At 71.1% G+C, this 57300-nt stretch carries 49 protein-coding genes and 1 pseudogene (2 of these 50 running past the window's edge); 29 read left to right on the forward strand and 21 right to left on the reverse strand.

The window, feature by feature from the left end:
* Positions 1-4378, reverse strand: the 5' portion of a protein-coding gene (locus T398_RS14140; protein ID WP_496447301.1) for an ATP-dependent helicase. It extends 269 nt beyond the left edge of the window; 4378 of the gene's 4647 nt are visible here — the first part of the coding sequence; it begins with the start codon at positions 4376-4378; the stop codon falls past the left edge of the window.
* Between the two features lie 175 nt (positions 4379-4553).
* On the opposite strand from T398_RS14140, the gene T398_RS14145 reads away from it, so the two are divergent.
* The 5 genes from T398_RS14145 to T398_RS14165 all read left to right on the forward strand — a co-directional run bounded on the left by T398_RS14145 (position 4554) and on the right by T398_RS14165 (position 10204).
* The gene (locus T398_RS14145) at positions 4554-4943 is read left to right on the forward strand and encodes a hypothetical protein (RefSeq protein ID WP_496447303.1); all 390 of its coding nucleotides are present in this window, start codon (positions 4554-4556) and stop codon (positions 4941-4943) included.
* Positions 4944-5102: 159 nt separating this feature from the next.
* Positions 5103-6659, forward strand: coding sequence for a M20/M25/M40 family metallo-hydrolase (locus T398_RS14150; protein ID WP_496447305.1), 1557 nt, complete (start codon positions 5103-5105; stop codon positions 6657-6659).
* 178 nt (positions 6660-6837) lie between these two features.
* Positions 6838-8196 (forward strand): hemolysin family protein, encoded by a 1359-nt coding sequence (locus T398_RS14155; protein ID WP_496447307.1) that lies wholly within the window; start codon positions 6838-6840, stop codon positions 8194-8196.
* A complete protein-coding gene (locus T398_RS14160; RefSeq protein WP_496447308.1) occupies positions 8193-9257 on the forward strand; it encodes a hemolysin family protein in 1065 nt (354 codons plus the stop codon). The genes T398_RS14155 and T398_RS14160 overlap by 4 nt, the downstream gene beginning before the upstream one ends.
* Positions 9258-9280: 23 nt before the next feature.
* The gene (locus T398_RS14165) at positions 9281-10204 is read left to right on the forward strand and encodes a sporulation protein (protein ID WP_496447309.1); all 924 of its coding nucleotides are present in this window, start codon (positions 9281-9283) and stop codon (positions 10202-10204) included.
* 51 nt (positions 10205-10255) lie between these two features.
* On the opposite strand, the gene leuE is transcribed toward T398_RS14165, so the two are convergent.
* On the reverse strand, positions 10256-10918 hold the full coding sequence (leuE, locus tag T398_RS14170; RefSeq protein WP_496447311.1) for a leucine efflux protein LeuE: 663 nt from the start codon (positions 10916-10918) through the stop codon (positions 10256-10258).
* Between the two features lie 352 nt (positions 10919-11270).
* Between leuE and T398_RS14175 the strand changes: the two genes are divergently transcribed.
* On the forward strand, positions 11271-12743 hold the full coding sequence (locus tag T398_RS14175; protein WP_496447393.1) for a glycerophosphodiester phosphodiesterase family protein: 1473 nt from the start codon (positions 11271-11273) through the stop codon (positions 12741-12743).
* Positions 12744-12847: 104 nt separating this feature from the next.
* Here T398_RS14175 and T398_RS14180 read toward each other — a convergent pair whose 3' ends face one another.
* The 3 genes from T398_RS14180 to T398_RS14190 are packed head-to-tail and all read right to left on the reverse strand — an operon-like array spanning position 12848 to position 13604.
* Positions 12848-13117: a flavin reductase gene (locus T398_RS14180; protein ID WP_496447313.1), complete on the reverse strand. Its 270-nt coding sequence runs from the start codon at positions 13115-13117 to the stop codon at positions 12848-12850.
* Complete coding sequence (locus T398_RS14185) at positions 13114-13383, reverse strand: hypothetical protein (RefSeq protein ID WP_496447314.1); 270 nt, start codon at positions 13381-13383, stop codon at positions 13114-13116. Before T398_RS14185 ends, T398_RS14180 begins: the two co-directional genes overlap by 4 nt.
* Positions 13383-13604, reverse strand: a complete 222-nt coding sequence (locus T398_RS14190) for a hypothetical protein (RefSeq protein ID WP_496447316.1) — start codon at positions 13602-13604, stop codon at positions 13383-13385. Before T398_RS14190 ends, T398_RS14185 begins: the two co-directional genes overlap by 1 nt.
* A 206-nt stretch (positions 13605-13810) precedes the next feature.
* Between T398_RS14190 and T398_RS14195 the strand changes: the two genes are divergently transcribed.
* The 3 genes from T398_RS14195 (at position 13811) to T398_RS14205 (ending at position 16553) form a co-directional block, all read left to right on the forward strand.
* Positions 13811-14578: a Scr1 family TA system antitoxin-like transcriptional regulator gene (locus T398_RS14195; RefSeq protein WP_496447317.1), complete on the forward strand. Its 768-nt coding sequence runs from the start codon at positions 13811-13813 to the stop codon at positions 14576-14578.
* Positions 14569-14760: a DUF397 domain-containing protein gene (locus tag T398_RS14200; RefSeq protein WP_018253577.1), complete on the forward strand. Its 192-nt coding sequence runs from the start codon at positions 14569-14571 to the stop codon at positions 14758-14760. Before T398_RS14195 ends, T398_RS14200 begins: the two co-directional genes overlap by 10 nt.
* A gap of 404 nt (positions 14761-15164) precedes the next feature.
* Positions 15165-16553, forward strand: a complete 1389-nt coding sequence (locus T398_RS14205) for an autotransporter outer membrane beta-barrel domain-containing protein (RefSeq protein WP_496447319.1) — start codon at positions 15165-15167, stop codon at positions 16551-16553.
* A 103-nt stretch (positions 16554-16656) separates the two neighbouring features.
* Here the strand turns inward: T398_RS14205 and alsS are convergent, their stop codons facing one another.
* The 5 genes from alsS to T398_RS14230 all read right to left on the reverse strand — a co-directional run bounded on the left by alsS (position 16657) and on the right by T398_RS14230 (position 24245).
* A complete protein-coding gene (alsS, locus tag T398_RS14210; RefSeq protein WP_496447320.1) occupies positions 16657-18336 on the reverse strand; it encodes an acetolactate synthase AlsS in 1680 nt (559 codons plus the stop codon).
* 249 nt (positions 18337-18585) lie between these two features.
* On the reverse strand, positions 18586-19716 hold the full coding sequence (locus tag T398_RS14215; RefSeq protein ID WP_491636675.1) for a CoA transferase: 1131 nt from the start codon (positions 19714-19716) through the stop codon (positions 18586-18588).
* A complete protein-coding gene (locus tag T398_RS14220; RefSeq protein ID WP_496447322.1) occupies positions 19713-21866 on the reverse strand; it encodes a 3-hydroxyacyl-CoA dehydrogenase NAD-binding domain-containing protein in 2154 nt (717 codons plus the stop codon). The genes T398_RS14215 and T398_RS14220 overlap by 4 nt, the downstream gene beginning before the upstream one ends.
* A 14-nt stretch (positions 21867-21880) precedes the next feature.
* Positions 21881-23095, reverse strand: coding sequence for an acetyl-CoA C-acetyltransferase (locus T398_RS14225; protein WP_496447323.1), 1215 nt, complete (start codon positions 23093-23095; stop codon positions 21881-21883).
* On the reverse strand, positions 23085-24245 hold the full coding sequence (locus T398_RS14230) for an acyl-CoA dehydrogenase family protein (RefSeq protein WP_496447325.1): 1161 nt from the start codon (positions 24243-24245) through the stop codon (positions 23085-23087). Before T398_RS14230 ends, T398_RS14225 begins: the two co-directional genes overlap by 11 nt.
* Positions 24246-24368: 123 nt before the next feature.
* Here T398_RS14230 and T398_RS14235 point away from each other — a divergent pair, with 123 nt between their 5' ends.
* Positions 24369-25022: a TetR/AcrR family transcriptional regulator gene (locus T398_RS14235; protein ID WP_496447327.1), complete on the forward strand. Its 654-nt coding sequence runs from the start codon at positions 24369-24371 to the stop codon at positions 25020-25022.
* Between the two features lie 640 nt (positions 25023-25662).
* Here the strand turns inward: T398_RS14235 and T398_RS14240 are convergent.
* Positions 25663-26013, reverse strand: a complete 351-nt coding sequence (locus T398_RS14240; RefSeq protein ID WP_496447328.1) for a hypothetical protein — start codon at positions 26011-26013, stop codon at positions 25663-25665.
* Positions 26014-26047: 34 nt separating this feature from the next.
* On the opposite strand from T398_RS14240, the gene T398_RS14245 reads away from it, so the two are divergent.
* Positions 26048-26224 carry a VHL beta domain-containing protein gene (locus T398_RS14245; protein ID WP_496447329.1) on the forward strand — a complete coding sequence of 59 codons (177 nt, stop codon included), beginning with the start codon at positions 26048-26050 and terminating at the stop codon, positions 26222-26224.
* A 58-nt stretch (positions 26225-26282) separates the two neighbouring features.
* Here T398_RS14245 and T398_RS14250 read toward each other — a convergent pair whose 3' ends face one another.
* Entirely contained in the window at positions 26283-27695 is a 1413-nt protein-coding gene (locus T398_RS14250; protein WP_496447331.1) for a sensor histidine kinase, read from the reverse strand.
* Entirely contained in the window at positions 27692-28447 is a 756-nt protein-coding gene (locus T398_RS14255; protein WP_496447333.1) for a response regulator transcription factor, read from the reverse strand. Before T398_RS14255 ends, T398_RS14250 begins: the two co-directional genes overlap by 4 nt.
* Before the next feature lie 197 nt (positions 28448-28644).
* Here T398_RS14255 and T398_RS14260 point away from each other — a divergent pair, with 197 nt between their 5' ends.
* From T398_RS14260 to rny, 9 genes and pseudogenes are all read left to right on the forward strand, one after another.
* The gene (locus T398_RS14260; RefSeq protein ID WP_496447335.1) at positions 28645-29451 is read left to right on the forward strand and encodes an LmeA family phospholipid-binding protein; all 807 of its coding nucleotides are present in this window, start codon (positions 28645-28647) and stop codon (positions 29449-29451) included.
* A 51-nt stretch (positions 29452-29502) separates the two neighbouring features.
* A complete protein-coding gene (locus tag T398_RS14265; RefSeq protein ID WP_496447337.1) occupies positions 29503-31734 on the forward strand; it encodes an MMPL family transporter in 2232 nt (743 codons plus the stop codon).
* 99 nt (positions 31735-31833) lie between these two features.
* A complete protein-coding gene (locus tag T398_RS14270; protein ID WP_496447339.1) occupies positions 31834-31977 on the forward strand; it encodes a hypothetical protein in 144 nt (47 codons plus the stop codon).
* Positions 31959-32102, forward strand: coding sequence for a hypothetical protein (locus T398_RS14275; protein ID WP_496447340.1), 144 nt, complete (start codon positions 31959-31961; stop codon positions 32100-32102). Before T398_RS14270 ends, T398_RS14275 begins: the two co-directional genes overlap by 19 nt.
* A 120-nt stretch (positions 32103-32222) precedes the next feature.
* Positions 32223-33675, forward strand: a pseudogene (locus T398_RS14280) (MFS transporter).
* Positions 33666-33866, forward strand: coding sequence for a DUF3046 domain-containing protein (locus T398_RS14285; RefSeq protein WP_018220599.1), 201 nt, complete (start codon positions 33666-33668; stop codon positions 33864-33866). Before T398_RS14280 ends, T398_RS14285 begins: the two are co-directional and overlap by 10 nt.
* 181 nt (positions 33867-34047) lie before the next feature.
* On the forward strand, positions 34048-35094 hold the full coding sequence (gene recA / locus T398_RS14290) for a recombinase RecA (protein WP_018253569.1): 1047 nt from the start codon (positions 34048-34050) through the stop codon (positions 35092-35094).
* A gap of 4 nt (positions 35095-35098) precedes the next feature.
* Positions 35099-35758: a regulatory protein RecX gene (locus T398_RS14295; protein ID WP_496447341.1), complete on the forward strand. Its 660-nt coding sequence runs from the start codon at positions 35099-35101 to the stop codon at positions 35756-35758.
* 488 nt (positions 35759-36246) lie between these two features.
* Complete coding sequence (gene rny / locus T398_RS14300; RefSeq protein WP_496447343.1) at positions 36247-38013, forward strand: ribonuclease Y; 1767 nt, start codon at positions 36247-36249, stop codon at positions 38011-38013.
* Between the two features lie 144 nt (positions 38014-38157).
* On the opposite strand, the gene T398_RS14305 is transcribed toward rny, so the two are convergent.
* From T398_RS14305 to T398_RS14320, 4 genes are read right to left on the reverse strand one after another with little or no spacing between them, the layout of a single operon-like run.
* Positions 38158-39186: an amino acid ABC transporter permease gene (locus tag T398_RS14305; protein WP_496447344.1), complete on the reverse strand. Its 1029-nt coding sequence runs from the start codon at positions 39184-39186 to the stop codon at positions 38158-38160.
* The gene (locus T398_RS14310; RefSeq protein WP_496447345.1) at positions 39183-39890 is read right to left on the reverse strand and encodes an amino acid ABC transporter permease; all 708 of its coding nucleotides are present in this window, start codon (positions 39888-39890) and stop codon (positions 39183-39185) included. Before T398_RS14310 ends, T398_RS14305 begins: the two co-directional genes overlap by 4 nt.
* A gap of 41 nt (positions 39891-39931) precedes the next feature.
* Complete coding sequence (locus tag T398_RS14315; RefSeq protein WP_496447347.1) at positions 39932-40816, reverse strand: glutamate ABC transporter substrate-binding protein; 885 nt, start codon at positions 40814-40816, stop codon at positions 39932-39934.
* Between the two features lie 55 nt (positions 40817-40871).
* Complete coding sequence (locus tag T398_RS14320; protein WP_496447394.1) at positions 40872-41627, reverse strand: amino acid ABC transporter ATP-binding protein; 756 nt, start codon at positions 41625-41627, stop codon at positions 40872-40874.
* Positions 41628-41997: 370 nt separating this feature from the next.
* On the opposite strand from T398_RS14320, the gene T398_RS14325 reads away from it, so the two are divergent.
* The 3 genes from T398_RS14325 to miaB all read left to right on the forward strand — a co-directional run bounded on the left by T398_RS14325 (position 41998) and on the right by miaB (position 45169).
* A complete protein-coding gene (locus T398_RS14325; RefSeq protein WP_496447349.1) occupies positions 41998-42477 on the forward strand; it encodes a hypothetical protein in 480 nt (159 codons plus the stop codon).
* Between the two features lie 257 nt (positions 42478-42734).
* Positions 42735-43616, forward strand: coding sequence for an LLM class flavin-dependent oxidoreductase (locus T398_RS14330; protein ID WP_496447395.1), 882 nt, complete (start codon positions 42735-42737; stop codon positions 43614-43616).
* Between the two features lie 53 nt (positions 43617-43669).
* The gene (miaB, locus tag T398_RS14335; RefSeq protein ID WP_496447351.1) at positions 43670-45169 is read left to right on the forward strand and encodes a tRNA (N6-isopentenyl adenosine(37)-C2)-methylthiotransferase MiaB; all 1500 of its coding nucleotides are present in this window, start codon (positions 43670-43672) and stop codon (positions 45167-45169) included.
* Between the two features lie 162 nt (positions 45170-45331).
* Here the strand turns inward: miaB and T398_RS14340 are convergent, their stop codons facing one another.
* Positions 45332-46540, reverse strand: a complete 1209-nt coding sequence (locus T398_RS14340; RefSeq protein ID WP_496447352.1) for a DUF349 domain-containing protein — start codon at positions 46538-46540, stop codon at positions 45332-45334.
* A gap of 270 nt (positions 46541-46810) precedes the next feature.
* Here T398_RS14340 and T398_RS14345 point away from each other — a divergent pair, with 270 nt between their 5' ends.
* From T398_RS14345 to dapF, 3 genes are read left to right on the forward strand one after another with little or no spacing between them, the layout of a single operon-like run.
* A complete protein-coding gene (locus T398_RS14345; protein WP_496447354.1) occupies positions 46811-47686 on the forward strand; it encodes a class III extradiol ring-cleavage dioxygenase family protein in 876 nt (291 codons plus the stop codon).
* Positions 47635-48708, forward strand: a complete 1074-nt coding sequence (miaA, locus tag T398_RS14350) for a tRNA (adenosine(37)-N6)-dimethylallyltransferase MiaA (protein WP_496447356.1) — start codon at positions 47635-47637, stop codon at positions 48706-48708. The genes T398_RS14345 and miaA overlap by 52 nt, the downstream gene beginning before the upstream one ends.
* Positions 48709-48715: 7 nt before the next feature.
* Positions 48716-49558: a diaminopimelate epimerase gene (gene dapF, locus T398_RS14355; RefSeq protein ID WP_496447358.1), complete on the forward strand. Its 843-nt coding sequence runs from the start codon at positions 48716-48718 to the stop codon at positions 49556-49558.
* A gap of 90 nt (positions 49559-49648) precedes the next feature.
* Here the strand turns inward: dapF and T398_RS14360 are convergent, their stop codons facing one another.
* Complete coding sequence (locus tag T398_RS14360; protein WP_496447360.1) at positions 49649-50887, reverse strand: aquaporin; 1239 nt, start codon at positions 50885-50887, stop codon at positions 49649-49651.
* 131 nt (positions 50888-51018) lie between these two features.
* On the reverse strand, positions 51019-52530 hold the full coding sequence (locus T398_RS14365) for an NAD-dependent malic enzyme (protein ID WP_496447362.1): 1512 nt from the start codon (positions 52528-52530) through the stop codon (positions 51019-51021).
* Positions 52531-52706: 176 nt separating this feature from the next.
* Here T398_RS14365 and hflX point away from each other — a divergent pair, with 176 nt between their 5' ends.
* Complete coding sequence (hflX, locus tag T398_RS14370; protein WP_496447363.1) at positions 52707-54191, forward strand: GTPase HflX; 1485 nt, start codon at positions 52707-52709, stop codon at positions 54189-54191.
* Between the two features lie 48 nt (positions 54192-54239).
* Positions 54240-55733: an SMP-30/gluconolactonase/LRE family protein gene (locus T398_RS14375; protein WP_496447365.1), complete on the forward strand. Its 1494-nt coding sequence runs from the start codon at positions 54240-54242 to the stop codon at positions 55731-55733.
* A 26-nt stretch (positions 55734-55759) separates the two neighbouring features.
* Here T398_RS14375 and lexA read toward each other — a convergent pair whose 3' ends face one another.
* Positions 55760-56545, reverse strand: coding sequence for a transcriptional repressor LexA (lexA, locus tag T398_RS14380; RefSeq protein ID WP_496447367.1), 786 nt, complete (start codon positions 56543-56545; stop codon positions 55760-55762).
* A gap of 570 nt (positions 56546-57115) precedes the next feature.
* Here lexA and nrdR point away from each other — a divergent pair.
* On the forward strand, positions 57116-57300 hold the beginning of the coding sequence (gene nrdR / locus T398_RS14385) for a transcriptional regulator NrdR (protein WP_018728461.1). 280 nt of this gene lie beyond the right edge of the window; 185 of the gene's 465 nt are visible here — the first part of the coding sequence; the start codon lies at positions 57116-57118; its stop codon lies beyond the right edge, outside the window.

The following is a 57300-nucleotide window of genomic DNA, read 5'->3' on the forward strand; positions in this document are numbered from 1 at the left end:
GGCCAGCCCGGTGCCCGGTCGGGGCGGCACCGCCGTCCCCGGAGTCGACCACCCGTTCCGGCCAGGGCAACGCCGCGCCGTACGGGTTGGCGGGGTCGGTCGCGGCGAGGACCAGGGCCAGGCCGGCACGGACCCGCCCACCGTCGGCCGGGTCGGCCAGCGCGCGCAGTCGGTCAACCGCCCCGGGTACGGCGAACTGCGCGGCCCCCAGCCCTTCCACGAAGTAGCCGCGACGGGTGGCGCCCCGTTCCTCCAGCGCGGACAGCACCGGGTAGACGGCGGCGTACCCGCCGGGCACCTGCTCCGCCGCGACCGCGCCCCGAGTCACCACGCCGTGCCGTTCCAGCAGTACGTCGGCGAGGGCCGCGGCGCGGCGGGTCGGGTCGGTGTCCCGTTCGGGCAGGCGCGACCAGCGGCCGGCGACGGTGGGTGGGCCGCCGCGCGCCGGCAGGGCGACGCGGCCGGGTCGCCGGTAGCGGGTACGGGGTGTGGCCGGGCGGGACCGGTGCGCCCCGCGACCGGCCAGCAGGGCCCGCAGCGGGGCGAGGGTGTCGTTGGTCAGGTGACCGGCCCACACCAGGTCCCAGACGACGGCGGCGAGGGCGGTGTCGTCGGTGGCGCCCAGCCGGTCGGACAGGGCACGGAAGAACAGCGCCTGTCCATCGTCGAGGGCGTCGAGCACCGCGTCGTGCAGCGGGGTACGGGTCAGTGCCGCAGCCGGCGGGGGAAGCAGCAGCGGGGCGGTGTCCGCGTACGCGAGCACGACCCAGCCGTCCCCGCCGGAGATCGCCCCGGAACCGGCCCACACCACCTCGCCGCTGGTACACAGCTCGTCGAGCTGGGCGGGGGAGTAGTCGGCGATCCGGGCCGGCAGCACCAGTCGCTCCAGGGCGGACCCGGGCAGGGCCAGCCCCTGCACCTGCTCCAGGGCCGCGGCCACGGCCGGCACCCCTCGCCCGGCCGCACCGACCTGCTGCCAGCGGGGCAGGAAGGTGGCCAGTGCCCGGGGCGGCACCGGCTCGATCTCCCGGCGTAGCGCCGCGAGGGAGCGGCGGCGCAGCATGCGCAGTACCTCGGCGTCGCACCACTGGGTGCCGACCGCGTCGGGGGCGAACTCACCGGCGAGTACCCGACCGGCGGCGGCGAGGCGGCGCAGCGCCCCCTCGACCACGGCTACTCCGAGCCCGAACCGGGCGGCGCAGGTGGCGGCGGTGAACGGCCCGTGCGTACGTGCGTAGCGGGCGATGAGGTCACCGAGCGGATCGGCCACCGGGGCCAGGTACGCCTCGGCCACGCCGACCGGAAGCGCGACACCCAGCGCGTCCCGCAGCCGGCCGGCGTCCTCGATTCCCACCCAGCGCTCCTCACCGGCGATGCGGACCTGCAGCACCCGGCGGGCCGCGACCAGCTCGGTCAGCCACTGCGCCGGCGCCCCCCGCTCGGCCAGCTCGGCGCTGCTCAGGTCGCCGACCATCCGCAGCAGCTCGACCAGATCCTCGGCGTCGCGGGGGCGGCGCTGCTCGGTGCGCCAGCGCAGCTGGCGTTCGGTTTCGGCGAGTACCGCCGGGTCGAGTAGCTCCCGCAGGTCGACCCGGCCGAGTAGCTCGCCGAGCAGGGCCGAGTCCAGGGTGAGGGCGGCGGCCCGCCGCTCGGCTAGGGGTGCGTCCCCCTCGTAGAGGAACGTCCCGACGTAGCCGAAGAGCAGCGACCGCGCGAACGGCGACGGCTGCGCCGTCTCCACCTCGACCAGGCGTACGGTGCGGGCGGCCAGGTCGCGCATCAGCGCGGCGAGCGCGGGCTGGTCGAAGACGTCCTGGAGACATTCCCGAGCCGCTTCCAGGGTGACCGGGAAGTCCGCGTACTCCCGGGCGACGTCGAGGAGTTGGGCGGCGCGCTGCCGTTGCTGCCAGAGCGGCTGTCGGCGGCGCGGGTCGCGACGGGGCAGCAGCAGCGACCGGGCGGCGCACTCGCGGAACCGGGCGGCGAACAACGCCGACGTGCCCACCGACTCCTCGACCAGCTGGGTGATCTCGTCGGGCTCGAAGACGACCGCCTCCGCGCCCGGCGGCTCCGCGGCGGTGTCGGGCAGGCGGACGACGATCCCGTCGTCGGCGGGGAGCACCTGGGCGTCCACCCCGTACCGCTCGCTGAGCCGGCGGCCGATGGCCAGCGCCCACGCGGCGTTGACCTGGGCACCAAGGACACTGTGTACGGCGAGCCGCCAGTCACCCAGCTCGTCCCGGAAGCGCTCGACCACCACGGTCCGGTCGTCCGGCAGGCTACGGGTGGCCGCCTGCTGCTCCCGCAGGTACGCCAGCAGGTTTCCGGCTGCCCACTCGTCGAGGCCCCCGGCGCGCAGCGCGGCTACGGCGGTGTCGTCGTCGGTCCGCAGCAGGGTGCGGAGGCGGGCGCCGATGGCCCGGCCCAGCTCGACCGGGCGGCCCGGCTGGTCGCCCTTCCAGAAGGGCATCTTGGCCGCCTGGCCCGGGGCGGGGGTTACCAGCACCCGGTCCGGGGTGATGTCCTCGATCCGCCAGGACGAGGAGCCGAGGAGGAAGACGTCGCCGACCCGCGATTCGTAGACCATCTCCTCGTCCAGTTCGCCGACGCGCGCGGCCCGCTCCGCCCCGGCCAGGAAGACGCCGAACAGACCCCGGTCGGGGATGGTGCCGCCGCTGGTCACCGCGAGCCGCTGGGCACCGGGCCGGCCGGTCAGCAGGTCGGTGGCGCGGTCCCAGACCAGGCGGGGCCGCAGCTCGGCGAAGGCGGTCGAAGGGTAGCGGCCGGAGAGCATGTCGAGCACCGCGTGCAGCGCCGAGTCGGGCAGTTCCGCGAAGGGCGCGGAACGGCGGACCAGGTCGGCCAGGTCGCTGACCTGCCACGGCTCGAGTGACACCATCGCCACGATCTGCTGGGCCAGCACGTCGAGGGGGTTACGGGGGTGGTGCAGCTCCTCGATCGCGCCTTCGGTCATCCGTTCGGCGACCACCGCGCAGGCGAGCAGGTCTCCTCGGTGCTTGGGGAACACCACCCCCCGGGAGACGGCACCGACCTGGTGCCCGGCGCGGCCGACCCGCTGGAGCCCGGCGGCGACGCTCGGCGGCGCCTCGATCTGCACGACCAGATCGACCGCGCCCATGTCGATGCCCAGTTCCAGGCTGGAGGTGGCGACCACCGCCGGGAGTTGCCCGGACTTGAGGGATTCTTCGATGTGTTCGCGTTCGGATCGGGAGACGCTGCCGTGGTGGGCGCGGGCGATCACCGGCGGTGCTCCGGTCCCCGACCCGGCCTGTGCCATCAGCTGGGCCGGCGGTCGGGCGGCGCTGACCGGTCCTCCCGGTGCCTCGGTGCCCGCTGTGGCGCCGGCCACGCCGGTGAGCTCCGCGGCGGCCAGTTCGTTGAGCCGGGCGCAGAGTCGCTCGGCGGAGCGGCGGGAGTTGGTGAAGACGATGGTGGAGCGGTGCGCTCGGACGAGGGCGTAGACCCGCTCCTCCACCGCCGGCCAGATCGACGCGCGGCGGGGGCGGTCGAGGTCGGGCCCGGGCTGCTCCGGCTCGTCCAGGAGGGTCATGTCGGCGACCGGGACCTGGACGCCGATGTCGATGGTCTTGGCGGTGGGCGGGGCGACCACGTCAACCGGTCGGGCTCCGCCGAGGAATCGGGCGCAGGCGGCAACCGGCCGGACGGTGGCGGAGAGGCCGATGCGCTGGGCGGCGGTGGGTAGCAGCTCGTCGAGCCGTTCCAGCGACAGTGCGAGGTGGGCACCGCGCTTGGTGCCGGCCACCGCGTGCACCTCGTCGACGATGACCGTCTGCACGCCCCGGAGCGAGTCGCGGGCGGCGGAGGTGAGCAGGAGAAACAGCGATTCCGGGGTGGTGATGAGGACATCCGGCGGGGTCCGGGCGAAGGCGCGGCGCTCGTCGGCGGGGGTGTCGCCGGTGCGCATGCCGACGGTGATCTCGGGCGGGGTCAGGCCCAGCCGGGCGGCGGCCTGCCGGATACCGGTGAGCGGGGTACGCAGGTTCCGCTCGACATCGACCGCGAGCGCCTTGAGCGGGCTGACGTAGAGCACCCGGCAGCGCTGCCGAGGCTGCGCCGGGGCGGGCTCGCGGGCCAGCCGGTCCAGCGACCAGAGGAACGCGGCCAGGGTCTTGCCGGAGCCGGTAGGGGCCACGACCAGTGCGTTTCGGCCGGCACCGATGGAGCGCCAGGCTCCCGCCTGGGCTGTGGTCGGCGCGGCGAACGCCGCGGCGAACCAGCTCCGGGTGGCGGGGCCGAACGCGTCGAGCGCCCCGCCGTCGGCCGCCTCGGCCGCCGTGCCGCTGGCGGCGCCGCTGGCCGCGCTCCTCGCTGGGCCGCCGCCCGTTTCCTTCGCCACGCCCTCCATCGTGCCCGCACCGTCCGACAGGTACCGGTGCCGCTGCATTCTGTCCGGCTGACGGGTAAAAGCGTTGGATGTAACGATGGATAGCTTAAGTCTTACTTAACTGCTTGATTGTGACCCACAACATAAAGTAACTTCACTCGCAATGCGGTGCGAGGTGGAGGGGCGGATGACGGTCGAGAAGACGCCCGCGGCGCCGACGGTAGGCAGGCGGGCGGTCCGGGCCGGCACCGATGTGCTCATCCGAAAGGTCGACAGCCACCTCGCCGCTGTCCGCACCGGCCTGACCGGCCCGGAGCTGGAGCTCGCGGAGCGACTCGCCACCGTGTTGCGGGAGTTGGTTGCCTCCACCGCGCGGGCCAGTGCCGCGGACCGGGGCCGGGTGCGCGCGGCCGTGCACTACTTCGTCCTGCGGCGGGAGAGCCAGGGTCGGTTGCTCTCCGTGCGCTCGCTGACCGCAGCCCAGCGGGTCGTCAACCGCGTGGTGCTCGACCTCGGGCGTCCTGACCTGCTGGTCGAGGCGCGTTGGGATTGGCCTCCCGGGAGCGCGCCGCGCTGACTGCCCCCGGGGCCGCTACCGTGCGGGTTGCCTTCAGGGTCGGTTCACGTCTTGCCGTACGGGGAGTGTCGGGGCACGCTGAGATAGCGAAAGCTGTCAATGTAGTCCCGGATGCGCGGTCGTGCCCACCGGTACGGCCCGCCCCGACCCGGAGGACCCATGAGAACCCGTACCCCTCGACCCGTCTGGCCGGCGGTGCTGGCCGTCGTGGCCGCGACGGCGTTGACCGCCACCGCGGCCGCCGCTGCGCCGGTGCACCCCCACCTCACGCCGTCCTCGACTGCCGTCGACGCCCCGGACATCCCGCTGGCCAACGTGAAGGCCCAGCTGACCCAGCTGCAGTCGATCGCCAACGCCAACGGCGGAAACCGGGCGCACGGTCGCCCCGGCTACCTGGCCTCGGTGAACTACCTGCGGTCGCAGCTCGACGCGGTCGGCTACACCACCACCGTGCAGTCGTTCACCTACGCCGGTGCGACCGGCTACAACCTGCTCGCCGAGTGGCCGGCGGGTGACCCGGATGCCGTGGTCCTGACCGGAGCGCACCTGGACGGCGTCACCAGTGGACCGGGCATCAACGACAATGGGTCCGGCTCGGCGGCCATCCTCGAGGTGGCACTGGCCGTACCGAGCAGCGGCTTTACCCCGGACAAGCGGCTACGGTTCGCCTGGTGGGGCGCGGAGGAGCTGGGTCTGCGCGGTTCCCGTCACTACGTGAACAGCCTCTCGGGCGCGGAGCGCGACCGGATCAAGCAGTATCTCAACTTTGACATGGTGGCTTCGCCGAACGCCGGCTACTTCGTCTATGACGGCGACGACTCCGACGGGGTGGGTGCCGGCCCCGGGCCCGAGGGCTCCGCCGAGATCGAGCAGACCATCCAGGCGTACTACACCTCGATCGGCGTGACGACCCAGGGCACCGACTTCAACGGCCGCAGCGACTACGGGCCGTTCATCGCGGTCGGCATCCCGGCCGGGGGCACGTTCACCGGCGCGGAGGGCATCAAGTCCAGCGCCCAGGCGGCGCTCTGGGGCGGGACGGCGGGACAGGCTTTCGATTCCTGCTACCACCGTTCGTGTGACACCATCGCCAACGTCAACGACACGGCGCTGGACCGCAACGCCGACGCGATCGCGTACACGGTGTGGGAGTTGGCCCAGACGTCCCCGCCGGGTGACCCGGTCTGGAGCGACACCTTCGAGACCGCCACTGGCTGGGTCGTGGACCCGGCCGGTACCGACACCGCCACCACCGGGGCCTGGGAACGCGGCGACCCCGCCACCACCAGCAGTTCCGGGACCACCCTCCAACTCGGCACCACCGTCAGCGGCAGCTTCGACCTGGTCACCGGCGCGGCTGCGGGCAGCGGTGCGGGCAGTCACGACGTCGACGGTGGGGTCACCACGATCCAGTCCCCGGCGGTCAGCCTGCCGTCGACCGGCGCGCTGACCCTCAGCTTCTCCTGGTACCTCGCCCATCTCAGCAACGCCACCAGCGCCGACTACCTGCGAGTCCGGGTGGTGGGCGGCAGCACCGTGACGGCGTTGAGCGTCACCGGCACGGCGAGCAACCGGGCTGGGTCCTGGCAGCTAGCCAGCGCGGATATATCATCTCTAAGCGGCCAAACAGTACAAATACTGATCGACGTGGCGGATGCCAGCAACCCGAGCCTGGTGGAGGCCGCCGTCGACGACGTGCGGATCACCCAGGGCTGACCGTGCGCCGGAAGGGTCCGGGTCGCCGAGACCCTTCCGGCACCGCCAGCGTACTTTCAGGTACTCCCGATAAAATGGGTGGCATGATCGACTCGTCTGCCCAGGAGGGCAGCAGTAGCGAGCCGGGTAATGCCCGGCTATCCCTGGCCCCGAAATCGACAGGAGCCCTGAAGCTCCCGTGTTGATCGTCGTTGGGCTCCTCTTCATCGTTGTCCTCACCGCAGCCACCGGTTACTTCGTGGCCCAGGAGTTCGGCTACGTCGCCGTAGATCGGGGCAAGCTCAAGCAGCGTGCCGCCGAAGGCGACACTGCCTCGGCCCGGGCCCTGGAGGTGACCGGGCGGCTGTCGTTCATGCTCTCCGGCGCCCAACTCGGCATTACGGTCACCGCACTGCTGGTCGGCTACGTCGCCGAGCCGTATCTCGGTGCCGGCCTCGCTGATCTGCTCGGTTTGTCCGGAATGTCTGATCAGGTCAGCGGGCCGCTATCCGTCGCGTTCGCGCTGCTCATCGCCACCATCGTGCAGATGGTGCTGGGTGAGTTGGCGCCCAAGAACCTCGCAATCGCCCGCCCCGAGGCGCTCGCTCGGGCGCTCGCCGGCTCCACCCTGATCTACCTCAAGGTCGCCGGTCCAGTGATCAAACTCTTCGACCGGGCCGCCGTCCGGCTGCTCCGCCGGGCGGGTGTCGAGCCTGTCGAGGAGCTGCCCAGCGGGGCGACCCTGGAGGATCTGGAGCAGATCATCGCCGAGTCCCGCGAGGGCGGGCACCTGACCGCGGAGATGTCCACCCTGCTGGACCGCGGCTTGGACTTCCGGCAGCTCACCGCCGGGGAAGCCATGGTGCCCCGGGTCGACGTGCACACCGTCCGCGCTCACGAACCGGTCAGCCGCGTCGTCGAGCTACTGGAGACCGGCCGTTCCCGGTTCCCCGTCCAGGGGGCCGAGGGCGTTGACGACGTGATTGGTGTGACCGGCATCGCCGACGTGCTCGGCGTGCCGTTGGAGCGCCGGGCCACCACCCCGGTCGGTACGGTGGCCGTTCCCCCGCTGCTGGTGCCGGAGACCCTGCCGTTGCCGACGGTGCTGGACCGGCTGCGCTCCAGCCATCGGCAGCTCGCCTGTGTGGTGGACGAGTACGGCGGCTTCGCCGGCGTGATCACCTTGGAGGACATCGCCGAGGAACTGGTGGGGCCGATCCGCGACGAGGATGATCCGCCCGAGCGGATACCGACCCGGCAGCGCGATGGCTCCTGGGTGGTGCCGGCCCGCTGGCGGATCGACGAGGTCGCCGACAGCACCGGTATCTCGCTGCCCGTGGCCCCGGAGTACGACACGCTCTCCGGGCTGGTCATGCGGGAGCTGGGCCGGGTACCCGAGGTCGGCGACCGACTGGAGGTCGCCCTGCCGGCAGACGGGGATGAGGCGGCGGCCAGCCCCCGGGCGCTGGTTGAGGTGCTCGTGGTTGACCGGCACGTGGCCGACTCGGTCCGGCTGCGCCTGCAGGAGTCGGAAGGCCAGCCGGAGGTGCAGGCATGAGCGTCGGTGTTGCCCTCACGGCCTCGGTGGTCCTGCTGGCGTTGAACGGGTTCTTCGTCGCCGCCGAGTTCGCCCTCGTAGCGAGTAAGAGTTACCGGCTGGAGCAGGCCGCCGCCGGTGGTGGCCGGGGTGCCCGGGCCGCGTTGGACGGCGTACGCGAGCTCTCGCTGATGTTGGCCGGTGCGCAGCTCGGCATCACCCTGTGCACGCTGGGGCTGGGTGCGCTGGCCGAACCGGCGATCGAGCAGCTGCTCAGCCCGCTGCTGTACGCGGTGGGCCTGCCCAGCGCGGCGAGCCACGTGATCGCGTTGATCTTCGCGCTGAGCCTGGTGACCTTCCTGCACCTGGTGGTGGGGGAGATGGCGCCGAAGTCGTGGGCGATCACCGACGCGGAGCGGTCGGCGACGTTGTTGGCGCTGCCGTTCCGCGCTTTCGCCCGGGTCGCCCGGCCGGTGCTGTCGGCGCTGAACTCCCTGGCGAACGGCATCCTGCGGCTGGTCAAGGTCCAACCACAGGATCAGCTCGCCCAGGTGCACGGCCCGGAGGAACTGCGGCTGCTGCTGGAGCAGTCCCGCGAGCACGGGCTCCTCGGTGCCGAGCAGCACGAGTTGCTGACCAGCATGCTGCAGTTGCAGGGCACCACCGTGGCCCAGGTGATGGAGCCGTTCGACCGGATCGTCACCGTGCGACGGGATGCGGATGCGGGCCAGATCGAGCAGGTCAGCCGCGACAGCGGGCGGTCCCGCCTGGCGGTGCTCGACGAGGCCGGTGACGTGTGCGGGCTGGTGCACGTACGGGAGGCGGTTCGGGCCGCGGCCAGCCGTCCGACGGCGACCGCCGAGAAGCTGATGACGACCGCGTTCACCCTGCCCTCGTCCGCCACGGTCACCGAGGCGGTGGCGGCGATGCGGGCCCGGCGTTCCCAGTTGGCGTTGGTCCGCAACGGTGGGGGGCCGACCCGTCCGGTCGGTTTTGTCGCGCTCGAGGACCTGCTGGAGGAGGTCATCGGCGAGTTCGACGACGAGACGGACCAGGTTCCGCGGGGACGGCGGTTGCGCTGATCTGGTCTGGGTAACCGGGGCCGGTGCGGTTGACGGGGGTGTCGCCGGAGTCCGGCCGGACGGGGCTGACCGTCCGGACCGCGTTGGCCAACCCGAGCACCCGTCCGGGCCTGCTGCTGCCGGGGCGGGTGACCGTCAGCGCCGGCCCGGTCGACGTTCCGGTGCTGCATGTCCGGCTCGGTCTGGTCACATCGGCCGAGCCGGACGACCCGGAGGCCCCCCGGCGGCTGGTGCAGTTCCATCAGGCGGAGATCGCCACCGGGTTCGTCCTGCGCGCCGGGCGGGCCCGCAGCATTCCGTTCTCGTTTCCGATGCCGTGGGAGACCCCGGTTACGGTGGTCGGCGGAGCGCCGCTGCTCAGCTTGCGGATGGGGCTGCGTACCGAGGTGGCGATCGAGCCCGGGCTGGATCAGGGTGCGATGGTGCCGCTCTTCGTGCACCCGCTGATCGCCCAGGCGCACATTCTCACCACCCTGGAGATGCTGGGGTTCCGGCTGCGGCAGGCCGGCTCGGTCGCCGCCCGGTTGCCCGGGGTCGAGCAGCAGCTAGCGCTGCACCAACGGCTGGGCTACTGGGTCGCGCCGTTGTATTCCGGGCCGATCACCGAGCTGGAGGTGACCTTCATTGCCAACTCCGCCGGTCTCGAAGTGCTCCTCTGGTGTGATCGTCGACTGGCGCTGGCCGGGATCACCCACCAGAGCATCAGCCGGTTTCGGATCTGGCAGGACGGTGCCGAGCGGCAGGACTGGGTGGCGACAGTGGATGGGTGGCTGCGGAGCGCGATCAACCGGCACGCGGCGATGGCGGCGCACGCCGACTGGTCGGCCCCGATCAACGAGTCCGCCCATGTGAGTCGACCTCCGGATGCGCCACTGCCGCCGGGAATCGGGCTGGGCGGCACGGCCGGGGGCCCGGGCGTCGGCGGCGGCGGTGGCGATGGCACGTGACCCCGGGGCGGGTCAGCCGCTGGTGGCGGCGATGGCGGGTGACCCGGTGGGTCAGCCGATGGCGAGCTTCAGGCTGAAGCCGAGGAAGAGCGCACCAACCGTGGTCGTCCCGCCCGCGGCCAGGCGGCGGCGTTGGTGGAACTGGGCGGCCAGGAAGGTACCCGCGAAGATCAGTACGCTCAGGAAGAGCGCGCTGATGAGCTGCGCGATCGACCCGAGCAGCAGGAACGACAGTGCCGGCCAGGGGTAGTGCGGGTCAACGAACTGGATGAAGAATGAGACGAAGAAGAGGATCGCCTTCGGGTTGAGCAGGCTGATCACCAGAGCTCGGCGGAACGGGCTGGGTGGTGGGGTGGGGTCGTCGGCGTCGAGGAGTCGCGGTGCGGCCGGGTCGTGGCGGGTCCGCCATCGCTGCCAGGCCCCGCGCAGCATCCCCAGGCCCAGGTAGCCCAGGTAGGCGGCACCGACATACTTGATCACCAGGAAGAGCGGCGGGTACGCCTGGAGCAGGGACGCCACCCCGGCGGCCGAGAGGATCATCAGGACTCCGTCACCCACGAACACCGCGCTGGCCGCGCGGTAGCCGACGGCCACGCCACGGCGGGCGGCCGTGGAGAGCACGAAGAGCGAGTTGGGTCCGGGCAGCATGATGATCGCCACGGTGCCCAGCACGTACGTCCAGATGTCGGTGATCCCCAGCACGCCGGACATCATGCCGGTGCCGACACCACCGGGGCGAGTCCGTTCCCGGGCGCTGGCCTGTGTCGTTGGCCACCGAGGGCCAGGCACGGGCGGTGCGAACGGTCAGGCGGCCGAGACCGAGCGCGAGCGCGAACATCAGCGCGTAGCCCGAGACGGAGCCGGAGGTGTAACTAAAGATCTTGAACGTCCGGCATCAGCATGTCAGGACCTGTTTGCCGCGTTGTTACCGCTGGGGCCCGCGTTTCGTGGTGGGAGACCGGCAGGATGACGGTGGTTGCGCTGGCACTGGCGCAGGCCGTTGATCAATGTGTTGTCTACCCGGGAGTTGCTCGTGCGTAGGAAATGGTGGAGTGGGGCGCTGGCCGTGGTGACGGCGGGTGTGGTGGTCGGTGTGGCTCCGACGGTGGCGGGGGCCAAGGCCACGGCCGGGACCACGCCGATTGCGGGGTCGGCGCTCGCCCAGACCGTCGAGCCGGCGCCCGCGCACACCGTCGAGCCGGCGCCCGCGCACACCGTTGAGCAGGTCCGCAAGCAGTTCCTGCAGCACGGTCCGGATGCGGAGGTGCTGGTGGTGGCGCACCGTGGGCACTGGCGCGCCGCACCGGAGAACTCACTGAAGGCGATCAGGTCCGCGGTGAAGGCGGGCTCGCACGTGGTGGAGATCGATGTCCGCCGTACGGCTGACGGTCACCTGGTGTTGATGCATGACAGCACGGTGGATCGGACGACGAACGGTACCGGTGCGGTGTCGGAGTTGACGCTGGCCGAGGTGAAGCAGCTGCGGCTGAAGGTGGGCCTGGGCGGTGACCAGGCGCCGTTGACCGGTCAGCGGGTGCCGACCCTGGCCGAGGCGATGGCGGTGGTGAAGGGCCGTGCCCTGGTCAACCTGGACAAGGTGTGGGACATCCGGGACGAGGCGTACGACGCCCTGGTCGACACCGGCACTCTGGACCATGCCCTGTTCAAGAGTTCGGCGCCGGTCGCGGAGGTTGAGCAGTTCCTCGCCACCGACCCGGAAATCCTCTACGTCCATGTCGTGAAGGAGGAGAACGCCGCCGACCTCGACGGGTTCACCGACCACCAGCCGGAGGCGTACGAGCTGGTCTTCGACCGGCTCACCGAGCCGCAGATCCAGCCGGCGGTGGTGGCGGAGCTCCGCGAGCGGGCCCGGGTCTGGGTCAACACCCTGTGGTACGGCCTCGCCGCCGGTTACACCGACGAGTCGTCGTTGCGGGATCCGGCGCAGGGGTGGGGTGCGGTGGTGGATCGGCACCAGGCGGACATGATCCAGACTGACAACCCGGAGCAGTTGGTCAGCTGGTTGGCCAGTCGGGACCAGGAGCGCGGTGGTCCGGGGGAGTGGCCGTCGTTGCCGAAGGGTTCGGTACGGGTGCAGGCCGAGGATTACTCGCTGGCGGGTAAGGGGATCGGCTACCACGACCTGGATGACGAGAACCGGGGTGGCACGGTGGCTCGCCAGTACGAGGGCGTGGACATCTGCGACAACAATGCCGCGATCGTGATGTGTTGGATCCGCGGTGGTGAGTGGGTCAAGTACACGGTCGAGGTGCCGAAGTCCGGCAGCTATCGGGTGAGCGCCCGGATGTCGTCGCCGTACTTCCCGGCGGGGCGATTCTCGATGACCTTCGACGGTCAGTCGACGACTGGCCCGGTGGACGTGGTGGGCACGACCTCACCCGATGCCTTCGAGCTGCAGGAGATCGAGGGGACCCAGTACCTGCGTCGGGGTACGCACGAGTTCGAGGTGCGGATGGACGAGGACGCCTACCAGAACTTCAACATCGACTACTTCCAGTTCGACCGCGTCAAGCACTGAATCCGCTGATCCGCTGACTGGCGCGGATCAGCTTCCGAAGGCGAGTGGCCACCCCGGTCCGCCCCCGGGGTGGCCACTCGCCTTCGGCGTAACAGCCGCCGTCGCTATACCCACAGCAGGAATCGGCGGTACAGGTCGGATGCCGTGTGGGTCTGGACCTGGGCGAGTTGTTCGGACGCTTCGGACATGAGGGCACCCAGGTAGATCCGCAGCGCGGTGCGGTCGGTGCGGTATTCGGTCAGGAGGGCGTGCCGGGCTGCCGGGCAGGGCCACTCCGCCTGGCAGGTGCCGCACCCCCAAAGCGGGCGCATCGGTAGGTGCGGCCGGTCGGCGGCCGGGTCGCCCGGACCCGGGGGCCTGGGGCTGGTCGTCATCGCAGCACCCGGAGTCCGATGGCGGCCACGACGATCACCAGGACCAGCGCCGCGATCAGCTGGTGCCGGGTGGTGGCGGGCGGTGTGGGAGCGGGCGGCGTGCTCGGCCGCACCCGGTCGCCGTCAGGCAGCGGCGGCGCCCCGTGCGGGTCGCGGTACGCGCGCCGTTCGGGGGACGCCGGCTGGTCGGGGCGTGCGGGCCGGTCGGGGCTCGCCGGCTGGTCAAGGTGTGCCGGTCGGTCGGCGGTCGGGTTGTCGTCGGCCATCACAGTCTCCGCAGCCCCGCGAGTACCACGGTGAGGATGTCGGCACCGGGAACGGTGTGGACGACGCGGGCCCGACCGACCGCCCGCCCACCGGAGAGCAGTCGCTGCAACTCCACGTCGGACACGGTCGCCGCGTGGTCGGGGTTGATCGCGTCAGCGAGCGCGGTGCGGCGCGTTCGTCGCGGTAGGGGCGGTGGTGGCGCGGTGGTGGCTGTTGGCATGGCATCTCTCCCGCGGCTGGTGTGGTGTGGACTGGACCGCCCACCGCCTTTCTCCTGGTGGTGGGGCGGTCCGGCAGCGCCTCCGGCGGGTCGGGCCCTCCACCGGCTCACGCCGTCTACGGGCAGTTTTCCGACAGTTGTGGGGCGAACACACCGCGTAGTACTAGGTTTTTGGGACGTCTGGAACGTTTGAGGGAGGTTGGAGCATGAACCACGCAGTCATCGCGGCGATGGCGGAGGCGGGTGAGACCGCCGAAAGCCTCGCAGCTCAGATCGGGGTGGATCCGAAGACGGCCGCGAAGTGGGCGAGCCGTGGCCGGATTCCCCAGACCCGGCATCGCGCGAAGGTGGCCGCGATCCTCAAGCGGGAGGTGGAGGACCTGTGGCCGGATGCGGTGCGGCGCCGCGAGCCGGCCTGGTTCCGCCCGTGGGTAGACATCGAACGGGAGGCGGTGTCGATCCGCACTTTTGAGCTCGCGTGGGTGCCGGGCCTGCTGCAGACCGCGGCGTACGCGCGGGCGACCCTCGCCGGCGAGGCGCTGAGCCCCGAGGCGGTCGAGGAGTTGGTCGACGTGCGGATCAAGCGGCAGGCGATCCTGCGCCGAGACCGGGCACCGATGTTCATCGCGGTGTTCGACGAGTTTGTCCTCCGCCGCTCCGCCTACGGCGACCGCGCGTTGATGCGGGAGCAGTGCGAGCAGTTGGCGACCGCCGCGGAGTTACCGAACGTGTCGATCCACGTCGTGCCGCCCTCGGTCGGTATGCACCCCGGGCTCGGCGGTCCGTTCACCCTCGCCGAGTTGGAGAAGGGCACCGTCGTGGCCCATGTGGACAGTCAGGCAAAGGCGCAACTGGTCGATGGTGTCACGGATATTGCTACGCTGAGTCGACGGTGGGAACGCATCCGGGGGGAGGCTCTCTCCCGGGCGCAGTCCCGAGACCTGCTCAGGGAAGCGGCGAGTTCATGGACCTGATCGGCGCGCAGTGGCGCAAGAGCAGCAAGAGTGGCAACAACGGCGGTAACTGTGTCGAGGTCGCCGGTAACCTTCCCGGCGTCGTGGGGGTCCGGGACTCCAAGGACCCGGCCGGGCCGGCGTTGGTCTTCGGCCCGGCGGCGTGGCGGGCGTTCGTCGCCCAACTCCCCGGCCAGCCCTGACCCCACCCACCGGGGCAGCCCCGACTCACCCACCGGGGCAGCCCCGACCACTCCGTCAACACCGAACCCCCAACCCGGCCCGTCTGCCAGGTTGGGGGTTCAGTCGATCTGGGTGGGGCGACGTGCGGATCAAGCGGAAGGCGATCCGGTGTCGGGACCTGCCGGGGGTTGGCCAGCCGATCTTCAGTGCTCGGCCCTCATCGAGGTGGGCCGAAGTGATCACCCGGCAAGGCTCATCCTGTATGTACCTTTTTGGGGTACTTTTCGGGTTTGCAGGCCAATGTGAATTTTACTGGCTTAGCTCAAGGAGGTTGCTGCCGCCTGCCGGGTAGCCGAGGAGCAGCCGATCCGCCTCTGGGGCGGTCGGTTCCTCGCCGTTCACGGGGAAGGACGTAGAGATCGCCATGAACCATCAGCGTCAGGAGCGCGAACTGTGCCGCTCTGGCTCACGTGGGGCGGGTTCACGGTGGTGGGCTGTTGGACTGGCCGGCGTCGCCGGCCTGGCCCTCACCGCCACCACGGTCGGTGCCTTCGGCGGGCCGGCCGCCGGCGCCGTCGGAGGGGCTGTCGCTAGGGCTAGCGCCGACGATCAGCCCGGAAAGCCTGATCGGCGTACCGCTGAGAGCCACCGCACCGAAGGCAAGGCCGACGGCGAGGTGCAGGGGAAGAAGCGGGAGAAGTCGAAGGGCGTTCCGGTGCCCTGTGACGCCGACAAGCTGATCGCCGCGATCACCCTCGCCAACGCCCGCGGCGGCGCCACCCTCGACCTCGCCAGCAAGTGCACCTACCTGCTCACCGCCATCATCGACGACGCCGGCCTCCCCGCCATCACCACCCCCATCACCCTCAACGGCGGCAAACACACCACCATCGAACGCGCCGCCGCCGTCGAACAATTCCGAATCCTCACCGTCGACACCGGCGGCGACCTCACCCTCAACCACCTCACCATCACCGGCGGACAAACCGACAACGACGGCGGCGGAATCCTCGTCAACACCGGCGGGGCGCTCACCACCAACCACAGCACCATCACCCGCAACATCGCCGCAGATAACGGCGGTGGCATCGCCAACGACGGCACCGCCCGGGTCAAACACTCCACGCTCAGTCGCAATACCGCTGGCGTTCTCGGCGGCGGTGTCACCAGCTCCGGCGTGCTAGAAGTAACCGATTCCAAGGTACGCGCAAATGTTGCCGCCGCCGGTGCTGGGGTGGCAAGCTCGGGTAGTGTGCTGGTTCAGCGCAGTGTCATTTCCGACAATTCGGCCGAAGATGTTGTCGGTGGCATTATCGTGAATGGCGGTACGGCTGTTGTCGAGGACAGTAGCGTTTCGAGCAACACGGCTGTCGGGGCGGTCGGTGGAATCCTTGCCAACGTTGGCACGCAGGTGTACCTCTCCTCGGTCACCCTCGCCAAGAACGTCGCGGGCGAGCTGGCTGGCGCTCTGGCCATTGAGACGGGCGGCACAATGTCTGTGGTGGACAGCGCTATCGAGGATAATCGGGCGAGCACCAATGGTGGTGGAATCTACAACGCCGACGAGCTGACGCTATTTAACACGAAGATCGTCGGGAATCAGGCCGACCTGGGTGGCGGCATCTACAACGCCGCCACGGGGACGGCCACGCTGTACAACACCAAGGTCATAAAGAACATCGCGGTCACCGACGGCGGCGGCATCTACAACGAGGCGGGTGGCACGGTCCTGCTGAACCCCGCCACCGGCACTGTGGTGATCAAGAACCGGCCGAACAACTGCTCCGGCATCGTGCCCGACTGCGCCGGGTAGCGAATCGCGCACAATCCGATTCACGAGGGTCCCGTTTCGCCACGTGCCGGCGAGGCGGGACCCTCCGCCGTTCCCACCGTGGGCCCTTTCGCTCGGGCGGCGGCTAGTCGAAGCTGTCCGGAAGCAGGCTCTGGCCCAGATGGATGTTGCGCACCGAATTGATGGCCACATCGACGACCGACGGGCCGGGTTCGGCAAGCGCACGGGGCAGTACGTCGACCAGTTCCTCCTCGCTGGAAACCCGGTAGCCGTTCGCCCCGAATGACCGGGCATAGGCGGCGGAGTCGAGGAACCCCAGGTCAACACCGTGGGCGCGGCCGTATTTGAGCCGCTCCTCGAAGCGCGTCATGTCGTAGGCGTCGTCCCGGAAGATGACATGCGTGAAGGTGAGGCCGAGGCGTACCGCGGTCTCGAGTTCCGCGCTGGAATACAGAAATCCGCCGTCGCCGGAGACCGACACCACCTGTCGTCCTGGCCGTACGAGGCAGGCAGCCATGGCCCAGGGCAGGCCGACGCCGAGGGTCTGTTGGCCGTTGGAGAACAGCAGGTGCCTTGGCTCGTGCACGCGGAAGTGCTGCGCCATGTGCAGGTAGAACGAGCCAATGTCGCAGGCCACCGTGGCGTCGTCGGCCAGCAGCTCACGCAGCTTGAGGACGACTGCCGGCGGTTCGAGGCCGCGGGAGTCGTCCGAGGCGGAGCGCGCCTCCAGGTCGATCTCGGCGAGCGCCCGCCGTTGGGCGTCCATCAGCTCCCGGAACTCGGGCTCGAGGCGGAGCCCGGCGAGCGGTCCGGCCAGCTGCCGGAGCGTGGCGGCCAGGTCGCCCCGTAGCTCGAGCGTCGGTTGGTAGTGGTTGCCGATTTCCGCGGGGATGGAGTCGAGGTGCACGATGGTGCGCGTCGAATCGGTGTTCCAGGCGGCGGAGGCGTACTCCACCTCGTCGTAGCCGACGGTCAGCAGCAGATCCGCGTGTGCCATCACGACGTCGCCGGGCAGGTTGCGGAACACCCCGACTCGCCCGGCCCAGTGGTGGTCGAGTTCGCGGGACAGCACCCCGGCGGCCTGAAAGGTCTCCACGACCGGAAGCTCGGTCTCGCCGATCAGGGCACGCAGGGCGTGGCTGGCCTCCGGTTCACCGGAGCGCATGCCCGCGAGCACCACCGGCCGCCGCGCCGAGCGGATGAGCCGTACCGCCTCGGCGATCGCCTCGGGCGGCGCCGCGTTCAGCCGGGGCACCGGCGCCGGCCGGTGCAGGGTCTGCGCGGTCGACGCGGCGAGTACGTCTTGGGGAAGCACCACCGCGGCGGCTCCTCGGGGCTCGGTGGTCGCCGTCCGGATGGCCTTGCTCAGCGCCTCGCACACGTTGTCCGGGTCAGAGACCTCGCCGGTGTATTTCGTCACCGCGGCGAGCAGGGTGGCGGAGTGGAATGACTGCTGCGCGCGTTTGAGCCGATCAACGCGGGACACCGCACCACAGAGGGCGATGACCGGATCCTGCTCCGTCGACGCCGTCAGTAGGCCGGTGGCGAGGTTGGCGGTGCCGGGCCCGGACGTCACCAGCACGGCACCGGGGGTGCCGGTGAGTCGGCCGACCGCCGCGGCCATGAACGCCGCGTTCTGCTCGTGTCGGCACACGATCAGCTGGGGCCCACCATCCGCCAGCGCGTCGTACATCGCGTCGATCTTGGCTCCGGGGACCCCGAAGATGTACTGCACGCCGTACGCCTGCAACACCTCGACGACGCGTTGTGCCGCGCAGTTCGAGGTCGACTCTGTCGTATCCATCGGTGCCCTTCTCCCGCAGGCGCACTCCACGTGTTTCCTCCCACCAGCCGGGGCCTACCCGTGATGAGCGAACTCATGCTGGGTTGGCGAAAGGCGCCCCGATACTCGCTCGCGAAGCGCGCAAGAGCATGGATGCCGGGAGCCTTCCCGGCGTCGTGGGTGTCCGGAATCCAAGGACCCGACCAGCCCCGTAGACACTGAACCCCCAACCCGAGCCACCGGTGGTGCGGGCCGCCGAGCCGTGCCCGGTCAGGCGTGCGGCGGCCAGGCGTCCAGGACGGCTTCCACCGGGAGCACGTCACGCTCCGGATCGGGGGCCTGCGTCGGTGCGTCGGTGGGCGTGCGGTCGAAGCGGGGCGCTGGGGCGGGCTGGAGTTCACCGCCCACATCGACGAACGCGCCCCGGGCGGCGTTGTGCGGATGCTGGTGGGCCTCGCCGGGGGTGAGCACCGGGGCAACGCAGGCATCCAGGCCGGCGAAGACCGCCGTCCACTCGTCCCGGGTCCGTTCGGCGAACCGTTCGGTGAGCCGCCTCCGCAGCTCGTCCCATCCACCCAGGTCGTACTGGGCGGGCAGGTCCTCCTCGTCGGCGAGGCCGAGGCCCGTCAGGAGTACGGCGTAGAAGGCCGGTTCCAGTGCGCCGACGGCCATGAATCCGCCGTCGGCGGTGGCGTACGTGTCGTAGAACGGCGCCCCGCCGTCCAGTAGGTTGTGCCCGCGCGGTGCCGCCCACCGGCCGTTGTCGATGAGCCCGTGCAGGAACGCGGTGAGCAGCGCCGACCCGTCCACCATGGCCGCGTCGACGACCTGGCCGACGCCCGAGCGTTCCCGTTCCAGCAGTGCGGCCAGCACGCCGACGGCGAGCAGCATGCCGCCGCCGGCGAAGTCGCCGAGCAGGTTCAGCGGTGCGTGGGGGCGCTCACCGGCCCGGCCCAGCGGTTCCAGTGCGCCGGCGACCGCGATGTAGTCGATGTCGTGCCCGGCTCGGGCCGCCAGCGGTCCATCCTGACCCCAGCCGGTCATCCGCGCGTACACCAGCCGTGGGTTGCGCTCCTGGCACACCTGCGGGCCGAGGCCGAGCCGCTCGGCCACCCCCGGCCGGTACGCCTCGACCAGCACGTCGGCCCGTTCGATGAGGCTCAGCAGGTCCGCCACCCCCTCGGGGGACTTCAGGTCCAGTGTGGTGACCCGCCGTCCGCGCTGCAACGGCCCGCCAGTCGGCGCGGCCAGCCGCCCCGCTCCCGGTGCGCCGGGCCGGTCCACCCGCACCACGTCCGCGCCGAGGTCGGCGAGCACCATGCAGCCGAACGGCGCCGGGGCGAGGCTGGCCAACTCGACCACCCGAACCCCGGCGAGCGGCCCACCCCGCGCCGCCGTCACGCGACGTCCGCCGGTTCGGCGGGTCGAACGGCGAGCCGCTCGACCAGGTCGGCGGGAGGCGTGAACCGGTCCCCGTAGCGGTCGGCCAATTCGGTGGCGCGGGCCGCGAAGCCCGCCGGGCCGCCCGCGTACTGCCGGACGTAGCGGATCACCCCGCCGGTCCAGGCCGGGAAGCCAATGCCGAAGATCGAGCCGATGTTGGCGTCGGTCTCGGTGCGCAACACCCCCTCGTCGAGGCAGCGCAGCGCGTCCAGCGCCTCGATGAAGAGCATCCGTTCCTGGAGGTCGGTCAACGGCACCGCCCGGCCAGCGTCGGTGATCAGGTCGGCGAGACCGGGCCACAACCGTCCTCGGGTGCCGTCGTCGTACGAGTAGAAGCCGAGCCCGGCGGCGCGTCCCGACCGCTCGTGCACGTCCACCAGGTCATCGACCAGCCGGTGCGCGGACAGCGGCAGGAACTCGGCGCTGGTGGCTTCGAAGTGGCGGCGGATCCGCTGGATCAGGGTGAGGCTCACCTCGTCGGCCAGCGCGAGGGGCCCGGTCGGGTAGCCGGCCTGCAACGCGGCCTGTTCGACCGACGCGGCCGGTACGCCGTCGGCGACCATGCCGACCGCCTCGTCGATGAACCGGCCGATGACCCGGCTGGTGAAGAAGCCTCGGCCGTCGTTGACGACGATCGGGGTCTTGCCGATCCGTCGGCCCAGGTCGAACGCGCGGGCCAGCGCGCGGTCGCCGGTCCGTTCGCCGACCACGATCTCCAGCAACGGCATCCGGTCGACGGGGGAGAAGAAGTGCATGCCGATGAAGTCGGCCGGCCGGTCCACGCCCTCGGCGAGCCCGGTGATCGGCAGGGTGGAGGTGTTGGAGGCGGCCAGCGCGTCCGGTGCCAGCGCCGGCAGGACCTCGGCGAACACGGCCTTCTTCAGCGCCGGGTCCTCGAAGACCGCCTCGATGACCGCGTCGCAGCCGGCGAGGGCGTCCAACTGGTCGGTGGTGGTGATCCGGTCCAGCACCGCCTGCGCGTCGGCCTCGGTGGCGCGGCCCTTGCGCACCTTGCGGGCCAGCAGCCGCTCAGCGTGCTGCCGGGCCCGGCCGGCGGCCTCCGCCGTGACGTCCTTGACCACCACGTCGATACCGCCACTGGCGCATGCGTACGCGATGCCCGCGCCCATCATGCCCGCGCCGAGCACCGCCACCTTCCGCACCGGCGGGACGTCGATGGACGGTCGGGCGGCACCGCCGTTCACGGCCTTCAGGTCGAAGAAGAACGCCCCGATCATGTTCTTGGCGACCTGCCCGATGAGCAGGCCGATCAGGTGCCGGGTCTCCACGGTGAACGCGGTGTCCACATCGACCTGCGCGCCCTCGACGGCGGTGGCCAGGATCGCCTCGGGCGCGGGCAGCCGGGCGCCCTTGAGCTGCTTGCGCAGGGAGGCCGGGAAGGCGGGCAGTTGTGCGGCCAGCGAACGGCTGGCCGGGCTGCCGCCGGGCATCCGGTAGTCCGGCCGGTCCCACGGCTGCTTCGGCTGCGGGTTGGCCGCGATCCAGCCTCGGGCGTGCTCCAGCATCTCCGCCTCGGTGGCCACCACCTCGTCGACCAGGCCGGCGGAGAGGGCGTCGGCCGGGCGCATCCGGCGGCCGGTGAGCAGCACGGTGGTTAGCGCGCCGGCCAGGCCGAGCATCCGGACGGTCCGGGTGACGCCGCCGGCACCGGGCAGCAGACCCAGCGTCACCTCGGGCAGCCCGAGCCGCGAGTCGGGGGCGTCCAGCGCGATCCGGCGGTGGCAGGCGAGCGCGATCTCCAGGCCGCCGCCGAGTGCGGAGCCATTGACCGCGGCGACCACCGGCCGGCCCAGCGTCTCCAGGCGGCGCAGGTCCCGTTTGATGGTGCTGAGCAGGTCGGCGAGCGCGGGCGCGTCCTCGCGGGTGGTCCGGATCATCTCCGGCAGGTCACCGCCGGCGAAGAACGTCGACTTCGCGCTTGTCACGATGACTCCGGCGAGATCGGGTTCGGCCTCCAGCCGGTCGAGCACTGCGCTCATCGACGCGGCGTACGCCCGGCTCATGGTGTTGGCGGACTGGGTTGGGTCGTCCAGGGTGAGCGTGACGATGCCGTCGGCACCACGGTCGTACCGGATAGTGTCGGTCATGGTCGTCCTCCGGGTCAGCAGCGCTCAAGAACGGTGGCGACGCCCATGCCGCCGCCGATGCACAGGGTCACGACGGCGCGACGCAGGTCGCGGCGCTCCAACTCGTCCAACGCCGTACCGAGCAGCATCGCCCCGGTCGCGCCGAGCGGATGGCCGAGAGCGATCGCACCACCGTTGACGTTCACCCGGTCGGGATCGAGGTCCAGGTCGCGGACGTACTTGAGGACCACCGCCGCGAACGCCTCGTTGATCTCGAACAGGTCGATGTCGTCGAGGGCCAGCCCGGCGGCGGCGAGCGCCTTGCGGGTGGCCGGGATCGGGCCGGTCAGCATCAGCGTCGGGTCGGAGCCGGTGACCGCCGCGCCGACGATCCGGGCACGCGGGGTGAGGCCGAGGTCCCGGCCGACCTGCTCCGAGCCGATCAGCACCAGCGCCGCGCCGTCCACGATGCCGGACGAGTTGCCGGCGTGGTGGACGTGCTCAATGGCCTCCAGCCAGTGGAACTTCTGCAACGCCACCGCGTCGAAGCCGGCCGCCTCGCCCATCACGGCGAAGGACGGTGTGAGCTTGGCCAACGCTTCCCGGGTGGTCTCCGGGCGGAGATGCTCGTCCACGGTGAGGATGTCCAACCCGTTGCCGTCCCGGATCGGCACCACCGAGCGCGTGAAGTGCCCGCTGGCCCATGCCTTGGCGGCCCGTTCCTGCGACCGCACCGCATAGCCGTCCACGTCGTCGCGGGTGAAGCCCTCCATGGTGGCGATCAGGTCGGCGCTCACACCCTGCGGCACGAACGACGTGGCCAGCGCCGTCTGTGGGTCGGTGGCCCAGGCCGCGCCGTCGGAGCCCATCGGAACCCGGGACATCGACTCCACCCCGCCGGCCAACAGCAGGTGTTCCCAGCCGGAGCGGATCCGAGCGGCGGCCGAGTTGACCGCCTCCAGCCCGGAGGCGCAGAACCGGTTGAGCTGCACCCCGCCCACCTCGTCTGGCAGCCCGGCCAGCAGTGCCGCTGCCCGCGCCAGGTCACCGCCCTGTTCGCCGACCGGAGTGACGATGCCGAGCAGCATGTCCTCCAACCGGCCGACATCCAGGCCGGGATTGCGCTCGCGCAACGCATCGATCAGGTTGACGACCAGCGAGATCGGCTTGACCCCGTGCAACGCGCCGGTGTCCCGGCCGCGTCCACGGGGTGTGCGGGCCGCGTCATAGATATACGCCTCAGAGCGCACGGGCGATCAACTCCTTCATGATCTCGTTGGTGCCGCCGTAGATCTTCTGGACGCGCGCATCGGCGTACATGCGGGCGATCGGGTACTCCGTCGTGTAGCCGTAGCCGCCGAAGATCTGCAGGCACCGGTCGACGACCTCGCACTGCCCGTCGGTGAGCCACGACTTCGCCATCGCGGCGGTCGCCACGTCCAGGTCGCCTCGGCTGTGCCGGACGATGCAGTCGTCCAGGAAGACCCGGCTGACCCGGGCGCGGGTGGCGCACTCGGCGAGCACCATCCGGGTGTTCTGGTGCCCCATCAGCGTCTTGCCGAAGGCGCTGCGCTCCTTGGCGTACGCGACGGTCAGCTCGACGGCGAGTTCCATGGCGGCGACGGCGCCGACGCCGATCACCAGCCGTTCCTGCGGGAGCTGCTGCATGAGCTGGACGAAGCCCAGCCCCTCGGCGCCGCCGAGCAGGTTGGCCGCCGGCACCCGCAGCTCGTCAAAGAACAGCTCGGCGGTGTCGTTGGCGTGCAGCCCGATCTTGGACAGCAGCCGGCCCCGGCGGAAGCCCTCCGGGTCGTCGCCCACCTCGCAGACCAGCAGGGAGACGCCGGCCGCCCGCTGCTCGGGGTCGGTCTTCACCGCCACGATGATCAGATCGGCCAGGCCGCCGTTGGTGATGAACGTCTTCGCGCCGCTGACCAGGTAGTCGTCGCCGTCATGGACGGCCCGCGTGCGCATCGCCTGAAGATCCGAGCCGCCGTCCGGCTCGGTCATCGCGATGGCGCCGACCAACTCTCCGCTGCACAGGCCGGGCAGCCAGCGTCGCTTCTGCTCCTCGCTGCCGTACGCCACGAGGTAGCCAGTGACGATGCCACTGTGGACGGCAAGCCCGAGGCTGCTCTCCCCGACGTACGCCTGCTCGTGCAGCAGCGCCGCCTCGTGGGTGAAGCCGCCGCCCCCGCCGCCGTACTCCTCGGGCACGGACAGGCCGAGCAGCCCCAGCTCACCGGCGCGCCGGTACTGCTCGCGGTCCGGGTGACCCTGCGCCAGCAGGCGGTCGGCGTGCGGCAGTACCTCCTTGGTGAAGAAGGTGCGGGCCAACTCGGCCAGGTCGTCGTGCTCCGGCTTACGCCAGGGCGAGCGGGAGCCATCGGTCGTCGGCATATCCACCACCCTGAGGCACTGTTGGCGGCGTGTCAATAAGTCCGAGAGGGAGCCGCGCGCAGGTCGCCGGTGGACGAAGACCGATCTCGGTTGCGGGCGTGCGCCGCCGATAGGATCGGGCAGATGAGTGTCGAGACCGCGCCGCGCCGCCGGCGCCTGGAGCCGGACGCCCGGCGTGGGCAGATCTTGGCGTGCGCGGTGCAGCTGTTCGGCGAGCGCCCTTACCCGGACGTGTCGACCACCGACGTGGCCCGTGAGGCGGGGGTGGCACGGGGTCTGGTCAACCACTACTTCGGCACCAAGAAGGACCTCTACCTGGAGGTCGTCCGGGTCATGGTGACGATCCCCGAGGTGGCCGTGGAGCGGCTACCCAAGGGTGACCTGCGTACCCGAATCGACGCCAGCGTCTCCTGGTTCCTGGACGTGGTGTCCCGACACAGCACGTCGTGGCTGGCGGCGGTCACGGCGCGGGGTATGGGCGGCGACGCCGACGTGGAGCGGGTGCTCGCCGAGGCCGAGGAGGTCGCCGCCGACCGGATGCTGGTCGCGGTCGGCCTAGCCGGCGAGGGTCCGCACCGGGAGGAACTGCGGGGGATGGTCCGGGCCTACGGCGGGCTGGCCACCTCGACCGCCCGGGAGTGGATGCAACGCGGAGCACTCACCCGTGCCCAGGTGCACCTGCTACTCACCACCACGCTGCTGACCATCGTCGAGCAGGTAGTCCCGCTGGCAATCGGTACTGCCGCCCGCCCCAAGGACGGCCCGCCCGCCGGCTGACGCCCGTCGGTCGGGAGAAGGGCCCGCGACGACCGAGACGAGGCCAGCCGGCTGAGTCCGGTCGGTCTGGTGGAACGGCCACAGCTGGGCCGCCGTGGGTGTGCCCGGACAGTTGCAGATCCACGTCGGCCGCCACCGCGTCGCCGATCTGCTTCGGCTGGTGCGCCAGCGGCAGCACTGTCCGTGCTGCCGGCACGGGTCGGCGGACTGACCCTGGCCGCGTGAAACGCCAAGCCAGCGACTATGCGCCCCGCTGCGCCGCCCCGACGACCCGAGGGTATCTCGACCCCCAACCAACCTCCGCTGCGCCAAATTGACCGAAAATCACATTTAACCCACAATCGGTCCCGCGTCGTTACCGATGATCACCCCCGTACCCGGGAGCGGAGCCCATGACCGAGACACCCAAATCCGGCAACATCCCTGCCGACGAGCCTTCCGTGCGCCCATCACCCGGCATCAGCCACCGACTGGGTGGGCCACCCCATTCTGCCGGCCCACCGGATAGCGCACCCCAGCCAGACAACGCCGCCCGGTCGAACAGCCCGTCCGGGTCGGACAGCCCCGGTCGCCGGACCCTACGCCCCGGCGGGGGGTTTGCGAGTGCTCGCCGTTCGGCCCCGCGGCGGCTGCGGCGCGGTCACCTCGTTGCTGCGACTTTCTTCGGGATCGTCCTGACCGCGTTTGCCGTCAAGGCGCTCCAACAGCTATCAAAGGAGTCGTCGCCTCCCATCGCCGCCGCCCCGTCCGCCAGCGACGAAGTCAGGCCGCTCGCCCCGTCATCCGAGCAGTCGCCGACCCCGTCCCAGTCCTCGACACCCACACCTGCGGCCAAGGCCGCTGTGGCCGCCCGCCCGTCAGCGCCCACGACTCCGCCGCCGACCACCAAGGCGCCGGCATCGGCATCGCCGACACCGAGTGGGCTACCGGCCCTTTCCCCGTCCGACCCGGCCTGCGAGAAGTCGGGGAGCGACCCTACTTCGACAAGCATCGAATTCCATAACGAACGACAGGAGACGATCCAGGTGTACTGGGTCAGCTACGACGGGGAGCGTAAACACTATTTGCATGTCCCACCCGGCCATTCAAATTCTTTAAAGAGCCCTACCACTCATCCGTGGGTGGTGACCACCGATGACGGCAAGGACGTGGCCTGCTACGTACCGACGGTGACGCCGACGGCTACGGCGGTGGTCCGCTAGGAGGCCGCGTAGCCAGGGCAGAGCTGGGGGCGACCCCGACCGGGCCGGTCCGCGCCGATCACGTGGTGGCCGCTGGCAGCCGTACGGTGACCGTCAGTCCCTGCCCGGGTGTCGAGTCCAGTGCCGCGGTGCCGCCGTGTGCCTCGGCGATGTCCCGGACGATGGCCAGGCCCAGTCCGGTGCCGCCGGGTGCGGCCCGGCCGGGGTCGGCCCGCCAGAACCGGTCGAAGGCGTGTGTGAGCCCCGGGGTGTCTAGTCCGGGCCCATCGTCGCGAACGACGAGAACGGCGTCCTCGTCGTCGCGGTGGACGCGAACCTCGACCGCTGTGCCGGGTGGGGTGTGCCGGATCGCGTTGCTGACCAGGTTCTGCACCACCTGGCGGAGCGCGGTCGTGTCGCCGGTGACGGTCACCGGCTCGTCCACGGTGAGGGTGAGTCGATGGTGGGCGGCGGTGACCCGGAGGCTGTCCAGCACGTCCGTGCAGAGGCGGCCCAGGTCGACCTCGTCGTGTGCCAGCGGTTGGTGCGCGTCCAGCCGGGCCAGGGTGAGGAGCTGCTCGACGAGCGCACCCATCCGCGTGCTCTCGGTGCGGATTCGGCGCATCGCCTCATCCACGCCGTCCCAGTCGGTGATTCCGTCGTTGAGGTAGAGGTCGGCCCAGCCGTGTACCGCGCTCAGCGGGGTACGGAGCTCGTGTGAGGCGTCGGCGACGAACGTCCGGGTCAGCGCCTCGCTGCGCTCACGCTGGTCGAATGCCTCGTTGAGGGCGGTGGCGACGGTGCCGATCTCGGTGCGTGGGTCGCCCACGGGTACGCGTTGGCGAAGGTCGCCGCGGCCGATGTCCCGGGCGGTGTCGGCCACGGCGCGCAGCGGTCGTAGCCCGGTGGTGAGCACCAGCCGGGCCAGCGCCACCCCCAGGACGACGATGAGTAGCCCGGCGATCCCCTGGACCAGGACCAGCCGGCGCAGCGTCGCCGCGTTGTCCGCCAGGGACACCCCGACCACCAGCCCGGCCACCGGACGGACCTGCCCGTTGAACTCCACTGGGAGGGCCTGCTCGGGAGGAAGCAGCTCGCGGCGCACCCGCAGCGCCGTGTCCGGATCGGCGCCGATGGTCACCGGGTGCGCCGGCAGTTCGTTGACTGGCGGCACTACGGGCGGCCGTGAGTCACCGTGCTGTAGTGGGTGCCGGGCCAGCACCAGGTCGCCCTCGGCGTCGTAGAGGGCCAGGTAGGCGTTGGCGGGTAGGAGCTGTTCCATGCCGGCGGTGGGCATGGCCGGCCCGGCCAGGCGGGCCCGCGCTAACCCCCGGTCGAGGACCAGCTCGATGGTGTTGTCGACCCGTTCGTCGAGGAATCGACGCAACGCCAGGTAGGCGGTGACATCGGCGGCGAGCAGCCCGACCACCAGCAGCGCGACCGTGCCCACCAGCAGCCGGCCGCGGAGGCTCCGTACGGCCGGCCGCCTCATTCGGGCGGTTCCCGCAGGACGTAGCCGAAGCCGCGCACCGTGTGCAGCAACGGCGGGTCCGAGATGTCGATCTTGCGCCGGAGCTGGCTGACGAACTTCTCCACCACCCCCGGATCGCCGGGGAAGTCGTACTGCCAGACCTGGACCAAGATCTGCTGCTTGGACAGGACCCGGCCGGCGTTCTCCAGCAGGTGCCGCAGCAGCCGGAACTCGGTCGGCGACAGCTCGACCGGCGTACCCGCCCGGGTGACCGTGTGCGCGTCCTCGTCGAGTTCCAGATCGGCGACGGCGAGCCGGTTGGCCGCACCGGGCCGCCCACCGAGGCGGCGCAGCACCGCGTTCACCCGGGCGACCACCTCCGCCACGCTGAACGGCTTGGTGATGTAGTCGTCGCCACCGAGGTTCAGCCCGGTGAGTCGGTCCTCCAGCGAGTCCTTCGCGGTCAGGAAGACCACCGCGAGCTCCGGGAGCCCGCGGCGCAGGTCGTGGACCAGGTCGAAGCCGGAGCCGTCGGGAAGCATCACGTCCACGATCGCCAACTCCGGAGCCAGTTCACCGGCGACGGTCAGCGCCTCGGACCGGGAGCCGGCGGACCGGGCGTCGAACCCGGCGACCCGTAACGTGCGTAGCAGCAGCTCGGCCAGCGCCGGCTCGTCGTCCACCACCAGCACGCGGGCCCGCCAGACCGAGCTCAGCTCGGCGGTTGAGCCCGGCCGCGGTTGCCGGGCGGAACGTCCTGTCGGTCCGGCCATGGCGTCAGTATCTCCGGCGTGGGACCGGGGAACCTGCCAATCGGCTGCCGAACGGCTGACGGTTTGCTGAAGGTCCGACGGACCGTCGGCCGAACGGCCCCGGGTGCGGACCAGGTCCGAGTCGCCTGATCCGGATCGTCAGCAAACCGGAAGGTACGCCGGAGGGGACCGGCAGGTCGGTGCGGTTGCCTTGGGGCATGAGCCGGACTGATCTGCCGACCAAGGCCCGCCGACCGAGCCGGACCTCCGCCCGGAGCCGGACCAGGTCCCGCCGTACCGACCGCTCGCTGGCCCGCCGGTTGCGGTTGCCGCTGGTGCTGGTCGTCGTAGCGCTGGTGCTCTCCTACGGCGCCGATCGGTTCCTCGCCGCCGCAGTCGAACGGCGGGTGTCCGCGGCGGTCGGTTGTCGCCTCGACGGCGCCGAGCTGACCACCTCGCTGCCCGGCCCGCTCATCACGCCGCGACTACTCACCGGCGACCTGGGCGACGTGACCGTGCAGGGCATCCTCGACACCGAGGCCGGGTCGACCCACCTCCAGCTCTCCCTGCATGACGTGCACGCCCGGCCGTTCACGGACGAACCGGTTGACGTCGCCGGCGCCGAGGCGACAGTGACCCTGCCGTACGACCAACTGCCCGGCACCGAAGCGGGCCAGCAGCGGTTCGAGAACGCCGGTGACCAACTCGTCGTGGTCCGGCCGGGCGTGGTCCTGGGCGGCGACATCCGCGTACTCATGGATCTCGCGTTGGCCGGCGAGGAACTGGTGCTCACCCCGGCCACGGTCGAGGTGGCCGGGCAGCAGCTGCCCGTGGACCTGGTCGCCCCGCTGCTCGCCGGACGCGACCCGGAGCTCGCCGGGCAGCTGGAGCCGCGCCGCGTCGCCCTGCCGGGCCTCCCGAACGGTCTGACGCCCGACCACGTCGCCGTTGGTCCCGACGGCCTGACCCTGCAGGCCAGCCTCGACACCAACGAGCTCACCGCCGCGGGCGACTGCCGCGCGTGACGCCCCTCGATCCGGTGCCCCAGGCCCACCCCACTCCCTTCGGAGGTTTCCTTGCGTAACGCCCTGTACTCGTACGGCCGGCTGGCGGCCCGCCGGCCCTGGCAGCTGCTCACCGCCTGGCTCCTGGTGGCCGCGGCCGTCGTGGGCGCGTGGGTGACGGTGGGCACCAGTATCGACGACGGCATCACCATCCCGGGTAGCGACAGCAGCCGCGCGCAGGAGATCCAGAATGCGGTGTTCCCCGCCTCCGCGCTCGGCAACGGCACCCTGGTGTTTCACGACCCGGACTCCGCGGTCACCGCGCCCGAGGGACGGGCGGCGATCGAGGCTTCGCTGCTGGCGGTGCGGGATGTGGAAGGGGTGACGCAGGTGGTGCCCCCGTTCCCGCAGGAGCCCGGCCAGCCCGCGCCGCGGATCAGCGCCGACGGGCACACCGCGTACGCGCAGGTCTACTTCGACGTGCCACCCGCCGCCCTCGGCGAGCAGGATGCCGACCGGGTGTTGGCCGCGGCCACCCCGGCGATGGACGCCGGGCTGGAGGTGCTCCCCGGGGGTCAGCTCGCCCAGGCGGCGGCCGGCGATCCGGGGCACCGCAGCGAGTTGATCGGCCTGGCCGTGGCCGCCGTCGTCCTGCTGGTGGCCCTCGGCGCGGCCGCGGCGATGGCCCTACCCCTGCTCTCCGCGCTGGTCGGGCTGGTGCTCGGGCTCGCCGCCATCGGGCTGCTCAGCCAGGTAGGAGCGATCCCGGACATCGCGACGACGGTGGCGAGCATGATCTCGCTCGGCGTCGGCATCGACTACGCGCTCTTCATCGTCGTGCGGTACCGCACGGCCCGGCAGGAGGGGCAACCACACGAGCGGGCGTTGGGGGTCGCGGTGGCCACCGCGGGCGCGGCGGTGCTCTTCGCCGGTGCCACCGTCGCCGTCGGCCTGGGCGGGCTGTTGCTGGCCGGGCTGCCGTTGTTGACCTCGCTGGGGTGGACCGCCGCCGTAGCGGTCGGGCTGTCGGTGGTGGCCGCGGTCGGTGTGCTGCCGGCCGTCCTCGGGGTCGTCGGCTCGCGGCTGGACGTTGGGGCACTGCCCCGGCGTCGCTCGAAGAAGGCACCGAAGGTGGGCTGGTGGCACCGGATCGGCGAGCGGACGGCCCGGCGGCCGTGGCTGGCGGTGGTCGGCTCGCTGCTGGTGCTGGCGGTCTTCATCGCGCCGGTGGCGGACCTGGAGCTCGGCCAGCAGGACGGCGGCCACGACCCGGTCGGTACGCCCACCCGACAGAGTTACGACCTGCTGGAGTCGGCGTTCGGCCCGGGCGTGAACGGGCCGCTGCTGGTCGTCGCCGACCTGGGTGACACCGCTCAGAGCGACCCGGCCACGGTGCAGCGGCAGGCCGTCGCCCTCAGCTCCGCCCTGGCGGACGTGCCCGGCGTGCAGTCCGTGCAGGGGCCGCGGGTCTCCACCGACGGCAGTGGCGCGCTCTGGCAGGTGGTGCCGACAACCGCGCCCAGCGACCCGGCCACCGGTGACCTCGTCGCCGAGCTGCGCGAGGAGATCCTGCCACCGCTGGCCACCGACGGTACGCAGCTGCACGTCGGCGGCCAGACCGCCGCGAAGATTGACTTCACCGACCAGGTGGCCCAGCGGCTGCCGCTGGTGCTGGCGGTGGTGATCGCGCTGAGCTTCCTGCTGCTGGTCGTCCTGTTCCGCTCCTTCGTGATCCCGCTGACCGCCGCGTTGATGAACCTGCTCTCCGTCGGCGCCGCGTACGGCATCCTCACCTTCGCCTTCGCCGAGGGGCACCTCACGGGGCTGCTCGGGTTGGACGGGCCGGTGCCGATCGAGAGCTACATCCCGCTGATCCTCTTCGCGATCCTGTTCGGGCTGTCGATGGACTACGAGGTCTTCCTGGTCTCGTCGATCGCCGAGCGGTGGCACGCGGTCCGGGACAACCGGCGTGCGGTGGTGACCGGGCTTGGCTCGGCGGGACGGGTCGTCACCGCGGCAGCGTTGATCATGTTCAGCGTCTTCATCAGCTTCGCCGGCCAGGACAACCCGTTGATCAAGATGTTCGGGGTCGGGCTCGGCGTGGCGGTGCTGCTCGACGCGGTGGTCGTCCGCGGCTTCCTGGTGCCGGGGATCATGGTGCTGCTCGGCCGCGCCAACTGGTGGTTCCCCCGCTGGTTGGACCGGCTGATGCCCCGGGTCGAGCTGGAGGCGTCCCCCGTGACTGACGAGACGACCGACGGGCTTCCGCCGGCCGACGCCCAGGTCGCTCTCGAGGCCAGGTAACTGTCCGGGGCGGCGTGCGGTAGTGAGGTTGAGGGTGCCGGCGGTGCGGCGGGCTCATCGATTGGCCCGTACGACTCGTACGAGTTGTACGTTTGGTCCATGAGTGAGCCCGCCGCCGAACTCCCGATCTCCGACGCTCGCGACACCCTTGCGGAGGTGGTTTCCCGCGCCCACTACACCGGCCGAATCACCTACGTCACCCGCCGGGGCAGCGCCTCGCTGCCGTGGTCCCCGCCGAGGTAGCCGAAGCGATCGAACGAGCAGAGGATGCCGCGGACGTCGCCGTTGCCCGAGAAGCCCTGGCCCGCATCGATGCTGGCGACGCTCCGATTCCGCTGACCCAGCTGCGCGACGAGTTCGGCCTGTGACCACCCCTCGGCCACCGTAGCGATATCTACGACACACTCTGAATTGGCTATCGGGTTGGGGTGCCGGCGGCGCCGCCGCCGGCATCCCGGCGGTGCCCCGGTTGGGCGGGATGCGCAAGGATGGGTGTGCCGCTCACCCCTTACCTGTGGGAGTCGTCTGTGACTACCGACCTGACCGCGCCGGCCCGGGTCCGGTCGGATGTGGCGCCGATCCAACGGCGCACCCTGGGTCTGCTGTTCGGCACCCAGATCATCGGTGGCATCGGCGTCACCATCGGGGTCGCGGTCGGGGCGCTGCTCGCCGCCCGGATCGCTGGCACCGCGGTCGCCGGTCTGACCCAGAGCGCCGCCGTGGTGGGCGCCGCGCTGCTCGCCATCCCGATCACCCAGATCATGAACGGGCACGGGCGTCGTCCGGGACTGGTCGTCGCCTATCTGGTCGGCGCGGTCGGCGCGGTACTGGTGGTGCTCGCCGCGGTCACCCGGATCGTGCCGCTGCTCTTCCTCGGCAGTCTGCTGTTCGGCGGCGGCACCGCCGCGAACCTCCAAGCCCGCTACGCCGCGGTGGACCTCGCCGAACCGGCGCGTCGGGGCCGGCAGCTCGCCCTGATCGTCTGGGCCACCACCATCGGGGCGGTGGCCGCGCCGAACTTCGCGGCGCTCGCCGACACGGTCACCGGCGGGTGGGGGCTGCCGCCACTGGCCGGCCCGTTCGCCTTCAGCGCCGTCGCCTTCGTGCTGGCCGCCGGCGTACTCTTCGCCCTGCTGCGGCCTGACCCGCTGCGCACCGCGCGCCGGCTGGCGGCGGCCGAGGTGGCGGTCGCCCCGCCGCCCGTGGCCGCTCCGGTCACCGCCGCCCCCTCGGCCGCTCCGGTCACCGCCGCCCCCTCGGCCGCTGGGCTCCCGGTGGCCGAGCCCTCGCCACCCCCGAGCCCGGTGGCTCGGCGGGGCGGGGGGATGCGGGCGGCCTGGCAGGTGGTACGCGACCGCCCGGCGGCCCGGCTCGGTGTCGCGGCGGTGGCGGTCGGGCACGCGGTGATGGTGGCGGTGATGTCGATGACCCCGGTGCGGCTCGGCGAGTCGCACGGCGACGCGGACGTCCTACGGGTGGTCGGGATCGTGCTGAGCCTGCACATCGCCGGCATGTACGCGCTGGCCCCGCTGGTGGGCTGGCTCGCCGACCGGCTCGGCCGGCCGGCGGTCATCCTCGGCGGGGTGGGGCTGCTGCTCGCCGCCTGCGCCGTCGCCGGCACCGCCGGCCACCACACGCCGCAGCTCTCGGTGGGTCTGGTCCTGCTCGGGCTGGGCTGGTCCGGCACCATGGTGGGCGGCTCCACCCTGCTGTCGGAGTCGGTGCCGGCGGCGGTACGGCCGAGTGTGCAGGGCTTCGCTGACCTGACCATGGGGCTGGCCGGCGCCAGCGCCGCCGCGGTCAGCGGGTTCGTCATGCGGGCGGCCGGCTATCCGGTACTCACCCTGCTGGCGGCGATCGTGGCGGTGCCGTTGGTGGCGTTAGCGTTACGTCGGGGGCCCACCGAGGGTGCCGGACCGGGAGGATGACACGTGCGGCTGACCGACTTTTGGGCGCGGCTGGAGGAGGCGTTCGGGCCGGGCTACGCTGCCAGCATCGCCAGCGACCAGGTCCTGGCGCCCCTCGGCGAGCGGACGATCGAGCAGGCGCTCGCGGCGGGGGAGGAGACCCACGTCGTGTGGCGTGCGGTGGTCGCCGCGTACCCGGACCGGGTGCCCGCGCGGCTCCGTTGAACAGTCATTTCGTGACGTTCGCGGGTCATGCCGTCGCTCGTACACTTGTTCGGCTATTGTCCACAGCGAGGCGCTCGTCCACAGCTCACGGCATGGTCGCTGGTGTTCTGTCGGACCATGCGCCTAGCGTGTCCGCGTGACGCGAAGCTCAGCGAAGTCGGCGAAGGCAGGGGTAGCGACGATGGCGGCAGTGCCTGATCGGGAGAGGGCACTCGACCTTGCTCTCGCTCAGATCGACAAACAGTTCGGCAAGGGTTCGGTGATGCGACTGGGGGAGCGCCCAGTTGTGCAGACCGCGGTGGTTCCGACCGGGTCCATCGCGTTGGATGTGGCCCTCGGCGTGGGCGGCCTGCCCCGGGGGCGGGTCATCGAGGTCTACGGCCCGGAGAGCAGCGGTAAGACGACGGTGGCGCTGCACGCGGTGGCCAACGCCCAGCGCTCCGGCGGCATCGCGGCCTTCGTTGACGCCGAGCACGCCCTCGACCCGGAATACGCCCGGGCCCTCGGCGTCGACACCGACGCCCTGCTGGTCTCCCAGCCGGACACCGGCGAGCAGGCCCTGGAGATCGCGGACATGCTGGTCCGTTCCGGTGCGCTCGACATCATCGTCATCGACTCGGTGGCCGCGCTGGTGCCGCGCGCCGAGATCGAGGGTGAGATGGGCGACAGCCACGTGGGTCTCCAGGCTCGGCTGATGAGTCAGGCCCTGCGCAAGATGACTGGTGTGCTCAGTCACACCGGCACGACGGCGGTCTTCATCAACCAGCTCCGCGAGAAGATCGGCGTCATGTTCGGCAGCCCCGAGACCACCACCGGTGGGCGGGCGTTGAAGTTCTACGCCTCGGTCCGGCTCGACGTGCGCCGCATCGAGAGCCTCAAGGACGGCACCGACGTGGTCGGTAACCGCACCCGGGTCAAGGTCGTGAAGAACAAGGTGGCCGCGCCGTTCAAGCAGGCCGAGTTCGACATCATGTACGGCAAGGGGATCTCCCGCGAGGGGTCGCTGATCGACGTCGGCGTCGAGCAGGCGATCATCCGGAAGTCCGGCGCGTGGTACACCTACGAGGGCGACCAGCTCGGCCAGGGCAAGGAGAAGGCCCGCGAGTTCCTTCGGGAGAACCCGGACGTGGCTGCCGAGATCGAGAAGAAGATCCTGGAGAAGCTCGGCGTCGGTGCCGGCGCGGGTGACGCCGCTGGCGGTCCGGAGTTGCCGCCGGTCGACTTCTGAGTACGTGACGTCACGACGAGCCCGTGCGGGGCGGGGGTGGGACGCCAGCCCACCGCGCACGGGTGATGCCGCCGCGGCGGCTCCCCGCCGCGGCGGACGTAACGCCGACGCCGCGACCAGCTCGGCCTCGCCCACGGACGAGGCCGAGCTGGCGCGGGAGTTCTGCCTGCGGCAGCTCGCCGTGCGTCCGCGTACCCGGGCCGAGCTGGCCCGGGCGCTGACCCGGCGAGGTATCTCGGCGGAGGTCGCCACCGCGGTCCTCGACCGCTACGACGAGGTCGGCATGATCGATGACGCGGCCTTCGCGCGGGCCTGGGTCTCCAGCCGGCACGCCGGCCGTGGCCTCGCCCGCCGTGCCCTCGCCACCGAGCTGCGCCAACGTGGCGTCGATGGTGACGTGGCGAAGGCCGCGCTCGGTGCGCTGGACGACGAGACCGAGGCGGAGACGGCCCGGGCCCTGGCGGAGCGGAAGCTGCGTTCCACCCGGGGCGAGCCGGACGCGGTGTTTCGGCGACTGGTCGGCATGCTGGCCCGCAAGGGCTACTCGCCGGGGGTGGCGATTCGGGCGGTGAAGGAGGCGCTCGCGGCGCAGAGCGCCGAGGCGGCCGAGTTCGCGGAGCAGATCGACGCGGAGGTGTTCAGCGACACCGAGGTCGATCCCTGACCAAGGGCTTACGTGAACGATTGGTCGCCGTCACGCCAACAAAGGCAATCATATCCCTTTTAGATGCTTTTATCCGATCAGTGATCAGCGCTGCGTAACGCTGTAAATTCTCTCCGTTCGGATGTATTGATCATGGTTTCCTTGACCGGACCGGCTCCGGGGACCTAGCCTCGCCATAAGGCTCACATTGCCCGACCAGCGCAGGCAAAGCGCACAACATAGATCGTGTAACAGAACCGCATCACTTTGGCCGATTCGTTGGCCCTGTGTCCGCTCCGGACCCGGCCGGTCCGGAGTCGACGCGACAACTGCAACTCCCGTCGGCAGCGCCGCCACGGCACCGCCGACGGGAGGGCTCCCCTTTCGGTCAGCCGCTCCGGTCGGGCGTCCAGAGCCGCGGGAGCGCGCCCACCGCACGTTGCCGGCGGCGCGACGGTCAAGGGGAGGCGCGCGATGGCAAGGCGGCAGGGGTCGACAGGAAGTTCACCATGAACGGGTTCGACGCGGTCCTCCTCGTGGCCGTCCTGCTGCTCACCGCCGTCGTGGTCGGTGCGGTGCTGGTGGGCGTCCGGGCCGTCCGCGGCATCGCCGGCACCGCACGCCCCGAGGACCCGACCTTCATCGCGGAGAAAGACCGCCAGGAGCAATCCCTCGCCGCGCTGCGGTCGGCCGCCGACGAGGCGAGCAGCACCATCGACGCGGCGAAGTCCGCCGCCGCCGCGGCCCGCACCGAAGCCGCCGCCGCCCGCGCCGAGGCCAAGGCCGCCCGCGCCGAAGCCCGCCGGGTGCTCGACGGTGCCCGCGCCGAAGCCGACACCATCCTGGAACGAGTGCACAAGCAGGCCGAGGCCGAAGCCGAACAGCTACGGACTGCCGCCCGGCGCGGCGGAGAACGGGAAGCCGCCGTCCTCGCCGCGACCACCCGGGAACAGGCGGCCGAGGTGGAGCGGCGGGCCGCCCGGATGGACGACCGGGAGCGGCTGCACGCCGAGGAGGTCGAGCGGCTCGCCGAGCGGGATCGCCAGCTCGGCGTCGCCAACGCCGCTCTGGAGGCCCGGGAGTCGGCGCTCGCCGAGCGGGACCGGGAGCTGGAGCAGGCCGAGCAGCAGCGCCGCCGCGAGCTGGAGCGGGTCGCGGGGCTCACCGCGGAGGCGGCCCGCGGCGAACTGGTCGAGGCGATCGAGGCGCAGGCCAAGCGGGAAGCCGCGCTGCTCGTACGGGACATCGAGGCCGAGGCGCGCAGCACGGGCGAGGACCGCGCCCGGCACATCGTGGTTGACGCGATCCAGCGGGTGGCCAGCGAGCAGACCGCGGAGAGCGTGGTCAGCGTGCTGCACCTGCCCGGTGACGAGATGAAGGGTCGGATCATCGGTCGGGAAGGGCGCAACATCCGCACCTTCGAATCGGTCACCGGAGTCAACCTGATCATCGACGACACCCCGGAGGCGGTGCTGCTCTCCTGCTTCGACCCGGTGCGTCGGGAGGTCGGCCGGCTCACCCTGGAGAAGCTCGTCCTGGACGGGCGGATCCACCCGCACCGGATCGAGGAGGTGTACGACCTGGCCCGGCAGGAGGTGGCGCAGCTCTGCCAGCGTGCCGCCGAGGATGCCCTGGTCGAGGTCGGCATCACCGAGATCCACCCCGAGCTGGTCGGCCTGCTGGGCCGGCTGCGCTACCGCACCTCGTACGGGCAGAACGTGCTCAAGCACCTCGTCGAGAGCGCCCACATCGCCGGGATCATGGCCGCTGAGCTGCGGCTGGACGTGCCGACAATCAAACGGTGCGCGTTCCTGCACGACATTGGCAAGGCGCTCACCCACGAGGTCGAGGGCAGTCACGCCATCGTCGGTGCTGATGTCGCCCGCAAGTACGGCGAGAGCGAGGACGTCGTGCACGCCATCGAGGCACATCACAATGAGGTGCCGCCGCAGACCGTCGAGGCGGTGCTCACCCAGGCCTCGGATGCCTGCTCCGGGGGGCGGCCGGGAGCCCGCCGGGAGAGCCTGGAGGCGTACGTGCGGCGGCTGGAGCGGATCGAGGAGATCGCGGGGGACAAGCTCGGCGTGGAGCGGGTCTTCGCGATGCAGGCGGGCCGGGAGGTCCGGGTGATGGTCCGGCCGGACGACGTTGACGACATCAGCGCCTCCGTGCTGGCTCGGGACGTGGCCAAGCAGATCGAGGAGGAGCTGACCTATCCGGGGCAGATCCGGGTCACCGTGGTCCGCGAGTCCCGGGTCACCGAGATCGCCCGCTGACTCGAGTGCACCCGTGCCAGTTTGTGCCTGGGGGCGCCACCGCATGACTGCGGAGGCCGGTTCGCGGAAGCTGTTGTGCGTCCACCGAGCCGGGGGAGCGCGACGCCGGCCCGGGGCGGGGCCGGCCGTCGCGCGGGGGTTCGATCAGTTGCCGCCAGCGCCACCGCCACCGCCAGCGCCACCGCCACCGCCAGCGCCACCGCCACCGCCACCGCCAGCGCCCTCGGCTTGCGAGGTGAGGGCGGCGGGCGGCAACTGCGGGGCTGGCCGGTCGGTGGTGCGCCGGCCGCGGGAGAGCCGGTGCTGGACGGCCTGGGCCAGCTTCGACAGCGAGTAGTTCACGGCGATGAACAGCACGGCGAGCACGGTGTAGACCTGGATCGGGTTGCCCAACACACCGATGATCTGCTTGCCGATGTTGAGCGTCTCCTCATAGCTGATGATGAAACCGAGTGAGGTGTCCTTCAGGACCACCACGAGCTGGCTGATCAGCGCGGGAAGCATGATCCGGAATGCCTGCGGAAGCAGGATCATCCGGGTGGTCTGCAGCGGGGCGAGACCGATCGCGGCGGCGGCCTCGGCCTGCCCGCCGGCGAGGCCCTGCATGCCGGAGCGGAGAATCTCGGCGATCACCACGGAGTTGTAGATGGTGAGGCCGATGACCAGGTACCAGAGAGCGTCGAAGGTGATGCCGAACTCGGGAAACCCACGCGCCACGAAGAAGATCGTGATGACGACGGGGAGACCTCGGAAGACCTCGACGCAGACCCGGGTCACGGCCGACAGCGTGCGGTTCAGCCCGCGCAGCAGGTAGGCCAGGGGGGCGGCGAGCCCAGCGTAGCGGCGTTGGGCCAGGCCCTTGAGCTGGATCCGGAGCACCGCCAGCAGGGTGCCGACCACCAGCGAGGTGACGATGGCCAGCGCCGCCGCGATGAGGGTGTTCCTGATGCCGACGCCGAGCCGTTCCCAGACCGCGGCGAAGTTCTCGTTCCCGGGGTCGATCAACGGACCCCACAGCTCCATCGAGAACTGGCCGGTCTCATCCAGCGGCCGGTAGATCAGGAAGTACGCGCCGACCAGCAGCCCGATGAGGGCGGCGACGCTGCTCACCAGGGTGATTCGACGCTGCCGGGGCCCGGGGACGTCGTAGAGGACGCTGCTCTGCTGGGTCATCGAGCCACCGCCTGTCGTCGTTCGACCCGGTCGAGGAGCGCACCCAGAGGTACAGTCATGATCAGGTATCCGATCGAGATGCCGATGGCGACCGGGATGAAGGGTTCGCCCCCAGCTGAGGTGAGTTGGTCCGCGGTCTGGGACAGATCGCCGACGACACCGAAGAAGCCGACCAGGGCCGAATTCTTGATCATCGCGATGATCACGGACCCGAGTGGAACGGCCGACGCCGTCCACGACTGCGGTAGCACCACGTGCCGCAGATTCTGGATGAAGGTCAGCCCGAGTGACCGGGCCGCCTCCGCTTGGCCGGCGGGCACCGCGTTCACGCCGGAGCGCAGCGCCTCGCAGACGAACGCGGCGGTGTAGAGCACCAGAGCGATCAGCCCGAAGCGGAAGTAGGGCAGGTCGGTGCCGAGCCGGCTGAACACGATGTCGAGCCCGGGGATACGGAGGAAGTCCGCGTTGGAGCCGAGCGCGGGGAGGCCGAAGGCGGCGAAGAACAGGACAATGGTCAGCGGCAGGTTACGGAAGGTGTTGACGTAGGCGGTGCCGAGCGCCCGCAGCGGCGGCACCGGGGAGATCCGCAGCACCGCCACGACGGAGCCCAGGATCAGGGCGCCGATCGCGGCGAGGAAGCAGATCTGGAGGGTGAGCCAGAATCCACCCGCGAAGACGTCGAACTTGTCGATGAGCACACTCACGGTCGGTCTCTCTCCCCACCCTCCAGATCAGCTAGATCTGATCAGTAGCGGTCGATGGTCGGCGGCGTGCCCAGCTCGGCACCGAACGTGCCGGCGGTCTCGTCCCACGCCTGCTGCCAGCTGTCGTCGGCGTACGCCTTCTCCAGGACGTCGTTGATGAAGTCGCGGAACTCGGTGTCGTCCTTCTTCACCCCGATGCCGTAGGGCTCCTTGGTGAAGTTCTCGCCGGCCAGCTTGAAGGCGTCCTCATCGTTCGCGATGTAGCCGAGCAGGATCACGTTGTCCGTGGTGACGGCGTCAACCTGGCCACTCTGGAGTGCGTCCCGGCACTTGTCGTAGGTGTCGAACGGCACCAGCTGGGAGGGAATATCCTTGAGGTACTGCTTGATCTCCTCGATCGGCGTGGAGCCGGTCACCGAGCAGATCTTCTTGGTGCCGTCCTGGAACGACTCCGGACCGGTGATCGAGGTGTCGTCCTTCTTCACCATGATGTTCTGGCCGGCCTCGTAGTACGGCCCGGCGAAGGCGACCCGCTCCTTGCGCTCATCCTTGATCGTGTAGGTAGCGACGATCATGTCGACGCTGCCATCAGCGATCTTGTCCTCGCGGACCTTCGACGGGGTCTCCACCCACTCGATCTTGTCCTCGGGAATGCCCAGCTCCGCAGCGATGATCTTCGCGATCTCGACGTCGAAGCCTTCCGGCTCGCCGGACAGGCCCTTGAGGCCGAAGCCCGGCTGGTCGAACTTGGTGCCGATCGTGATCGCCTGGGCCTCGTTCAGGCGCTCCATGGTGCTGCCGGCGGCGAAGGACTTGTCGCTGCCGGCGTTGCTGGTGTCCTCGTCGGTGTCGTCGTCACCACAGGCGGTCAGGCCGAGTGCCAGTGCGGCAACCGCGGCGAGCACCGCCGCGCGCTTGGTACGCATATCTGTCTCCTTCTTCGACGGGGCGGGCCGGGGGCGGCACGCCCACAACGGACGCCTAGTGCGTGAGGATCTTGGATAGGAAGTCCTTGGCCCGTTCGCTGCGTGGGTTGGCGAAGAACTCCGTCGGGGGTGCGTCCTCGACGAGTTGCCCGTCGGCCATGAAGACCACCCGGTTGGCCGCGTGGCGGGCGAAACCCATCTCGTGGGTGACCACGACCATCGTCATGCCCTCGCGGGCCAGGGAGGTCATCACGTCCAGCACCTCGCCGACCATCTCCGGGTCGAGGGCGCTGGTCGGCTCGTCGAAGAGCATCGCCTTGGGCTGCATCGCCAACGCCCGGGCGATCGCCACCCGCTGCTGCTGACCGCCGGAGAGCTGGGCCGGGAACTTGTCGGCCTGGTTGGCGATGCCGACCCGGTCCAGCAGGGCCAGGCCGCGTTCGCGGGCCACCGCCGGCTTCTCCCGGCGGACCTTGATCGGCCCGAGGGTCACGTTCTCCAGGATGGTCTTGTGCGCGAAGAGGTTGAACGACTGGAACACCATCCCGACCTCGCTGCGCAGCTTGGCCAGTGCGCGGCCCTCGGCCGGCAGCGGCTGGCCGTCGAAGGTGATGCTGCCGGAGGTGATCGGCTCCAGTCGGTTGATGGTGCGGCAGAGCGTCGACTTGCCGGAGCCGGACGGCCCGATCACCACGACGACCTCGCCGCGCCCGACCGACAGCGAGACGTTGTCCAGTACGTGCAGCGGCCCGAACCACTTGTTGACCGATTCCAGCACGATGAGCGGTTCGCTCGTCGTCACGTCGTCCACCGTCCCTGTCGTCACGGGTGGGAGGCCGAATGACCTCCGGTTGGCAAACTCTAGGCGGGGAGATGTGGCGTGGGGCGGCCCAGATGGTCACGGAGCCGTAACACCCTTCCGCGATGAGCTGGGGAGTCCTCTGTTCCGGACCGCGCGGTGGCCTCGTGGGGCTGGATTGACTCCGTGTCGTGCGGTATGGCGCTGCCTTATACCCGATAAAGTGTCATCTTCCGGCTGGCTATCGCATCATCACTCGAGGGAATTTTGCCCGGAATGGTCACAGACCGGTAACTTGCCCCCGGCTGGGGCTAAATGCCCCCCACCATCGTCAGTAAGGCCCGATCCGGGGCCAGTGAGACGATCGCAGCGAGGAGGCGGCATGACCGAGCTGTGGAACTGGAGAATCGACCAGGTACGGCCGACGGAGGTCTGGCCGGCGCTGGCCGAGGCGCTCGGCCGGGTGGTGATGCCGCTGGCCGTCGCCGACCCGGCACGACTGCCGAAATACGCCGTGGTCTGCGACATCTGGCAGGCACCGGGAGAGTTCGCCACCATCGTCGACTGCTACGGCGTGCCGGACACCCTCGCCGAGCTGCCCAGCATCGCGACCCTGGCCCGGCTGCTGGACCGCAACTGCGTGCTGCGCGACGACACCCTCGACGAGACCCGGCACCTGCTGGTGGCCCCGGACGGGACGATCCGCCCGGTGCACTTCGACGTCCGGGAGACCGACGACGGCGAGGTGCTCAGCCACCAACGGCTCTGCACCGCGGCCACCCCGGGCTGTCGCGGCTGGTCCCGGTGCCACCGCTCCCGTTGGGCCCCCGACTCGGTGCTGCCGGCCCTCGCCGCCGCCTGACCCGCGGGAAGCGCGAGGTGCTCCACCGCCGCGCGGATCAGCGACCACAACCCGCTGGTCGCGACAGTGGGGTACGCCGGGTCCACCCTGATCGCCAGTTTCTGCGGGCTCAGCCCGGAAATAGGGCGAAATCGTTAGGCTGAGGTCGTGCAGCTGCCGCGACCTGGAAGCCGTACCTGCCGCTCCCACCCGGGCCGGCGGGGCCGCCCGACGTCACCGACGCCGGTGGCGGAGACCGCGAAGGCGGGTGGTTGACCATGCGGATCGGCGTGCTCATCCTGCCCTCCGCGCCCTGGGACGAGGCCCAGCAGATGTGGCGGAAGGCCGAAGAGCTGGGGCTCGCCCACGCCTGGACGAGCGATCACATCGGCTGGCAGGACATGGTCGGTAAGGAGTGGTATGCGGCGGTGCCGACCATGGCCGCCGCGTCGGTCATCACCCGACAGATCAACCTCGGCACCCTCGTCTCGTCGCCGAACTTTCGACACCCGGTGCCGTACGCCAAGGAGGTCGTCACCCTCCATGAGCTCAGCGGCGGGCGCTTCATCCTGGGTCTCGGTGCCGGCGGGAGTGGAATCGACGCCACCGCCCGCGGTCAGGAGCCGGAATGGACGCCCGTCGAACGTGCCGAGCGGTTCGCCGAGTTCGTGGAGCTGACGGCGGAGCTGCTGGCCAACCCCGTCACCGATGCCGATGGCAAGTACTACCAGGCGCGACAGGCGCCCATCTGGCCGGTGGACTCCTCGCCCGCCCATATCCCGTTGGCGATCGCCGCCAACGGTCCCCGTGGCATGGCCCTGGCCGCACGCCACGGCGACATCTGGGTGACCAACGGCCGGTCGCCGCGCAACGGGGTCGTCCCCCCGGTGGCCCGGCCCGATGACGTCGCGGGACAGATTCGCCAGCTGGCCGACATCTGCGAGAAGGCCGGCCGCGACCCGGCAACCCAGCGCCGGCTGTTGATGTACGTGAACCGGGAGCCGACGGCGCTCGCCTCCCTCGACGTGTTCCGGGAGACCGTTGACACGTACCGCCAGATCGGGATCACGGACCTGGTGGTGCCGTTTCCCGGGCAGGCGCCCTTCGATACCAGCATGGCGGTGCTCGAGCAGGTAGCCGGGGTCCTGTCCGACCTGTGAGGCGGTAGCTCGACTCCGGTCCATCCGGGCGGCCCGGATAGGCTGTCGAGGTCATGACTACCGCAGCGGCGAGCAGCCCCCGCACCTACCAGGTGCGCACCTACGGCTGCCAGATGAACGTGCACGACTCCGAGCGCATCTCCGGCCTCCTCGAGCAGGCCGGCTACCTGCGGGCCGGGGCCGCCGACGACACCCCGGACGTGGTGGTCTTCAACACCTGCGCCGTGCGGGAGAACGCCGACAACCGGCTCTACGGCAACCTCGGTCAGCTGCGCCCTCGTAAGAACCAGCACCCGGAGATGCAGATCGCGGTGGGCGGCTGCCTGGCGCAGAAGGACCGTAGCGAGATCGTCCGCCGGGCGCCCTGGGTGGACGTGGTCTTCGGCACGCACAACATCGGGTCGTTGCCGGTGCTGCTGGAGCGGGCCCGGCACAACGCCGCCGCCGAGGTGGAGATCCTCGAGTCCCTCGAGGTCTTTCCGAGCACCCTGCCGACCCGGCGGGAGTCAACCTACGCCGGTTGGGTGTCGATCTCGGTTGGCTGTAACAACACCTGCACGTTCTGCATCGTGCCGGCGCTGCGCGGCAAGGAGCGGGACCGCCGCCCCGGCGACATCCTCTCCGAGGTACGCGCCCTGGTTGACGAGGGTGTGTTGGAGGTGACCCTGCTCGGGCAGAACGTCAACTCCTACGGCATCGAGTTCGGCGACCGGTACGCGTTCGGCAAGCTGCTGCGCGCCTGCGGCGACATCGACGGTCTGGAGCGGGTGCGGTTCACCAGCCCGCATCCGAAGGACTTCACCGACGACGTGATCGCCGCGATGGCCGAGACACCGAACGTCTGCCCCTCGCTGCACATGCCGCTGCAGTCCGGCTCCGACGACGTGCTGCGGGCCATGCGACGTTCGTACCGGTCGGAGCGGTTCCTGGGCATCATCGAGAAGGTGCGGGCGGCGATGCCGGACGCGGCGATCACCACGGACATCATCGTCGGCTTTCCCGGCGAGACTGAGGCCGACTTCGAACGCACCCTCGACGTGGTCCGCGCGGCCCGGTTCTCCTCGGCCTTCACCTTCCAGTACTCCAAGCGCCCCGGCACCCCCGCCGCGACGATGGCCGACCAGCTGCCGAAGGCGGTGGTGCAGGAGCGCTACGAGCGGCTGATCGACTGCGTCGAGGAGATCACCTGGGCGGAGAACCAGCGGCTGCAGGGGAAGACCGTCGAGGTGCTGGTGGCCGTCGGTGAGGGACGCAAGGACGAGCGCACCGGCCGGCTGTCCGGGCGGGCCCGCGACGGCCGACTGGTGCACTTCGACGCCGGCAGCCGCACCGGGCAGATCCGCCCCGGCGACATCGTGCAGAGCGTGGTCACCTACGCCGCCCCACACCACCTCAACGCCGACGGTGAGCCGCTCGCGCACCGGCGTACCCGGGCCGGCGACGCGGCCGAGGCGGGGCACCGACCGCGTACGGCCGGGGTGTCGCTCGGGCTGCCCACCGTCGGCGCCCCGCCGCCGATGCCCCCCGCGGCCTCGTCGGCCTGCTCCTGCTGACACCGGGGCTGATGCGGCGGGGGTGACCCTCCTGCCGCCCGGAGCTGAACACGCCCGGAGCTGAACAAGCCCGGAGCTGAACACGCCCGGGGCCCCGGTTCACGAGGAACCGGGGCCCCGGTTCACGAGGAACCGGGGCCCCGGGACGGCCTGACTAACGGATCAGCTGGACTGCTCCGCCAGGCTGAGGAACTGACGCTTGGAGCTGAGGGCCTGCTCGGCGTCCCGGACCCGCCGGGCATCACCGGCGGCCTTCGCCCGGGTCAGCCGCTCCTCGGCCTCGGCGACCTGCGCCCGCATCTGCGCGAGCAGGGGGTTGTCCTGCGGAGCGGTGCGCCGCCACGCGGAGTCCATCACCTCGCGAACCTTGTCGTCGACCGCGCGCAGTCGACGCTCCAGGCCCCCCGCCGCCTCCCGGGGCACCCGTCCGGCCTCGTGCCACTGCGCCTGGATCTCCCGGAGTCTCGCCTGCGCACCCTTCGGGTCGCCGTCGACATCCAGCGCCTCGGCCTCCGCCAGGAGCGCCTGCTTACGCTCCAGGTTGGCGCGCTGCTCGTTGTCCCGGGCGGAGAAGACCTCGCTGCGCCGGGTGAAGAACGTGTCCTGTGCGGCCCGGAACTTCTCCCAGAGTCGCTGCTCGGCCTCCTTCGACGCCCGGGGCGCGACGCGCCACTGGCTCATCAGTTCCTTGAGCTGGCCGGCGGTGTGGGCCCACTCGGTCGAGTCCTGGAGCTTCTCGGCCTCGACGACCAGCTCCTCCTTGATCGCCTGCGCCTGCTTCCGCTGCGCGTCCAGCGAGGCGAAGTGGGCGCCCCGGCGGCGGGTGAAGCCATCCCGGGCCGCCGCGAACCGCTTCCACAGCTCACCGTCGGTCTTCCGGTCCACCCCGCGGATCGACTTCCACTCCCCGAGGATCTCCTTGAACCGGTCGCCGGCGGTCTTCCAGCCGGTCGACTCGGCGGCCAGCTTCTCGGCCTCCTCCATCAGTGCGGTCTTGCGGGCCAGGGCCTCGCTCCGGGCGGCGTCGCGGGCGGCCCGAGCCTCGGTGGCTTTCTCCTCCGCGAGGGTGGCGAGCCGGTCCAGCCGGTTGGCGAGGCGGTCGATGTCGCCCACGACGTGCGCCTCGGCCAGCGAGGCGCGCAGCCGGCGGAATGTGCTGAGCGAGTGGCTCGCATCAGCCGCGCCCGAGTTGAGTCTCGCCTCGGCCAGCCCCACCTCGGTGATCAGATCGGCGAACCGGCGAGCGAAGTGCGCCAGCCCCTCCTCCGGTGCACCCGCCTGCCAGGAACCGACCACCCGCTCGCCCTCAGCGGTTTTCACATAGACGGTGCCGTCCGCGTCCACCCGTCCGAAGGCAGTCCAGTCGCTCATGTGCCCATCCTCGTTCTCCCGGCGTCACGGGTGAGTCCCGCGAGCGCCGCCACGGCGCAGCCCAACGTTCTCCACGGCATTGTCACAGGTGTGCCCCCGACTCCGTCGAGCGCCTATCGCCGACCGTGACCATACGGTGTCCTAGCGCCCCGACGGGCCGGGATGGGGCGAGTGTCGGAAACCTCCGTTCGGTCGCACTCGCCAGTAGCCGGAATTCCGGGCTCCGGCCGCGGGAAGGCGCGCGGCGGTGCGTTCGGAGCAGCGGCTACCGTGACCCTCGTGCCCCTGGTCGCCGCCGCCGTCTGCCCGCATCCGCCGTTGCTCGTCCCCGAGGTGGCGGGCGCCACCTCCGCCGAGCTGGACGAGCTGCGCGCCGCCTGTGACGGGGCGGTGGCCCGGCTGCTCGCCGCCGAGCCGGATCGGATTGTGATGATCGGGTGTGGGCCAGCGACCGCGACCTTCGGCGCCGCGGAACACGGCTCGTTCCATCGGTACGGGATCCACCGCCGGGTGCCGCTGTCGCCAGCAGACGCCGGGGACCGCACTGATGCGGCCGCTGCCGGGCCGGCGCGGCTGCCGCTGAGTCTGACGATCGGGGCGTGGCTGCTCGATCGCGCTGGCACGGCGCTGCCCCGTTCCGCGGTGGCGGTCGCGGCCGACGAGCCCGCCGCCCGCTGCGCCGCCCTCGGCGCGGGCCTGCTCAACCCAGGCCCGTCCGAAGCGGACCTGCTCAACCCGGACCTGCTCAACGCGGCTCGGCTCGGCTCGGTGACCGGGAACGCGTCGGGTGGTGATGCGTCCGGCCGGCTCGGGTTGCTCGTCCTGGGCGACGGGTCGGCCTGCCGGGTGGAGTGGTCACCCGGCTACGACGATCCACGCGCCGAGCCGTACGACCGGGCGGTGGCGCGGGCCCTGGCCGGTGCGGACCCGGCTGCCCTCGCTGCGTTGGACGCGGAGCTGTCGGCGGGGCTCAAGGCCACCGGCCGCGCGCCCTGGCAGGTGCTGGCCGGCGCGGTCCGGGCGGCTGGGGACTCCTGGCGTGGTGAGCTGGCCTACGCCGCGGCACCCTACGGGGTGACCTACCTCGTCGCCTCGTGGGCGCCGACGGGAGCGGCCCGGTGCGCGTCGACGGGAGCGGCCCGGTGAGCGTCGCCGACGCGGCCGACGGTGCTCGCCGGGCGGCGGAGGCGGCCGTTGGCGCGGCTGACGGTGCTGACCTGGCAGCGGGCACGGTGCCGGCTGGCGATGCCCCGTCCGCAGCGGGCACGGTGGTGGGCGTGGTCGGTCCGACCGCAGCCGGGAAGTCGGCGTTGAGTATCGCCCTCGCCCACGCGCTCGACGGTGAGGTGGTCAACGCCGACTCGATGCAGCTCTACCGGGGCATGGATATCGGCACCGCCAAACTGACCGTCGGCGAACGTGCCGGGGTGCCGCACCACCTGCTGGACATCTGGCCGGTGACCGAGCCGGCGAGCGTCGCCGAGTACCAGCGGCTCGCCCGCGCGGCGATTGACGACATCGTGGCCCGGGGGCGGGTGCCGCTGCTGGTCGGCGGTTCGGGCCTCTACCTCCGCGCCGTGCTGGAACGCTTCGAGTTCCCTGGCACGGATCCGGTGCTCCGGCAACGGCTGGAGGCGGAGCTGGCGCAGGCCGGCCCGGCTGCCCTGCACGAGCGACTGCGTGCGGTTGACCCCGACGCGGCGGCGAACATCCTGCCCGGCAACGGCCGGCGGATCGTCCGTGCGTTGGAGGTGATCGAGCTGACCGGTGCGCCCTTCGCCGCCGCGCTGCCGGACCCCAGCCCGTACTATCGGTCGGTGCAGGTCGGCGTCGACCTGGACACCACTCAGCTCGACGAGCGGATCGCACTGCGGGTGGACCGGATGTGGGCCGACGGCCTGGTGGCCGAGACCCGGGTGCTGGCCGACCAGGGGTTGGCCGCGGGCCGTACGGCCAGCCGTGCCCTCGGTTATCAGCAGGTCCTGCGGTTCCTGGCCGGAGAGCTGACCGAGTCCGAGGCGTACCAGGAGACGATCCGCGCCACCCGCCGGTTTGTCCGTCGCCAGCGGTCCTGGTTTCGCCGGGACCCGCGAATCACCTGGCTCGACTCGGCCGGAGCCGGGCTGGTGGCAGAGGCGCTGCGAGTGGTCCGGCCCACTGCGCGATGATGGGGTCGTGGAGTTCACCAAGGGGCATGGCACCGGCAACGACTTCGTGATCCTGCCCGATCCCGACGGCACCCTGGAGTTGACCCCGGACCTGGTCGCGGCCCTGTGCGATCGGCGCCAGGGGATCGGTGGGGACGGCGTACTGCGGGTGGTCCGCGCCGCACGGCACCCCGACGGGGCGGCCCTCGCCGGTGCGGCCGAATGGTTCATGGACTACTGGAACTCCGACGGCTCGGTGGCCGAGATGTGTGGCAACGGCGCCCGGGTCTTCCTCCGCTACCTGCTGGAAACCGGGCTGGCGGTGCCGTCGGACGCGGCACTGCCGGTGGCCACCCGCGCCGGTCTCGTGCGGGCGCGGGTGGCGGGGGAGGAACTGGCGGTCGAGATGCGGCGGCCCCGGTTGACCGACTCCTCGTTCGCCGTGCTCGGCGGGCTGGCCCTGCCCGGCACGGCGGTTGATGTCGGCAACCCGCACCTGGTCTGCCCGGTGCCGGCCGGGCTGGAGTTGGCGGCTCTCGACCTGACCCGGGCACCGGAGTTCGACCCGGCGATCTTCCCGGCGGGGGTCAATGTCGAGTTCATCAGCCCCGGGAGCCCGACGGACGGCGTCGATGGCCACGTTCGGATGCGGGTCTACGAGCGGGGTAGCGCGGAGACGCGCTCCTGCGGCACCGGTGCGTGTGCGGTGGCCGCGGTCGTCCTGCGGGACGCGGGCCGGGACACCGGCGTGGTCGCCGTGGACGTGCCCGGTGGTCGGCTGGTGGTGACCCAGACCGCCCAGAGCTGTTGGTTGGCGGGGCCCGCCGTACTGGTGGCGAGCGGTGAGGTGGCGCGCGCGGCGCTGGCCTGATCAGCCGGCGGTGGCCCGGGCTCGTCTGGGGCGGGTGGTTGCGTTGGTGCGCCAGCCACACGGCCGTGCGCGTCGGCCCACAAGATTCCGCTACGGGGTGTTACCTGGTGTGCGGCGTAGCTCCGCGAGTAGTTGCTCCACCCGGTTCCGGATCTCATCGCGGATCGGGCGGATTGCCTCGACGCTCAGGCCGGCCGGGTCGTCGAGATCCCAGTTCTCGTGGCGTCCGCCCGGAGAGTCGGGAAGATCACTGCGGTATCCGATGGTGATGATGACGTCAGCGGCCGCCGCGGTCGCGGGCCGCAGCAGCGTCGGTACCTGACCGGTGATGTCGATGCCGACCTCCCACATGGCCACCGCGGCGGCGGGGTCGACCTGGCGGGCGGGGGCGGAGCCGGCGGAGCGCACCTCGACGCTGTCGCCGCCGAGCTGGCGTAGCCAACCGGCGGCCAGCTGTGAGCCGCCCGCGTCGTGGCGGCAGACGAACAGCACCGAGGGTTTGCCGACTCCGGGGTGCTCCTCGTCGATCTGGTGCGAGCTGGGTGGTGGCTTGACCGGGGATCGACGGCGGTCCACTCGACGGGTCGGTAGCCCCGGGCTTCCCGTCACTGCCGGCTCCGCGGGGACGACAACCTGGTCGGCGGCGGCACCGGCGTCGGGGTAGAGGGCGGTGAGCAGGACGACGCCGACGGCGAGTCCGGCCAGCTGGGCCAGGATGAAACCGGGCACCGAGGTGGGGGCGATGCCGGCGAAGGTGTCGGAGAACGCCCGGCCGATGGTGACCGCGGGATTGGCGAAGGAGGTGGACGAGGTGAACCAGGACGCCGCCCCGATGTAGGCGCCGACGGCGGCCGGGGCGGCCGAGGAACGTCCGGACCGGGCGAGGGCGAAGATCAGTAGGACCAGTCCGGAGGTGGCGACAACCTCACCGACCCAGAGGTGCCAGGCGGCCCGTTCCCGGCCGGCGAAGTCGATCACGGCGAGGTCGAACATCAGGTGCGCCAGCACCGCACCGGCGATCCCGCCGAGGATCTGGGCCCCGCCGTAGGCGCCCAGGGCGCTGGCGGTAAGACCGGTGCCGGAGCGCCGCCCGAGGAACCAGTCGGCGGCGGAGACGACCGGGTTGAAGTGCGCCCCGGAGACCGGTCCGAAGATCAGGATCAGGGTGCCGAGGGTGAAGGCGGTGGTGATCGAGTTTGCCAGCAGCTGCAGGCCGACCTGGTCGGGGGCGAGGGTGGTCGCCACGATTCCGGAGCTGACCACGGCGGTGACCAGCAGGGCGGTGCCGGTGAACTCAGCCAGCAGGCGTCGCCACAGGGCGCTGGTCATCGCTTGGTATCCCACCATCCGCGGTTGCCGAGGACCGGGGAGCTGCGATTACCAGCTGTGGTGCGGCCCAAACCACCCCCCGGGATCACCTGCTCGTCGAGGCGATCCCGGGGGTGGTGGAAGGCGGTGGCCTAGGGGGTGGCGCTCGCGGTGGCGGCGATCTCGGGCAGGTCGGCCGGGCCGGGGTCGGCGGCGGGCGGCGGGGTGGTCGCCGGGTTCTGCGCGGCGGCGCGGACGGCCGCGGCGACGGCCGGGGCCACCCGGGAGTCGAAGACGCTGGGGACGATGACCGTTGGGTTGATCTTTTCCTCGCCGACGACGTCGGCGATGGCCCGGGCCGCGGCGATCGCCATCTCCTCCGTGAAGCCCTCCGCGTGCGCGTCCAGCATCCCCCGGAACACGCCGGGGAAGGCCAACACGTTGTTGATCTGGTTGGGCTGGTCGGAGCGGCCGGTGGCGACCACGGCGGCGTGCTTGCGCGCCTCCCGCGGGTCCACCTCCGGGTCCGGGTTCGCCAGCGCGAACACGATCGCGTCCTTGGCCATGGCGGCGATGTCGTCCCCGGTGAGCAGGTTGGGGGCGCTCACGCCGATGAAGACGTCCGCGTCCCGTACCGCCCCGGCCAGGTCGCCGGAGTAGTTCTCCCGGTTCGTGTGCTCGGCCAGCCACTGCCAGGCCGGGTTCAGCCCGGTCATCCCGCGGTGCAGCGCGCCCTGCCGGTCGTACGCGATGATGTCGCCCACGCCCTGGCGCAGCAGCAGCTTCATGATCGCGGTGCCGGCGGCGCCCGCGCCGGAGACCACCACCCGGACCTGTGCCAGTTCCTTACCGACGACGCGGAGCGCGTTGGTCAGCGCGGCCAGCACACAGATCGCCGTGCCGTGCTGGTCGTCGTGGAAGACCGGAATGTCCAGCGCCGCGCGCAGCTGTGCCTCGATCTCGAAGCAGCGCGGCGCGGCGATGTCCTCCAGGTTGATCCCGCCGTACGCGGGTGCGATCGCCTTGACGATCGACACGATCTCGTCGGTGTCCTGGGTGTCGAGCACCACGGGCCAGGCGTCCACCCCGCCGAAGCGCTTGAACAGCGCCGCCTTGCCCTCCATCACCGGCAGCGACGCCGCCGGCCCCAGGTTGCCCAGGCCGAGTACGGCGGAGCCGTCGCTGACCACCGCCACCGTGTTGCGTTTGATGGTCAGGCGCCGCGCGTCCGCCGGGTTCTCCGCGATGGCCTGGCAGACCCGGGCCACCCCCGGGGTGTACGCCCGGGACAGTTCGTCCCGGGTGCGCAGCGCGACCTTCGGGCTGACTTCGATCTTGCCGCCGAGGTGCAGCAGGAACGTGCGGTCGGAGACCTTACGCACGTCAACCCCGTCGAGCGCGGTGAGCGCGTCAACCACCTGGTCGGCGTGGTTGGCGTCGGCGGTGTCGCAGGTCAGGTCGACGGTGACGTGGGTGTGGTCGGAGTCGACCACGTCGAGCGCGGTGACGATTGCTCCGGCCTCGCCGACCGTGGTGGTCAACCGCCCAATGGAGGAGGCATCCGCGGTTACTGCGATCCGGACCGTGATCGAGAATCCGGCACTCGGCAGTCGGGTGGTGGCCACACAGTTCCTTCCGATGACGCTGAACGACTCGCCCCGCATTTCTACTCGCCCGCGGTATCGGCACCGCATCCGACCCCGTTACCAGCGGGTAGCCCGGGCATATTGCCGATGCGGGTGGCGTTGTCACATGTCAGGATTGCGGGGAGCCGGTCGCAATTTCCCGGCAGCACGGTGGGCAAACAGCCAGCCGACGGTAACCAGACAGGGAGCGCGGTTTGCGAGAGCAGGAGACCTTCCTTCCCGACGAGGGCGACGAGTTCGACGCCACCACCGGTGAGTTCGAGCTGTCGGAGCGGCAGGCGCTGCGGCGGGTACCCGGCCTCTCCACCGAGCTGACCGACATTACCGAGGTCGAGTATCGCCAACTCCGACTGGAGCGGGTCGTCCTGGTCGGGGTGTGGACCGAGGGCTCACAGCAGGACGCCGAGAATTCCCTCGCCGAGCTGGCGGCGCTGGCCGAGACGGCCGGTTCGCAGGTGCTCGAGGGGCTGATCCAACGCCGGCAACGGCCCGACCCGGCCACCTACGTTGGCCGGGGCAAGGTGACTGACCTGGGGGCGGCCGTGCTCGCCAGCGGCGCCGACACGGTGATCTGCGACGGTGAGCTCAGCCCGTCCCAGCTGCGCAACCTGGAGCAGCGCACCAAGGTGAAGGTCGTCGATCGTACCGCCCTGATTCTGGATATCTTCGCCCAGCACGCGAAGAGCCGGGAGGGTAAGGCGCAGGTCGAGTTGGCCCAGCTGGAGTACCTGCTACCCCGGCTGCGGGGCTGGGGTGACACCCTCTCCCGGCAGAGCGGTGGATCAGGCCGCGGCGGTGGCGCTGGCGGCGGCGTGGGTCTGCGTGGCCCGGGTGAGACCAAGTTGGAGACCGACCGCCGGCGGATCCGGCAGCGCATCGCCCGGCTGCGCCGGGAGATCAAGGGCATGCGCACGGTACGCCAGACCAAGCGTGCCCGTCGCTATCGCAACGCGGTCCCGGCGGTGGCCATCGCGGGCTACACGAACGCCGGCAAGTCCAGCCTGCTGAACCAGCTGACCGGGGCCGGGGTGCTGGTGGAGAATGCCCTTTTCGCCACGCTGGACCCGACGATCCGGAAGGCGACCACCGCCGACGGGCGTCACTTCACCTTCTCCGACACGGTGGGCTTCGTCCGGCATCTGCCGCACCAGATCGTCGAGGCGTTTCGCTCCACCCTTGAGGAGGTGGCGGAGGCCGACCTGGTGGTGCATGTCGTCGACGGCACCCACCCGGACCCGGAAGAGCAGGTTCGTGCCGTCCGGGCGGTCCTCGCCGAGGTGGGCGCCGACCGGCTGCCGGAGCTGCTGGTGGTCAACAAGACCGACGCCGCCGGCGAGGAGACCCTGCTCCGGCTCAAGCGGCGCTGGCCGGAGGCGATCTTCGTCTCCGCGCACTCCGGGTCTGGCATCGTCGACCTGCGTGGTGCGGTCGAGGCCCGGCTGCCCCGTCCGGCCGTGGAGGTCCGCGCGGTCCTGCCCTACGAGCGGGGTGACCTGGTGGCCCGGGCGCACCAGCGGGGTGAGGTGCTCAGCACGGTGCACCTGCCCGAGGGCACCCTGCTCCAGGCCCGGGTCGATGCGGCGCTGGCCGCCGAGTTGACGCCCTTCCGGTCGACCGAGGCGGCCGGTTCCGAGCCGGCGACGGAGCCGGCGGCGGCGGGCGTCGGGGCGCGTTCGTAGCTGTTGCGGTTGGGCGGCGGTGGACCGCCGTCATGCGACACTGTGCTGATGCGTCGCTTCCTCACCCTGACCACGGGTGCTCTCAGCCTGCTGGGGGCAGCCGCGGTTGCCATCGGTGTAGTCCTGGTCATGGTGCCGTCGCCGGCCGCGGCCGAGGGGCAGAAGCGGTGCACCGTCACCGACGATCGGCTGCGGGAACTGTCCGGGCTGGTGGCCACCGAGACCGGCTACATCGTCATCAACGACAGCACTGACGTGGAGAGCCACAAGCGGGTCTTCTTTCTGGACGCCGACTGCGAGGTCGCCGGGGACCCGGTCAGCTACTCCGTCAGCGGTCCCCTGGACACCGAGGACCTGGCGTTGGCGCCGGACGGAAAGACCCTCTGGGTCGCCGACACCGGCGACAACGTGACCAGCAGCAACCGTCGGGAGCGGGTCGCGGTGTGGAGCATGCCGGTGAGCGGTGACGAAAGGCTTACGCTGCACCGCCTCGCCTACCCGGACAACGAGCCGCGGGACGCCGAGGCCCTGGTCATCGACGATGACGGCATCCCGATGATCATTACCAAGGTCGCCTCGGGCAAGGCCGAGATCTTCACCGTTGACGGGGAGCTACCCAGCGGTGACACCGAACCGGGGAAGATGAAGAAACTCGGCGAGGTGGAGTTGCCGACGACCGAGACCGAGAACGCGTTCGGGGCGCTCGGGCGCACGGCGATCACCGGGGCCGCCCGTTCCCCGGATGGTGCTCGGGTGGTGCTGCGCACCTATGCGGACGCCTTCGAGTACGACGTCGTCGACGGCGACCTCGTGACGGCGCTGACGACGACGGAACCGCGGGTGACTCCGCTCGCGGATCCGTTCGGTGAGGCGATCACCTACACCCCGGATGGCAAGACCTTTCTGACCGTCTCCGACGGCGGCCAGCTCGACGACGGCGAGCCGATCGACATCTTGTCGTACACGCCGACGGCGAAGCCGGAGTCCGCCCCGCAGACGAACGCTGACGGAGCAGAGGAGTCGATGGCCTCCTGGTTCGACAGCCTCTCCCTGCAGGAGAAGGTGTACCTGGCCGTCGCCGGCGTGGGCCTGATCGGGGTGGGGCTGGTCGGGGCGGGCATGACCGGCGTCGTACGGGCGCGGCGGCGACCGGCCGAGGCGACGGGTGCCGGCGGGTCGGCCGAGGACCGTGGTTCACGCGACGCCGCCGACCGCCCTCGCGGTGCGGTTTACGGCGGCGCGCCGCCCGCCGGGGGCCACGGGGTGCGTCGGGAGCCGGGCCGGGCGGCGGCTCCGGCTGACAAGCGTGAGCATGGCGGTGGTCGTCCGGCGGAGGGGGGCCGTCCCGCCGCTGGTGTCTACGGCCGGCAGCCCGCCGGCGGTGCTGGTGGGTCTCGTCCCGCCGCGGGCGGCGGTCAGGGCGCCGATGGCGGACGTTCGGCCGGCGGGGGTGTGTACGGCGGGGGAGCCGGCGGTGGAGTGCGTGGCGGTGGTCGTGCCCGGCCACCGCGGCGTGACGACGGCGGGCACGGCCGTTACTGAGCCGGCTGTACGGCGGCTACCACGGGTCAGATGCGGCGGAGCACGGTGACGACCCGGCCCATGATGGTGGCGTCGTCGCCGGGGATGGGGTCGAAGGCCGGGTTCTGCGGCATCAGCCAGACGTGTCCGTCCCGCCGCCGGTAGGTCTTCACCGTCGCCTCGCCGTCCAGCATGGCGGCCACGATGTCGCCGGATTCGGCGGTGGGTTGCTGTCGGACGACGACCCAGTCGCCGTCGCAGATCGCCGCGTCCAGCATCGAGTCGCCCTTGACCTGAAGCATGAAGACCTCCCCCTCGCCGACCAACTCGCGGGGGAGGGGGAAGATGTCCTCGATGGCCTGTTCGGCGAGGATGGGACCGCCGGCGGCGATTCGGCCCAGCATCGGCACGTAGGCCGGGGCTGGCCGCTGTGCGATCGCCGCCTCGTCGTCGAGGGCGTCGCTGGGTGGCCGGACGTCAACTGCGCGTGGGCGGTTTGGGTCGCGGCGCAGAAAGCCCTTCTTCTCCAGCTCTTTGAGCTGGTAGGCGACGCTGGACGGGGAGACCAACCCGACCGCCTCACCGATCTCGCGCACGCTTGGCGGGTAGCCGTGCCGCTCGACCCAGGTGCGAATGAACTCCAGGATCCGCCGTTGCCGGGTGGTGAGGTCAACGGTCGCCGGCTCGGGGTAGGCGCTGACGACGGGGGTGACCGGACGCACAGCGGGCGAACCGGTGCGGCCCCGCGCGACACGTCGACGGCGGGTGCTCGCCGGCCCCGCTTCGGTGATCTGCTGCGGGCCCTTCGGCCGGTTGGTCCGGTCCTCGGTCACGTCCGTCCTCCCTGGTCGGCGCTTGGATGCCCCGTCGCTCGTGGGGTTGGCTCACGGCGGAAGCCGTCATGAACCGGTCGTCCCTGACCGTATAGGCGAGATCAGCCTTCTTCAAACATCTGTACGATCTTGATTGGCGTGTCGGGGTGGTTCTCGCCTGGGTCGTACTCCTGTTCTGGTAAATAGTACGACGGGTCGTACTTGTGTGCTAATTGTGGGCCGCAGGGGGCGGTTGTGCTCGGTGCCCGTAGCGATTCGGGGTCGAAGTGGGTTGACATTCTCGGTGGCGCTGGCCCGGTCGGGTGGGTCGTGTGGCGGGGGTGATCCAGGTCGCTTGGTGACGCGCCGGACAGGTCCGCCAACTTGACCTCGGTTCGCCGGCGGCATACGGTCGACCCCTAGATGTAGTAGTCATTGGGCCTTAGTTGCCTATAGGTTGGGTTCGACTACGGACCGCACTTCACCCGCCAGCACGGCGAAGACCGTCGAAATGATGGCTCCGCCGTGGTGAGGCGTGCCCGGGGGTGCGGGCCCGTTCGGGCCCACGGCCGACGAAGGAGGTCGGGCTCCATGCGGTGTCCGTACTGCCGGCACCCCGACTCCCGGGTCGTTGACTCGCGGGAGGCCGACGACGGCCAGCTGATCCGGCGCCGGCGCTCCTGCCCGGAGTGCGGCAAGCGGTTCACCACGGTGGAGGAGGCCGTCCTCGCGGTCGTCAAGCGCAGCGGGGTCACCGAACCCTTCAGCCGTACGAA

It is taken from the genome of Salinispora goodfellowii (genome assembly GCF_059570675.1).

What these genes read in the sequence shown, in the direction of transcription:
- T398_RS14145 (WP_496447303.1), top strand. Translation starts at nt 4,554, where the DNA reads ATGACGGTCGAGAAGACGCCCGCGGCGCCGACGGTAGGCAGGCGGGCG.
- T398_RS14150 (WP_496447305.1), top strand. Translation starts at nt 5,103, where the DNA reads ATGAGAACCCGTACCCCTCGACCCGTCTGGCCGGCGGTGCTGGCCGTC.
- T398_RS14160 (WP_496447308.1), top strand. Translation starts at nt 8,193, where the DNA reads ATGAGCGTCGGTGTTGCCCTCACGGCCTCGGTGGTCCTGCTGGCGTTG.
- leuE (WP_496447311.1), bottom strand. Translation starts at nt 10,918, where the DNA reads ATGATGTCCGGCGTGCTGGGGATCACCGACATCTGGACGTACGTGCTG.
- T398_RS14180 (WP_496447313.1), bottom strand. Translation starts at nt 13,117, where the DNA reads ATGACGACCAGCCCCAGGCCCCCGGGTCCGGGCGACCCGGCCGCCGAC.
- T398_RS14185 (WP_496447314.1), bottom strand. Translation starts at nt 13,383, where the DNA reads ATGGCCGACGACAACCCGACCGCCGACCGACCGGCACACCTTGACCAG.
- T398_RS14190 (WP_496447316.1), bottom strand. Translation starts at nt 13,604, where the DNA reads ATGCCAACAGCCACCACCGCGCCACCACCGCCCCTACCGCGACGAACG.
- T398_RS14195 (WP_496447317.1), top strand. Translation starts at nt 13,811, where the DNA reads ATGAACCACGCAGTCATCGCGGCGATGGCGGAGGCGGGTGAGACCGCC.
- T398_RS14200 (WP_018253577.1), top strand. Translation starts at nt 14,569, where the DNA reads ATGGACCTGATCGGCGCGCAGTGGCGCAAGAGCAGCAAGAGTGGCAAC.
- T398_RS14205 (WP_496447319.1), top strand. Translation starts at nt 15,165, where the DNA reads ATGAACCATCAGCGTCAGGAGCGCGAACTGTGCCGCTCTGGCTCACGT.
- alsS (WP_496447320.1), bottom strand. Translation starts at nt 18,336, where the DNA reads ATGGATACGACAGAGTCGACCTCGAACTGCGCGGCACAACGCGTCGTC.
- T398_RS14220 (WP_496447322.1), bottom strand. Translation starts at nt 21,866, where the DNA reads ATGACCGACACTATCCGGTACGACCGTGGTGCCGACGGCATCGTCACG.
- T398_RS14230 (WP_496447325.1), bottom strand. Translation starts at nt 24,245, where the DNA reads ATGCCGACGACCGATGGCTCCCGCTCGCCCTGGCGTAAGCCGGAGCAC.
- T398_RS14235 (WP_496447327.1), top strand. Translation starts at nt 24,369, where the DNA reads ATGAGTGTCGAGACCGCGCCGCGCCGCCGGCGCCTGGAGCCGGACGCC.
- T398_RS14240 (WP_496447328.1), bottom strand. Translation starts at nt 26,013, where the DNA reads ATGCTTGTCGAAGTAGGGTCGCTCCCCGACTTCTCGCAGGCCGGGTCG.
- T398_RS14250 (WP_496447331.1), bottom strand. Translation starts at nt 27,695, where the DNA reads ATGAGGCGGCCGGCCGTACGGAGCCTCCGCGGCCGGCTGCTGGTGGGC.
- T398_RS14255 (WP_496447333.1), bottom strand. Translation starts at nt 28,447, where the DNA reads ATGGCCGGACCGACAGGACGTTCCGCCCGGCAACCGCGGCCGGGCTCA.
- T398_RS14260 (WP_496447335.1), top strand. Translation starts at nt 28,645, where the DNA reads ATGAGCCGGACTGATCTGCCGACCAAGGCCCGCCGACCGAGCCGGACC.
- T398_RS14270 (WP_496447339.1), top strand. Translation starts at nt 31,834, where the DNA reads ATGAGTGAGCCCGCCGCCGAACTCCCGATCTCCGACGCTCGCGACACC.
- recA (WP_018253569.1), top strand. Translation starts at nt 34,048, where the DNA reads ATGGCGGCAGTGCCTGATCGGGAGAGGGCACTCGACCTTGCTCTCGCT.
- rny (WP_496447343.1), top strand. Translation starts at nt 36,247, where the DNA reads ATGAACGGGTTCGACGCGGTCCTCCTCGTGGCCGTCCTGCTGCTCACC.
- T398_RS14305 (WP_496447344.1), bottom strand. Translation starts at nt 39,186, where the DNA reads ATGACCCAGCAGAGCAGCGTCCTCTACGACGTCCCCGGGCCCCGGCAG.
- T398_RS14315 (WP_496447347.1), bottom strand. Translation starts at nt 40,816, where the DNA reads ATGCGTACCAAGCGCGCGGCGGTGCTCGCCGCGGTTGCCGCACTGGCA.
- T398_RS14325 (WP_496447349.1), top strand. Translation starts at nt 41,998, where the DNA reads ATGACCGAGCTGTGGAACTGGAGAATCGACCAGGTACGGCCGACGGAG.
- T398_RS14330 (WP_496447395.1), top strand. Translation starts at nt 42,735, where the DNA reads ATGCGGATCGGCGTGCTCATCCTGCCCTCCGCGCCCTGGGACGAGGCC.
- miaB (WP_496447351.1), top strand. Translation starts at nt 43,670, where the DNA reads ATGACTACCGCAGCGGCGAGCAGCCCCCGCACCTACCAGGTGCGCACC.
- T398_RS14340 (WP_496447352.1), bottom strand. Translation starts at nt 46,540, where the DNA reads ATGAGCGACTGGACTGCCTTCGGACGGGTGGACGCGGACGGCACCGTC.
- T398_RS14360 (WP_496447360.1), bottom strand. Translation starts at nt 50,887, where the DNA reads ATGACCAGCGCCCTGTGGCGACGCCTGCTGGCTGAGTTCACCGGCACC.
- T398_RS14365 (WP_496447362.1), bottom strand. Translation starts at nt 52,530, where the DNA reads ATGCGGGGCGAGTCGTTCAGCGTCATCGGAAGGAACTGTGTGGCCACC.
- T398_RS14375 (WP_496447365.1), top strand. Translation starts at nt 54,240, where the DNA reads ATGCGTCGCTTCCTCACCCTGACCACGGGTGCTCTCAGCCTGCTGGGG.